This is a genomic window from Parabacteroides faecis (assembly GCF_014647375.1).
GTDB lineage: Bacteria > Bacteroidota > Bacteroidia > Bacteroidales > Tannerellaceae > Parabacteroides > Parabacteroides faecis.
Genome location: NZ_BMPB01000001.1, coordinates 461373 through 519043, shown reverse-complemented (window position 1 = coordinate 519043; position 57671 = coordinate 461373). Strand labels below are relative to the sequence as shown.

Below are 57671 nucleotides of genomic sequence, written 5' to 3'. Positions count from 1 at the left end.
TCTGGCTAAGGAAATCACTGTAATGGTTCACTCTCTGGAAGATTACGAAGCAGCTGTTGAAGCTTCCAATATTCTGTTCGGCAATTCAACTTCCGAAGCATTGAAGAAGCTTGACGAAGATACGTTGCTGGCTGTATTCGATGGCGTTCCGCAGTTTGAGATCAGCCGTGATGAGTTGAGTGCCGGTGTAAAGGCAATCGACTTGCTTACTGAAAAGGCTGCCGTTTTTGCGTCTAAAGGTGAGATGCGTAAATTGGTACAGAGTGGCGGTATCAGTCTGAATAAGGAAAAACTGGCTGATGCAGAAACGGTTATCGACTGTTCTTCCCTGTTGGATGAAAAGTATCTGTTGGTTCAGAGGGGTAAAAAGAACTATTACCTGCTGATTGCAAAGTAAGAAAAATAAGAAAAACGCTTGCAGGGTAAGATTTTATTCTTACCTTTGCATCGCTTTAGATAAAGCGCCGGATTGTCCCATGGTGTAATGGTAGCACTACAGTTTTTGGTTCTGTCTGACGAGGTTCGAGTCCTCGTGGGACAACAGAGTGAAGAGGTCTGAGACTTATGTCTCGGACCTTTTTTCATAAATACCCTTCTTATAAAAGTTATTTACCTTTGTTTTATCTGTTTTATTAAAAAAGATTAAAGCTTTATCTAATCTATCTTTTTCTTTAGTGAAGTTGAGTAAAATTTCTTGTTGTAAGTGTTTCTAGTATAAATACCAAAGTATCATGACAAACATTTCAAGAAGAACTTTCCTAAAGACCGGGGTCTTTGCCGCCGCCGGTCTTACCATCGTTCCCGGACATGTATTGGGGCGTAATTTCGGATTTACCGCTCCGAGTGATAAACTGAATATTGCAGGGATCGGGGTCGGTGGAATGGGACGCCGTAATCTGGCGAACATGAATACGGAGAATATCGTGGCCCTCTGCGACATCGACTGGCAGTATGCCGGGAAGACGTTTAATGATTACCCGAATGCCCGTAAGTTTAAGGACTGGAGGGTGATGTTCGATGAGATGGGCGATTCGATCGACGCCGTGATGGTGGCTACTCCCGACCATACCCATGCAGGGGTGACAGCCCATGCGATGACGTTGGGGAAACATTGTTATACCCAGAAACCGCTTACCCACTCTGTTTACGAATCCCGTCTGTTGACCCGCCTGGCGAAGAAGTATAAGGTGGCGACTCAAATGGGTAACCAGGGTAATTCGTTCGACTGGTGCCGCCAGATAGCCGAATGGATACAATCCGGCATAATAGGAGATGTATATGAGGTGCATTGCTGGACCGACCGTCCTATCTGGCCGCAGGGCCTGCAGGAACCGAAAACGGCCGTGAAATGTCCGAAAACGCTGGACTGGGACCTGTTTATCGGTCCTGCCCGGAAACGTCCGTACAATCCGGTTTACACTCCCTGGAACTGGCGCGGCTGGTGGGATTTCGGAACCGGAGCCCTGGGCGATATGGCCTGTCATATCATGGACCCGCTCTATTGGGCCTTGGACCTGAAATATCCTACGAGTGTGATCGGAAGCTCCACCCTTAGCAACCTGTATTCTCCTCCTCATGCCCAGGTGGTGACTTATACTTTCCCGGCCCGTCCCCCGAAAGGGAACGTGAAAATGCCGGAAGTAAAGGTCTATTGGTATGATGGCGGCCTGGTTCCTCCCCGTCCGGAAGAATTGAAGGACGGCGAAATGATGGGTGATGAGAACGGCGGTATCATCTTTATCGGTACGAAAGGCAAGATCATGACCGGTTGTTACGGCATGAATCCGACTTTGTTACCCTTCTCTGCCATGGAAAATTTCAACCAGCCTAAGCCAACCATACCCCGTATCAAAGGCGGCAATGGCGATATATGGAATACGAATGCACATGAACAGGACTGGATTCGCGCTTGTAAGGAATCGGCTGCGAACAGGACGGAAGCCTCGTCTAATTTCCAGTTCTCCGGTCCGTTCAATGAAATGGTCGTGATGGGTGTATTGGCCGTGCGCCTCTCCGGCTTGTACGGGTTGCATCGTGAATTGCAATGGGATGGCGAGAATATGCGTTTCACCAATATCTCGCCGAACGACAAGATAAAGATCGTAACGACAGACGATTTCAAAGTGATTGACGGAGATCCGCGCTTCGACCGCCGTTATGCCGATTTCAATGCGGCTGAAATGGCTGCCGAATGGATCAAACATACGTATGAGAACGGATTCTCTTTACCTGATATGCCTTAATAACCGATAAAGTGTAATAAGATGAAACGACTGAATAAAATACTGTTGCCGATCGTTTGCTGCCTGTTCTTTACGTGTTTTTTATCTGCCGGGGAACAGGTAAAGACCGGAAAACGGGATTGGAGGATAGCGATCCAATCTTATACCTTCCATCTCTTTCCGTTGACGGAGGCGTTGGATAAGACCCGGGAGCTGGGTGTGAAGTATATAGAAGTATATCCGGGCCATAAGCTGGGAGGAAAATGGGGTGAGAAGGTTTTCGATTTTAACCTGGATACCCGGACGCAGAAAGAACTGAAAGAACTGGCCGCCTCCAAAGGCATACAGATCATTGCTACGGGGGTATATGTGGCGGAAAAGCCGGAAGACTGGGAAAAGATGTTCCGGTTTGCCAAAGGGATGGGCATGGAGTTCATCACGTGCGAACCGGCTCTGGATGACTGGGACCTGGTAGAGAAGCTGGTCAAGCAGTATGGCATAAAAATATCCGTCCACAATCATCCCAAACCATCCGATTACTGGACCCCGGATAATCTGCTGAAAGCAATCGGCGGACGTAGTAAAATGATCGGCTCCTGTGCCGATGTCGGACACTGGCGCCGGGAAGGTTTGAACCAGTTGGATTGCCTGAAAAAACTGGAAGGCCGTATCATCTCCCTGCATTTTAAGGATATTGCCCCCAAACAGGCGGGAGAAGCAGAACAGCATGACGTCATTTGGGGAACCGGTATCCTCGATGTAAAAGGAATGTTGCAGGAACTGAAACGGCAACATTTTAAGGGTGTTTTCTCTATAGAATATGAATACAACTGGGAAAACTCGGTGCCGGATATAAAAGAGTGCATCCGATATTTCAATGAACTGACCGAATAAGTAAGGATATAAAATAATATCCCATTCACATAAAAAATGAGGTGCAAAGCTATTTTTGTTATAGTCTTTGTATCTCATTTTTTATGCCTGTTTCTCCAGGCTATATAAATTAAAGGATTCCGGTTATTTCCCCCGTTTTAGGTATTGGTATGAAGTTCTTGAGGAACTAATATATTTCTCCCACCGCAAATATAATCTATTTATACTATAAATAGTTAATTTAATAGGACAAATCCATTGAGCTGTTATAAACAGAGAAATAATATTTAAAAATGAATATTTGAAGATAATTGTGTAGTTTTGTTTACACTCTTGATTTTAAACGTTTTATCGCAAAATAAGGACGTAGTTCCTCAAGAACTTGGTATTACCACTGATAGATATTATTGTTAATTAAAACTATTACAACTTGGGGCCTATTGATATACATGGAATACAGGAAGGGGATCAGGAAGCTTTTAAAAGATTCTTTGTTCACTTTTATCCGAAACTGCTGTCGTTGGCTTGTCGTTTTGTGGATGAACAGGCAGCGAAAGATCTGGTGCAGGATATCTTTATATTCTATTGGGAACAAAAACAACAAATTGATGTAAATAGCGTACAATCCTATCTCTTTAAATCCCTTCAGAACCGTTGTTTGAATTATCTGAAACACCAAAAGGTTATAGAAGAGTATAATGCTAAAATACGAATAGCCGAAGCACGTATTGCTTTTTTGAATGACCGGACCGATACAAATGATGTATTGAAACAAGTGATTGATTGGGATATTCGTGAACAGATCGAAGCTTCCGTGAAAAAATTGTCACCTAAAGCGGCAGAAGTGTTCCGTTTATGCTACTATGAAGATTTACCCCACAAAGAAATTGCAGATAAACTTGGAATATCACCACGTACAGTCGCAGTTCATGTCCGTAATGCGGTACTTTTCCTGCGGGAAGATTTAAAAGATTTACTGATACTATATATAGCTTTTTGCCAGATTATAAATTAATATGAACTTTTTTCATTTTTGACTACGTAGTTTCCGATGCCCCAGTTGTCTTCTTTATATAAACGATAAGAAAGATCTATGAATGAAGAAATACTAATACGATTTTTAATCCACCGATGTACTTCGGAAGAAATAAAGGTGGTCGATCAATGGATTGCTTCTGATCAGGCAAATGCTGATTGGCTGTTTGAGATGGAGCGTATCTGGAGTTTGAAAGACCAGCTACGTTTTTCAGACCAGCAGGAGATTGAAATGGCTTACGAGCGTTTCATGTCGGGGTTGCAGGAGAAGGATAAGGAAGTAAAAACCATCCGGAAACGTCCTGTTTATTTATCATGGATTAAATATGCAGCTGCTATCCTACTGGTCGGACTATTAAGTACCAACTTATATTTTCTGGTAAAAGAGAAGCCTTCTGCAATGAATATGGTGGAAGTTCCCAATGGCCAAAGAGCTTCTCTGACCCTGTCCGACGGAACGAAAGTCTGGCTGAACTCCCACAGTAAATTGACTTATCCGGCTCAGTTTTCATCAAGGAAGCGAGACGTTAAGCTTGAAGGCGAAGGCTTTTTTGAGGTTGCACATAATGAAAAAGTGCCGTTTGTCGTACATGCTGATTTACTTCAGGTAAAAGTATTGGGCACGAAGTTTAATATGAGGGTGTACAATGAAGAACCGTCTTCCATAACGTTGGCAGAAGGAAAAGTGGAAGTCGCCACAAATGACAATGAACATAAAGTGACTCTAAGACCGAATGAGCAGGTTACCTATTCCAAAGATGGCGGCCTGGTAGTCAATAAAACTGTTAATGCTTCTTTGGTCAAATCATGGACGGTGGGTGAAGCTGCCTATATTAATAAACAACTGATCGATATTGTAGTCGATCTGGAACGTCGTTTCAATGTTCATATCACAGTGAAGGATCACGAACTCAATACTGAATTATTTACTTGCCGTTTCAAGGAAACAGCTAAAATAAATCAGATACTTACCTTATTGAAAGATACCCGTAAACTGGATTATAAAATTCAGGGGGATCAGATACAGATTTATAAACCTATAAAATGAGGATGCTTATGAAGAAGACTTAGATGTTATGAAAATGAAGAACCGAAGATGCCGCAAACATCCCCGGTTCAGATTAAGCGAGTAACGCATTAGAGACAACCTAAATTTATTACTAACTAATCATTTACAAATGTATGAATTTTATTAAGATGTGTATGCCATACGATACATATAAGTCGTCATGGCTTCGAAAAAGTCTATTTATTATGAGGTGTATCTTATTGTTTTTATTATTGGGTACAATGCAAATCACGGCGAGTGTCACTTACTCGCAATCGGCTAAGCTATCATTGAATATGGAGAATACGACAGTACAGGATGTTTTGTCGATGATAGAGCAAGAAAGTTCATTCTATTTTACTTACAACTTAAATCAGGTGAATGTAAACCGTAAAGTATCTGTGAATGTAAAGAATAAGCTGGTAACAGATATTCTGGATGAAATATTCAAAGGTGAGAATATCCGGTATACGATCAGTGACAAGCATATTGTATTATATAAAGCTGATAAGTCTGAATTGCCGGTTGTGAATCAGAAACTTAAAACAATAACAGGAGTCGTGCTTGATAATAATGACGAACCTATTATCGGTGCAAACGTGTCCATCCCGGGGACAAATACAGGAATAACTACGGATATGGACGGAAAGTTTACTTTGGAAGTGCCCGACAATGCAACAATTGAAATCTCTTATATTGGCTATATAACCCAAAGTATATCTGTAAGCAAAAAAAATAATTTTTCGATTATTCTGAAAGAAGACACCCAGGCTTTGGAAGAAGTGATCGTAGTTGGTTATACCTCCCAAAAGAAAGGGTTATTGGCTGGATCTGTAGAGACAACCAAATTCACAGAATCATTGGCACAGATTCCGACAAACAGTGCCGCTCAGTCGCTGGTAGGTAAAATGTCTGGTGTGCATATCTCCGTTCCTGCCGGTAAGCCGGGCGAACAGGCAAGTGTAGGGGTACGTACTGGTACGACGTGGAATACCTCACCGATGTTGTATGTAATTGACGGAGCAGTACGTGATGCGACTACGTTCAACAATTTAAGCCCGAATGAAATTGAGTCGGTAAGCATATTGAAGGATGCCGCTTCGGCTGCTGTTTATGGAGCACGTTCAGATGCGGGGGTTGTTTTGGTTACGACACGTTCCGGAAACTCAGGGAAGATATCGGTTAACTATACAGCCAACTTCTCTGCCGATTTTGCTACGCAGGAGGTAAAGTTGAACAACCTTTACCAACAGGGGTTGACGGTGAACCAAGCCTATAAGAATTTCGGTTTGACTGCTCCACAAGGAGAAGCCTGGAGCGATGAAGAGCTTGAATGGGCCAAAAACCTTCCCGGACAAGGTTTTAACATGCTTGATGACACATGGCATACGCCTTACGTGATGAATCATGCATTAAGCGTCAGCGGCGGTTCGGATAGAATTAAATTTTTCGGGGCTGCTAATTACTATACCCAGAACGGTTTTATGGAATCAACAGAATATAATAAGTTGAACATACGTTTGAATGTGACGGCTGACATAACCAACGACTTACAGTTGTATGCTTCTGTCGCCAATACGAATACTAAATATGGTTCTTCTCCGACGGAAGGTACAGACGCAACTTACACGAAAGCACGTGTATCATTTGAATACATGCCTTCACGTTCGCCTGACGGTAAGTGGATTGGTGACGGATGGGCATACGGTAACCCGGCTGCGGCTGCCGAAGGCGCTTCCGGTTACAGAAGAAATACCACGATGAATCCGGAAGCTAACGTCAGCTTGACTTATAAATTACCATGGGTAAAAGGATTGAGTGCAAAAGCATCTTACATGGGAAGTTGGAAGACGCAACGTGGCAAAGATTACACCGCGTTGCAAAAGTTCTATTATCCTAAGAAATCGGGTGCAAATAATCATATTATCGATGTAACCGATTTGAATAATTATTATGTCAGTAATGAAGGTGCCGGTATCTCCGGCTGGGGTAAATGGTGGGTTAACCAGCAGTTGAATTTCCAGATCAACTACGATAATCGCTGGGGGGATCATCATGTCAACGCAGCTGCCGTATACGAGGCTTCGAACAACGATTATCACTATGTATGGGCAAAACGCGACCAGTTCCCGTTGTATCAGACCGACCAGTTCTGGGCAGCCGGTTCTTCTACAGACAAACAATTTTCCAATGGTGGTCCTGACACGGATGGCGGACGTGCTTCTTGGGTATTTATTGGCGGTTATGATTATGCTAACAAATATATCTTGAATTTCTCTGTACGTTATGACGGCTCTATGAATTTTGCACCTAGCGAACGTTGGGGGGTGTTCCCGGCTGTATCGGCTGCTTGGGTAGCATCTGAAGAAAGCTTCTTGAAAGATGTTAAATGGATCGACTTCTTGAAGCTGCGCGGATCTGTCGCTTTAACTGGTAACGATGCTGTCGGTGGATGGCAATGGCAGACCAGTTATAAGAGTGGCGGTAACTACATGCTTGGCGAAAACGCTGCTTTGAATAATGGTTTGCAGTATGGAAGTTTGGTGAATGAGTTCCTGACTTGGGAAAAATCTACCGGTATCAACGTCGGTGTAGATTACCGCTTCCTGGATCACCTGCACGGTGCTGTTGAATATTGGCACAAGCATACGTTTGATATCCTTGGTAACCGCCAAAATTCATTACCGACCACTTTCTCCAAGACGATGCCGGCTGAGAACTATGGTGTGATTAATGGACAGGGAATTGACTTTAGCGTGGGTTGGGAAGACCATTTTGGCAAAGTGAATTGGCATGCTGACGTAAACCTCTCTTATGGATGGAACAAAGTAGAGGTGCAGGATTATGCTGCCGGTTTGCTTGATTGGGAGATCCCTGTCGGTAAAGACCGTAGTTATATTGCTGCCTACGAAGGACGTATTCTTCGTTCGCAAGCAGAGGTGGATGCGTTTAAAAAAGAGAATCCTAATTATGTTATGCCGACAGGTGGTGGTGTAGACCTTCGTCCCGGTTCGTTTGTCTATATTGACAAGAGCGGTCCTGACGGAAAGAAAGATGGTATTATCGACCGTTATGACAAGGATATCCTTTATAACAATAACAACCCGATTTATATGGGGTTGAACTTGGGCGCGACTTGGAAAGGGCTTTCTGTGGAAGCTACATTCACTGGCAAATTCCACAACTATAAGAATTTTGGATCACTAGCTGATTATCATGGTAATCAGATGTGGAACAGGGAATGGGTTGAAAACTCCTGGACACCGGAGAACCCCAATGCAGAACTGCCTATGTTAGCTCCGCGCGATTATCGCTCATATGCTTGGACCGACGTTAATTACTATTGGCAAAAGGCGAATTATATCCGTCTTTCCAATTTGAATATTGGTTACACCTTTGATTTTGCCCGACCATTGGGTAATGCAATTTCCAGTATCAAGGTGTTTGCAACAGGTACAAACCTGTTCTATATCTCCGGATTCAAACGCTGGGATCCGGAATTAAACCCGGGATGGAGCGGTGTTGGTTATCCTGTGATGAGAACTCTAGGTGGTGGTATAAGTGTTAACTTTTAAACGTAAATTTTATGAACAACTTAAATATAATAAAGAAAAGTGGACGTAAATTCCTGGCTTTGTCGGTATGCGTATTGGCGTTGTCTTCTTGCCAATTAGATTACGAGAACAAATCAGCAATTAATCCGGATAATGTGTGGCAGAATGAAACAATGATCCAAGCATATCTGACCGATATCTATAGCGGTATGGTGCCGGGATGGTCTTCTACGTCTGATACCGACACGGACCTTACAACGGATTCAAACGATAGCATGAGCGAGTGGTTGCGGGGGGTAAACATCTCTGCTTCCAGCCGTGGGGTTAACTTCGATTATGGAATTATTGACAAGATCAACTATCTGCTTGAACAGATGGAGACGGTGCCGGAAAGTGTCATGGCTCTCAAAGACAAAGATGCTGTGGTGGCACAAGCCAAGTTTTGGCGGGCTTATCGGTATTGGTCTTACGTAAAGGACTTGGGTGGTGTTCCCCTGATCCTCAAATCGCAGGATGTGAACGATCTGCCTTCGTTGATGGTGAAACGAAGTTCTACATCGGATTGCATGGCTCAGATTTTGACAGACTTGGACGATGCCATTCAAGCACTTCCGGATCGTTGGTCAAGTGCCGACTATGGACGTATTGACAAATGTGCTGCCATGGCTTTCAAAGGACGCGTACAAATGTGGTATGCTAGCAAGTTATTCAACCGCTCCAACGACAAGGGGCGTTGGGAAACTGCCTATCAAACTAATAAGGCAGCTCTTGAATATGCTGAAAAGAATGGCTATAAGTTGATGGATAAATTTGGTGATATTTGGTTGACGAAGGGAAAGTCCAATACGGAAGCCTTGATCTTTAGACATTACAAATATCCGGATTCGTATTACGATATGAATCAGTATCTACCTGAAGATATTACCCATGGATGGGCATGCCGCCAAGTACCGCAGACTCCCCAGCTTCTCGCTTTCCCGCTGAAGGATGGTTCTTCTATGGCTATCTACGAAAACGAAGAGTATAAGAGCCAGAAACTGGATGTAAACCGCCTTTCCACAGATGCTGCCTATAATGCAGATATTCTCAATAAGTTGGTGAACGAAATGGATTCGCGTTTCTACGACTCTTATTCGGTTCCGGGTTGTGATTTCCCGTCGTTGGAAATTCCTGCCGGACAGTATTTCTGGACTTCGTATGTGAAGGTAACCCCGTTCTATAAAGCGATGTCCAACATACAGCTTGAGCGTAATGCCGGAACTACCCATTATGGATCATTCTTCCCGTTAAAAGCCATTACTCCGGGATTGAATAATGCAGATTCATATAAAGGTGAAAATAATGCTATCAGTTTACGCTTGGGTGAAGTTTACCTGAACCTTGCCGAATGTGCTGCCGAAGCAGGTCATATAAATGAAGCGTTGGGTTATGTAGCTGCAATCCGTAAACGTGCAGGTATCGATAAAGGTGCGGGCGCTATCGGGTATGGGTTGGATGTGTATAACACGATCGAAGGGGTTCGTCGTTTATTATACAACGAACGTGCAGCTGAGTTGTCTCAAGAGAACTTCCGTTATGGCGACCTCCGCCGTTGGATGAATTTCGGCAATATCAATGCCCAGAAACATTACAACAACCTGTATGTGGTATTTAACGGGGATGAGGAAGAAGCTGGAAAATTCGACTGGACACGTACGTTGGAAGATGCTGAAACGCAGAAATTTTTCCATATTGATTTCGTGCCTAATGTGAAGCAAGTTGAAGTTTCCACGTTTAATATCTCCACCAAGCATTGGTTTGGTGCCATTGGGGACAAGACTATGGGAGCAAACTTCGACAATGATATGTCACAACAAAACAACGAATGGGGTGGCTCATTTGATCCATTGAAGTAATACTGAAAACTCATTATTTTTATAGCGGAGTAGAAGATATTTGTTTTAATGATCTTTTACTCTGCTTTTTCGAACCTGTTCAAATCTTATATGAGACAAATGAAAAATATCTTATTAAAATGGGTGTGGGTAGTTATATCTTCACTATTCTTTTCGTGCAATCAGGCAGAGATGAATATTTGCTTTGAAACGGATTATGCAGTATTAAAGATGGATTCTACAGGATTCTTAACGAGTATCTACAGTAAAGTCGATAATATAGAATATTTATCTGATAAGAAAAGTTCTCCTTTATTGGCTCTTTATGCCGGTAACGATCAGGTAATTTTGCCTGTTTCGGCTCGACAAATCGACGAAAAGTTGATGTTGATATATATAAATGGAGCTGAAGCTATTATAGAAGTAGGAGAAAAAGAAGAGTACTTGACGTTTAAACTTATATCACTGACTAATCGTGGTAAAACGGATCATGTAGTGTGGGGACCTTATTATACCACGATACGTGAATATATTGGAGATTTGTTGGGAGTGGTCAGTAATGAACGTTGTACGATCGGTATGGTAGCCTGCAATGACAATACGAATACCGGTCTTCCTACAGATGGAGATATGCACCAAATGTATTACAGAGTACATACATCAGATCCGATCAAATACCCTTTGCCGGATTCATTATATGAAGGGCAGCGATTGCGTATAGGTGGAGATGGCATTAGCGATGTTGCTTTTACGAATCGGAAAGAAGGTCATTTCTTTTTCAATAAAGGAAATGGGGCAGAGTATATACCGGAATATGGTTCTTACATTGTAATGAGTTCGCGTGATCGCCGTGCTACCCGTGATATATTTTTTACACTTATACCAGGTTTTGAAAATGTGAATGTACCTAAGCATCATCAGGTGGAGGCTGTAGATGAGGATGTTTTAGGATCATCGGTTGCATTTTTTGTTTGTCCTAAAGAACATACGTTAAAACTTTATGAAAAGGTCGTTTTGGAGGAAGGGTTACCTTATATTACTCAGCAAGGGAAATGGGTTCGTGATCCGAAAGCTGCTTGTGCCGATTTAGCATGGTGGGGACGGCATGATAGTTTGATCTCTTATGCAACTCAGCTGGGAATACGTGCTGTACAGGATGAAGGTTTGGGAGAGTATTATGTCAACCCGGCAAATCGATGGGCGGATAAGATGATTTCTTATGGTGGAAAACAAATTTCTATCGCTGAGTTTACAAAAATGACGAACGAGGCTGGAATCGCTTATGGGTTACATACGTTGTGTGAATTTTTGCAACCACATTGCAGTGATGTCAGTCCCATTCCTAATGATAGCTTATGTGTGGTACTGAAAACAACGATCACTCACGATTTGAATGCTTCTCAAACGGATATTTGTGTGGCTGATACCAGTTGGTTAAATGAATGGGGAACTTGGCATTGCAATAAACTCAATGTTTTGAAATTAGGAAAAGAATTACTTACTTACGAAGGAGTTACAACAACCCAACCTTATACATTGAAAGGAGTGAAGCGTGGTGCTTACAACACCGTGGCTCAAACACATAAAGTGGGTGAGGTGTTGGCAAAATTACAGATGAACTGTTATAATGGTTTTGTTCCGGATATGAATCTGCAAGACGATTATGCCGATTATTATGCGCGGTTATTGGTTGACGGTGGCATGGATTATGTCGATTATGATGGGCAGGAAAGTTTCATGTATCAAGGACATGGCTATTATTCTATGAAACGATTCTATCGGAATTTGTTTGAGAAGTTTCATACATATGGCGGAAATGAACTTCGTGTGATGGGATCTGGCATCATGTATGGTAATTGGCTATATATGGGGAATGGAAATATTGGTGGAGGAAACAATATGTTTAACCCTGTAACCAATTCTTTCGGAATTCAGGGGAAAGATGAAAGGAACGGTAATGTTAATAATTTCATTTGTCCCACTTTCGGTATCCAAAATTTCCAATCGGAATGGGATGAACAAGTGATAGAGAATCTACAATCAAAGGCTGTTGCATGGAATGCTACTTATATGCTTGGTTTAAGTGAAAACGCTGTTGAAAAATGTTTGGATAAAAAGCGTGTGTTTAAGGCTTTTCGTGTGTGGGAAGACGCTCGGCGTGCCGACATTTTTTCTAAAGAATTGAAAGAAGAAATGAAAGCTCAAGAGAACCGGTACCATTTGGAACGTACCAATGATCATACGTGGACGCTATATACAGTGAATACTTCCGGTGAGCGTGTCGATCCGAGAACTCTTTCATCGGATATTGCGCTTAAATAGATCCTGAAATTTTTTGATGGTAGTTTCTTATAAATTAGACAATATGTTAAAACATAAATTATTACGCGCATGTGTGTTGCTATGTTTGGCTCTGAATATCCAACAAGGAAAAGCACAAGAGACAAACGGATTGGAATATGGAGAGGCAATCCGAGGAATGAATCAAGATCCGAAGCAAAAAAGCATCGGGAGTAAACCTTATGAAATGGAAGGGCGTACAGAAGCCAGAGAGCCACTGTTTACTTTTGATGATTGTACGCAGTGGCAGGTTCGGGCAAATCAATCCGAAGTCACATTATATCGAACTAAAAAGCAACGGGTAATAGGTGATTACAGTGGAAAAGTTGTTTACAAGACTAAGCAGGCAAAAGCCGGATTTCGTGTAGAGCTCATCAAACCGTACAAGTTTGAGAAAGAGTGGGATTGCATCAACTTTTGGAATTATGGAAACCATTGGTTATGGGAGAACAGTGGAGAAGCCATGACCCATTATGCCGTTATCCGGGATGCCAAAGGCCGGGAGATAACAATTCCGTTCATGCAAGAATGGTTATGGCGGAATATGAATTACAAGTATTGGTTTTTGAACCATATCAAATTGAATGATAGTATTGCCCGACCGATTACATTCATCGGATTGGAGTTTAAAGGGAATGGCACAAAACCGGATGTGGAGAACAATATTTTCTTGGGCCCTATCTATGGGTATCAAGAAGTTTTGAAGCCGATGAAGTTTAAGCCGTTCCCGGAGAGATTGCCTTTTCCGCTTCGTGAAGAGACGATCTTACCGATGAATAAGACGACCGGATTTAGTAATCGTGTGGAGCAACAAGACGAGAAATTCCTTTTCTCATACGAAGGGAAAGATGCTAAGCTGATGTATCAAGTAGACCCGGCCTATCCGATAGGCGGCGTGACACTTTTGTGTGACGGGCAAGAGAAAAAGGTGAATGCCAACGCTAAGATCCTTTTTGAAAAACGAACAGAAGCAGAGTGGATAGTTATGGATAAGAGACTAGAAAACGATACTTTGTTCATTCGTTATAAAGCAGTAGGAAAGGGGTTGAGCCAACGCTTTGATTGTTCTTATACGATCAAGCAGAAATCTTTGATTTGGACGATTGAAGAAAAAGCAGCGGATGGGAAAGTGGAAGAGATCAGCTTAGGCACAACAGGTAACGTGTCGGATGGTAAATTGGTGGGGGTCCCTTTCTTGGTGTATAACCCTTTTGCCAATGATTCCTATACGGCTGATGCTCCCAGCATACTGTATGCTGACAATCTGTTCTATTTGACAATGTTTGATTGGTATTATACCAATGCTTCCATGTATTATGGTGGAGAACAGGGTATCAAAGAGGGTGAAGCCACTTACAATGGCGGAGTAAAATATTATCCGTTGAATAACAAAAAGCGTAATCCCTTACGTGAACGTCTTTTCATTAACGTATCACCTGATGTACACGAAGTATTCCCGACGATTGATAACCCGGCTTCTCCAATGCGTTCTAATCAGGTAGATCGTTTGTGGGCGATCAACGGTGGAAGTGATCTTCCTAAATTAGGAAAGTTCGTGACCGATTTACGTTCTAAAGGTGTAGAAAAAGTTAGTATTCGCTATCACGAAGATTTTTGGCGTGCCGATGGAGAAAGTTATACGTTTCGAACGATACCTAATCCTGATCTGGGAATAGAGCGTCTGAAAGAATATGTCCGTTTTGTACAAGGACAAGATTGGAGGATTGGTTTTTACTCAAATTACATGGATTTTGCCCCTGTAAATGCTCTGTGGAATGAAGATTGGGTACGTATTAGCCACAAAGATTATGGTTGGGGACCTGCTTGGTGTAGATGCTATGCTAATAAAGTAACTATAGGTTGGGAACAACAGGCCATTTTGGCTCCACAAATACATAAGACATTTGGGACCAACTTCTCTTATTGCGATGTAGAGACTTGTATTTCTCCTATGGATCGGGTGGATTACGATTATCGTACTCCTGGAGCAGGAAAATTTCGTACTGTATTTGAATATATTGGTATGACTTTGATGAACGAACGCCGTGCCTACCAAGGTCCTGTTTATTCAGAAGGTGGTACACATTGGTTCTATGCAGGATTGTTAGATGGGAATTATTCACATATGAATCATAGTTTACCTATATTCCCTGATTTTCAATTATTGAAGATTAATCCGTTGGAAATGGACGGAATGTCTAATGTATCTAACGAGGCCTATGTTGCTTATGCCTACGCTTTCGGTAATATTGGTATTTTGTCAGAGGGATTCGATGCGGTTCGTAGATATGCTTTCTTGCAACCATTCCAAAATAGCTATTCGATGATTCCGGTGAAAAGTATCCGGTATTTTGATGGCAAATCTTATGTATCATCTTCAGATGCAATCAAAAAAGATTTATTAAAATCTCCTTGTATTCAGGTTGAATATAATAGTGGTTTAAAGATTTATGCCAACTTTTCCGATCAGCCGTGGGGAGTTAAAGAGAATGATTGCGACTATTCATTGCCTAAATATGGAACTTTGGCTGTTTTGCCTGGAAGTCGTTTGTTTTCTGTTTCTTCTACAAACCCTGCCTCATCAACGGGTAAATTACTTGACAAGGTTTATTCCGATCATTTATTTTATATCGATACGTATGGGGAAGTAGAAAAGGGAGAACTTGGTGGTAAGGGCTCTTATATGTTGAAGAAAGAAAAGTTTGGTTGGGAAATTATCCCTCTGAGAGATTTAGAGGAGGTTGATTTCAATTTGTCTCTACTTGGATTTTCAGCATTAGGTGTAGATATAGAAGCGGTGGATAAGGATGGAAATAGTATGACGGTGGTTAACAAAGCGCCTATAACCAACCAAGTTCATTTTGAACACAAACCGCACTATTACAAATATAAGATTTGCCCTGTCTCATCTGAAAACTGACTACAGTAGAAACAATAATAATCCATGGAATAGACAATTATTTGCTATTTTATGGCTTATCAGTAAGCATTATTTTTGTTTGTGAAAAATGAGTATAAATAGGAAAATCAGATAAATAAGCTGTAAACAATGAGATTGGGAAAAATTAGCAGTATTTATGTAGTAGCATTTCTAATGCTATGCGCATGCAATCAATCATATGTCGATGAACTATCGACTCAGTATGCCACATTCAGTGTAGATGGAAAAGGGTTTATCCGTCAAGTGGCAGACAACCGAACCGGTGTGAACTACTTGGCAAAAGAGGGTTCCTCTCCTGTGTTGAGTCTCTATGACGGGAAAGAGTATATCCTGCCTACTGGCTTGAAAACCGAAGCAGATAAATGGATACTGACCTTTGCCAACCAATCGGAAGCGGTCGTTTCCAAAGAGATAAAAGACGGATATATCCGTTTGTCATTGGTTTCGTTAAGTAATCGTGATCAGATTGAAGCTATTGCCTGGGGGCCTTATGCAACCGATATATCTCAATATATAGGAGAGACGGTGGGAGTGGTACACGATACCGTGTTTGCCGTTGGAGTACAGGCACTCGGTATCAACACGACAGAAGGACGACCTCATTTGGGCGATGATGCTACAGGCGGTTGTTACATCGATTCGCTGCCGGGACAAGAGGTGCCCGACGATTTGAAAGATAAGATCGGACAGCAAACGTACGACATCAATGTGAATGAAGAAGGAGATATGCCCGAATATGTACGTATGATCAGGGGGAATGCGGCTGTAGCACGTCCGTATGGTAGTGATATTCAATTTTTCGCACGTGATTGGCGAAAAGAAAAAGTGATAGATTATATAGGAAGAAGACAGACGGTGACGGCTTTGGATCAGGATTTCGTAGGAAGTTCTATTGCCTTGTTTGCCGCACCCTCTTCGGAAGCGGTTGATGTCATAGGGAAGATCGAGGTGCAGGAAGGATTGCCACATCCGATGATGAACGGAGAGTGGATCAAAAAACGGAAACTCCGGAATCCGGCTTATATGTTATATGAGGGTCGTTCGTTGGATAATGCATTGAATTATGCCGATTCTTGTAACTTCAATTTGGTTCATATCGGGGACCTATTCAAAAGCTGGGGACATTTTGATTTACACACCTCTCGTTTTCCGGAGGGAGCAGAGCAAATTAAAGCATTTACCGACAAAGCGAAAGCTCGTGGCATTGAAATCGGCGTACATACACTGACGATGTTTACTTCTACGCACGACCCGTATGTCTCTCCCGTGCCTAGTGATAGCCTGGCCATTTCAGGAAGTTCTGTTTTAACAAAAGAGATCAGTGCTACTGATAAGGATATAGAAATTGAATCACCGGAATTTTTTACCTATTTGGGTGAAACGCATTCGGCAAAGATTGGGACAGAGATTGTGTCGTATCGGGAGGTGACATCGGATAAACCTTATAAATTGTTGGATTGCACTCGCGGACAGTTCGGAACGAAACCAACGGCTCATAAAACGGGTGAAAAGATCGATAAGCTGCTGAATAATTGTTATAGCGGTCTTTTCCCGGATATTCATTTGAGTGATGTTTTTGCAAAACGTTTGGCTGAAGTATGTAATGAAACGGGAGTCGGATTGATGGACTTCGACGGTTATTACGGTGGGTCACCTACGGGACATGGTTTATATGGGGCTTCCAGGTTCCTGAAACAATGGTTTGACGACCTGGATCAGAAAGGTATTATCTCTTGTGGCTCATCACCGTTCCATTATTGGTGGCATATCTATTCTTTCATGAACTGGGGAGAACCTTGGTACGACAATCTGCGTGAAAGCCAGGTCAATTACCGTTTGGAAAACCAGCGTTATTTCGAACGTAACCTGATGCCGGGCATGTTGGGTTGGTTTAAATTGGAACAGACTTATCGGCCGGAAGATATTGAATGGATCCAGGCACGTAGTGCCGCTTTTGATGCCGGCTATTTATTGCGTGTAGACGAAAGCATCGAACAGAGCGGATTTAAGAGCCGCCTTTTTGAGGCCATTCGTGAATGGCAGAAAGTGCGCAACAACCATTTGTTAACAGCTGCACAAAGAGAGAAGATGAAGAATCCTAAAAACGAATTCCATTTGGAAAAGGCGAGCGATAAGGCTTGGAACCTGTATGAAGTAACCTTGAAAGGGGATAATATCCACAAGTATCGTTCCGTACAAACGGGAGAACCTTTGTTAAGTAAATTTACTTTCGACAATCCGTATGAGAAACAACCGGTGCAATTCTATGCGGTGGTTAAAGCCGGTGAAGACGTTTCTGCTCAAATAGCAAACATGCAAATACTGGTGGAAGGATGCGCTCCGATCCAAATACAGGAGCTGCTGAAAGCGGGAGATAAGCTGTATTGCGATGGCACGTCGGTTTATGTTTGCGATGCTTTCTGGCAACCGCGTAAGCGTTTTGATGTTTCTGGAACGACCTCTTGGAATAAAGGGAAAAATAATGTGACGGTACAATGCGACTTCTCTTCCCCCAAAGCCCCCTCTGTCGATGTGGAATTTAAGGCATTGGGAAATAAGGAAAGTATAAGGGAATAGATTTATCTCGAACGCATCCTTTACGGTGTAGCCAAAGCCATCACCGAGCATATCTCGCTGGGTGAAGGCTATCGGGATATAAAGAAAATCTACTCCATCAGCATCCTTTATTTCGACCTCGGCGTGGGCACAGATTATATCTACCACGGGCAGAACCATTTCACGGGTGTACATACCGGTGACCGCTTGCGAATCAATACTCGCGATCGTGATGCCGTTATCACCCGCCTGCCCGCAAATATCTTCCCCGAGTATATCCTGATTCGTGTAAACGAGTTCGATAAAGTAGCTATGACCCCTCTGGACGAATGGATCGAATATCTGAAAGACGGAACGATTCGTCCTGACACGACGGTACCGGGTCTTCGTGAAGCCCGGGAAAAACTGAAATACTACTCGATGTCTACGAGTGAGCGGCATGCATACGATGAACATCTGAATGTAATCATGATCCAGAACGATGTGCTCGACACCGCCAAATGGGAGGGTCGGATCGAAGGACTAGCAGAGGGAGAAGCCAAAGGCAAAGCAGAAGGGCTGGCAGAAAGACTTGCCGAAGGAAAGACCAGGTTACGACAAACAGCAGTTAACATGAAACATATGGGCATAAGTACAGCCGACATTGCCGAATGTACAGGGTTGCCGGTAGCGGAAATAGAGAAGCTATAGAAATTTGAACCCAAATAACAGGTTCTGTAGGGGCGGGGTTTGCCCGCCCTTTGCGACGATAATATAACAACCGGTGAAGATGGGCGGGCAGACCCCGCCCCTACGTTCACATCTGACAAGATATGCGCTATAATAGACAGGCCTTATTTCCCCTTCTCCTTCAACAATTGTTCCAGCAAGGCGGACTTTTCCTTTTCAACAGCCAGCATGCGTTCAAAAAGGTCGGTGGACTGTTTATTCAATTCCATGATTTTATCCAGGGGATTGTTGATCGTGTTTTCGTTGTTTTGATCATTCTGGATTATTCCTAAATTACCAATACTGCCATAACCTGTTTCAAAATTGTTATTCTCAATCACGATCGACAGCGGGTTCTCATCCAGTTCTTCAATGATCTTGGGGGAAACATGGAGGATATTCGCGATTTGGAGCAATGTGTCTTTTTCGATCACCCGTTGGCTTTCGATGCGTGAAACCTTTTGCTGCGTAGTACCGAGCTTTTCCGCCAATGAGCTTTGTTTGACACCCATTATATTACGTAATCTGCGGACGTTCGCACCCTGGTGAACGTTCTTTCCGGTTTTCTCTTCTGTTTCTCTTTCCATATCGAACTTAGTTTATTTGAGACAAATATAAGGACAAAACGATAAAGTCCTTGCTTGTCATATAGGAAATAACAATCTGCCTTGCTTTTTTCTTTTCCTGCATGCCAGGTAAAAAACTTAGTCGTTTATGTTTTTTACCTAGGCATGAATATTGGGGTATGGGAATATTCTGCCTTTCTTTGTAAGAAAGAAATAACAGGTTTTAGATTCATAAATGTAGATACAAATGAAAGAGGAGATAAGACTGGTAAACATTAAAAGAGGGTTAGAGCTTTCCATAAGCTCCCAACTATTCATATTTGGAAGATGTATACGACTCATTCAAATATGTAGATGACTGTTCGGTTCGTGAGGATAGGGCAGTTTTTTAGTCCTGACATTGATTTTCTTGCTTATTCTGTTGTTTTTTTAATCATATCCGTTACCTTTGTCCTTGTAGGGAATGTTTTAGAAGCCATGGCGTTGACTTTCTTCTTTTATATTTTGACTTAAACTAAACTATTTATATTATGATGAATTTGTTAACTAGATTACGCGATTATGTAAAACATCTTTTTACCTACGACCCGAAGCTCAGCCTTGTAAGTAATCCGCTTCCTGACCCTGCCGCAACGTCGTCGAAGGAAGCTTGTGTTGTCCCTTCAACGCCCGATAAACAATCTCCCATGCCTGAACCATCTCCCATGCCTGAACAACCTCCCGTATCTGAACAACAAAGCGCGGAGACACAGCCACAACCTGTATCCCCTAGAAAATATGTGACGGAGAAAGAGTTCCTGTCCGAATCATTTAAGAAGCTCACTCCGGAATATCTGTTTATCATAACGGAAATGCGCAATCTGCTTAACTCCGAGAGAAAGAAATTCGTATTTCATGCGTTGGCAACCCATATAAGTATCAGAAAGGTGGCAAAACATCTCAATATTACACAGCGTAAAGTAAAGATCATATTCCAGGATGCCCTGACGGATATCGGCATTCAGACCGGATTTGTCAGGAAATATCTGGATGAGGGCGTAGAGAAAGAAGAAGAAATCAGAGTACTGAAATCAAAGATAATATCGTTGAATACCAGAATAGAGAAATTGGAGAGTGCGCTAGCCTTGCGGATAAAGTTTTCCGGAGAGAAGATCTCTATAGAGGACCAGCGGCACTTACTGGATAAGCCGTTGACTGTCCCTTTCGAGCTGGATAGAAGGACCGTCAATGCGTTAAGAGGCAATGATATAGAGACGCTCGAGGACTTGATGAAGTATGTTATAGAACACAAAGGTCTGGATAAGTTGAAAACATTGCATAACATGGGAGAGGTGTCGTTTAAGAGGCTGGAAAGCGAATTATTAAAAAAAGGCATACTGGATATCGACGGGAATTGCGAGCTTTTACGGTATGTGACGGTTATCGGAGGATAGGAGCGTTTTTATATAAGATAAATAAAATTGCTATCTTTGGCATATTATTTCATAGTGAAACATAAGATTTTATGTTTAATGATGGGGGATAGCAGCATAAATATGGATAGTAAACTTTTGTATCGCCTTAAAGAGGGAGATAGGGATGCTTTTAATACCGTTTATTGGCGGTATAGTCCGAAAGTATACAATACCGTTTTGTATCTGCTGAATGATTCTGATGCCGCTGAAGATATCGTGCAGGAACTTTTTCTGACAATTTGGGAGAGGCGCGGACAGATACAGCCGGAACTTAATTTTGAGGCCTATATCGCTACCATCGCCCGTAACCTGGCCTATAACTATGTGAGAAAGGCATTCCATAACAACCAATCGGTGGAAGATATCAATGATAGTAATCTGATCACCAATTCGGACGAAGGAGCGATCGAAGCCGAGTCATTGAGGGAATATATCTTCAATGTCATCTCTTCATTTCCGGAAATGCGCCGGAAAGTATTTATCATGAGCCGTTTTGAAAATCTCTCGCACGCTGAAATAGCAGAAAAACTGACTATATCCGAACGTACGGTTGCCGTGCATATCTACCATGCATTGAAGGAGCTTCGTAAGGTGTTGGGAGATAAGGCTGTGGCTTTCCTGCTCATTTATCTTTCCATGTGAAACGCCGCTCTTTTGCCTGACTTCTTTCTTGTTAATAACAGCGTGTTTTGTGAATTAAAGTTAAATATGCAATATATTGCATAGGTCGATTAAGTACCCGATGTACTTAATCGACTATTATATATATACGAATTAAATTATGAGAATAGAATTACTTCACCGTCTGATAGCAGGAACTACTACCGAGGAGGAAAATCGGCAGCTGATGGAATGGTTCCGGGAATGTGCATCCAAAGAGGAATTCTTTGCGTTGTTCGAGACTGCCTGGAAAGACAGTTCGGATGAGATGCCGCGTGATGTGCAGGAACGTATGTATCGCCGGTTGAATCTGAATCTGGATCTGGATGAGAAGAAGAAAGAGGTGAAGGCCGTTCCGTTGCGTCCGCGCGTTTCCTGGAAGATCTGGCCGCAGGTAGCGGCTGCTTGCGTCATTGTCGTTTTGAGCCTGCTCAACTATAATATGAGCCACAAGCAGAAACAGCTGGCAGCGCAGAGTTTTACGGTATCGGCAGAGAAGGGCCAGCGGGCCTTTGTCACCCTGCCTGACAGCACGAAAGTATGGCTTAATTCCGATACGAAGATCAGCTATCCGGCTGACTATGGCATGAAGGAGCGTAATGTGGCGTTGGTAGGGGAAGCTTATTTTGAGGTCGCTAAGAATCCGGAGAAACGCTTTGTTGTAGAGGCGAAAGGCATGCAGGTCGAAGCATTGGGCACGGCCTTCAATATCAATGCTTATAGGAATGATAATAAAATGATTGCCTCGCTGTTCTCAGGTTCTGTACGAGTCAGCTATGATGACTATGTGGCGATCCTCCGGCCGCACGAATCGGTCCGGGTCGATCTGCTGAACCGGAGTTTTACTCAGTATAAGGATGAAAATATGGCCAGTATTGCCCTTTGGAGGGAGAATGAAATCTCTTTCGACGGCGAATCATTGGAAGAGATCGCTCATATCATGAACCGCCTGTACAATACGACCATCCATATAGAAGACGAATCGTTGAAAAAGGAATGTTACATAGGAACGATCCGTAACAACAGTCTTGAAAACTTTATCGACATTATCAACCTGACAACTCCGGTTGTCTATGAGTATAAAGGAGATACTGTTTTCCTGAAAAGGAGAACTCCTTAGCAGGGGGTGTTAACCCTACGGAAATAAATACTAATATGTCTAATCTAACGAATTGCCTATGGGAAAGGAATAAAAGAATCAAAAAAGAGAGGTAACCCTCATAGAGAGCTACCTCACATGTACAATTTTAGCAGATATCCCACAAGTTGATACAGTCGATGTAGGAGACCGACTGTTGTTAACGGGACTCTTCTGCTTACAAAGTTACAAACATTTATTTTATCTACATCTTATTTCTAATTAAAAGAAAAATGAGTAACATGAAGCATTTATTTAAACAGATGGTTTTTCTGACATTGTTGTTAACCTTCCCATTGACAGGGATCCACGCTCAGATAACCATACATATGAACAACAAACCCGCTTCGGAAGTGGTGAAGCAAATTGAAAAGGTGAGTAAATACCGCTTTTTTTATAAGAAAGGACTTTCCGGCATGAATATCCCGATCACTGTCGATGCGGACGATCAGAGTATAGAAACCGTAATGGGACAGGTTACTAAACAAATATCGGTATCGTATGCTATAAAAGGAGAAACGCAGGTGGTACTGACCGAATCTGACCCTTTGAATGCGGATATCAGTCCGAAGAAATTACTAAAAGGAACTGTAACGGATACGAACGGCGAACCTGTTATCGGTGCCAATATTATTCAGAAAGGGACAACGAACGGAGTAATTTCTGATGTGAACGGAAACTTTAGTATAAACATACCGACAGGTGCAGTTATTGAAGTTTCATATATCGGGTATCTTTCGAAAGAAATAAAAATCGGTGATAAGACGATGATTTCTGTAATACTTGATGAAGATAACCAAACATTGGATGAAGTAGTTGTTGTTGGTTATACCACGCAGAAAAAATCGCTTTTGACAGGAGCTATTTCGAATATGAAGGTGACGGATAACCTGAAGACATTACCTACAACGGCTACCGGAAATCTTCTGGCTGGTAAATTGGCTGGCGTAGATATTGGTGCAGTCAATGGTATTCCGGGTTCTACTCCGAAAATAACTATTCGTACTGCTTCGTCATGGAATGAACAGGTAGTTACCTATGTTATTGATGGTGTAATACGGGATGCTGCTGATTTTAATAATCTTAGTGCTGTTGAAATTGAGGATATATCCGTGTTGAAAGATGCTGCCTCCGCTGCAATTTACGGCTCACGTTCGGCAGGAGGTGTTATCATTGTTACTACCAAGAAAGGTAATAGGGGTAAACCAACTTTCAATTATTCATACGGATACAGTATCGATACACGGACGAAAAATATGGACTTAACCAGTGGTGTTGAGACGGCAGAGTTGTATAATCGGATGGTTGGAGATGATCCGTCTGCCTGGACGAAGGAAGAAATAGATCATATGCGTACAATCAATGGAGGTTATGGATATGACAACCTGAAAACTGTGTGGCACAATCCGGCAACACAAACTCATAATCTGAGTGTAAGTGGGGGTGGAGATCGGGTAAAATATTATGCAGCTGCATCTTATATGAAACAGGAGGGATTCCTGAGTCCGATGAGCCATGATAAATATAATATCAGAATGAATGTAACGGCCGATATTACAAAAGATTTTGAAGTATTTACCAGCTTTGGATTGTCAGACAATAAAATAGGGAGTATGATCTATGAAGGGCCGTCAGAATTGTATTCGAAACTAAGAAGATGGAAACCGGAAGAACCCATGTTAACAGAAAATGGTGAATATATTGATTTAGGTTGGACAGGAAATCTGGTCGCATTTACTACTGGTGCCGGTGGATATAATATTGGTTCTCAGTTGAAACCTCAGGTACTTATCAGTGGTACATATAAAGCTCCTTTCCTGAAAGGACTGAGTGCCAAAGTTACATATAGCCAAAGCTGGAAACACAATACAAACAAAGAGTTTTATCACAATTATGACCAGGCAATGGTTAAAAAAGACGGAGCAAACGGGCGTATTGTAAGTACACAAGAAGTTATCGGGACAAGAAAATCGACCTGGGTAGGAAAAGATTACATTCAGAGAGTATCAAAATGGGGAGGAGACAAGCAATTGAATTTCCAGTTGAATTATGAGAATGTATTCAATAAGGTACATCGTGTTCAGGCGGCACTCGTTTCAGAGTGGCAAGAAACTAATAGTACCGGTGTGACAGCCGGAAGGGAAACATTTCCGGTATATATGACCGATCAGTTCTGGGCTGCCAGTGACGCGAGGTCGGATACATGGGGCAACGGAGATACAGATGCAACGACAGGCCGTATGTCGTATATCGGGCAATTTAACTATTCGTATGCCGACAAATATCTGCTGAATTTTTCTTTTCGTCAGGATGGTTCTATGAATTTTGCTCCGGATCAGCGTTGGGGGTTTTTCCCCGCAGGTTCTGCCGGATGGGTTATTTCGGAAGAAGACTTCTTTAACAGATCGGCAGTCCAGTATTTGAAGTTAAGAGCTTCCATAGGTTTGACCGGTAATGATAATGTTGGAGGATGGCAATGGCAGGAGTCTTATAAAGGAGGAAACAAGGTGTATTATGGAACGTCTCCGGTTCCGTCTGTAGGTATTACTTACGGAAGTGTTGTCAACCCCAATTTAACATGGGAAAAAGCATTGAGTTATAATGTTGGAGCAGATATAAGCTTTTTGAATAATTGGAATGCTTCGGTCGATTATTGGTTCCGTAATTCATATGATATTTTAGGAGATCGTCAGAATACGTTGCCTACTTCATTCAGCTTGAGTATGCCTGCTGAAAATTACGGACAGATTCATGCGCAAGGTATAGATGTTACAGTTGGGTATCGCGGACAAAGCAGGGATTTCTCTTATTTCGGGAACTTGACGATGTCTTATGGTTGGAATGAAGTAATAAAAAAGGACTATGCAGAAAATGCTCAATGGGTTGATATTCCTGTAGGTAAATCAATGAATACCCTGATTGGATATGACTTTGATAAAATCATTCGGTCGCAAGCCGAATTGGATGAGTACATGGCTGCTAATCCCGGATATAATATCAATGGGAAGAAGCCGAATGTCGGCGACATGGTGTATAAGGATATCACAGGGCCGGATGGTGTTCCTGACGGGACTATCGACTCCTGGGACCGTGTAGTGCTTCGTGAGAAAAACTACCCTATAGTTTACGGATTGAATCTGGGTGGCAGCTGGAAAGGATTAAGTCTGGATATGATGTTTTCCGGTTTGTTAGGACAGAAGAAAAATTTCAGAAATGTGGCTACTGCTTATGAATGGCAACGTATGTGGGGGGAATGGTATGATAATGCCTGGACTCCTGAAAATCCGGATGCCATGTTGCCTCGTCAGGTAAGTTCCGGACAAAGCAGTACTTACAGAGATTACGACAGTAATTTCTGGTTGCGGGACCTTAGTTTTGTTCGTTTGAAATATCTTACATTGAGTTATGATCTCCCGAAAAATATGTGTTATAACAAGGTTTTCGATAACGTGCGTCTGTTCTTTACCGGAACTAATCTGTTTGTTTGGAGCCATTTCAAATATTACGACCCTGAATTAGGTGGGGGAAATGATTTCCCGGTTATGCGTTCGTTTAACTTTGGTATCGATGTCTCATTTTAATTAAAAAACAATTTAAGCTATGAATATAAAAAGTAGTATAGCGTGCGGTTTACTTACGATGGTGCTGTACGGATGTAGTTTGGATTATACAAATACGGGAACGATCAGTCCTGATAATGTATGGACGGATAAAACAATGATCAGTGCTTTTTTGGCTGATATAGAAGGAGGAATGAAACCCGGATGGCCGTTAGGTGATGCCAATAATTCCGATGAAGGGATGAATGGGAATGCATCAATGACCAATTATCAGCGGGGTGAAATATCTGTAGATAATAATGGACAGGGATTAAGCTACGGTAACATTGACAAGATAAACTTCTTTTTGAAGCAAATAGAGAATGTCGATCCTTCCGTTTTGACAGAGGTAGAAAAACGGGAAATGGTTGGCCAGGCTTTGTTCTGGAGAGCATGGGCTTATTGGGGAATGGTCAATGTGATCGGAGGCGTTCCTCTTATTCTTGAACCCCAGGATGTAACGAATGTGGAATCGTTATTCAGATCCCGCAATTCCACATCTGAATGCGTGGCCCAAATCTTTAAGGATCTGGATGATGCTATCTCTATGTTGCCTGATGCATGGACCGGAACAAATTATGGACGTATCGATAAGGGATGTGCGATGGCTTATAAAGGTAGACTGATGATGTGGTGGGCTAGTCCGCTGTTTAACCCTTCCAATAATCAGGAACGTTGGCAAGCTGCTTATGAAACCAATAAGGAAGCACTGGAATTCCTCCGTTCACAGGGGAAAGGTCTTTATCAGGGTAAATTCGAAGATATCTGGTATGATGAGCGTAATTGTGAAGTAGTGATGGTTAACCAGTTTTATTATCCGGATCATACCTTTAATCAGAATCTTATCCGTCCGTTACGACTGACTAAAGATAATCCGAATAATAATCAGGCTATTCTGCCTTTACTTTTGGCCTATCCTAAAAAAGATGGTACGAAACTGACATTGGATATAGACCGTCTGTCTGCCGATCCTGCCTATAATGCTCAATTTGTAGATGAGTTTTATCTGGATCGTGATCCTCGTTTCTATGCAACCATTTTCAGTCCGGGTACTGTTTACCCTGTACCCGATCTGACGGGTGGGCAACGTTATTGGCCGGCTTGGAAGAAAGTGGAAAACCCGGATGATCCGAAAGGCTTCCAATATGCCAGTATGGTAAAAGACCAGTTGGGAGATAGCGAACAGGCTACTAATACCTGTTTCCATCAATTGAAAGGTCTTGATAAAACATTGACGGTTGCCTTAGTAGGAAATGCTGCTGTCGACTGGATTGAAATTCGTTTTGCAGAGGTTCTGCTGAATTATGGCGAGTGTGCGAATGAAGTTGGTAAAACAGCCGAAGCACTTCAGGTATTGTATGATATCCGTAAACGTGCCGGTATTGAAAATAAAGATGGAAAATATGGCATTACCGCTTCTGCGACAAGTGAAATCCGGCAAGCATATATAGATGAGCGTTTTATTGAATTGGCTTATGAAGGTAAACGTTGGGGAGATTTGCGTCGCTGGAAACGTTTCGACATTCTGAACAACCTGAAGCATCGTAACGCCCTTTGGTTGATAGCCGGTAAAGAAGTGGATCCCGCAACTTTCGATTGGACGAACGATATGTCTGATCCGGAAGTACGTAAAATGTTTAGTTTCGATTTTATAGAATGTCCGGAGGGCGATAAATCGGTTTATAAGTTCAATCTGAGTATGAACCATTGGTTCTATCCCATTAAAAAAAATGACCTGGATCGTAATTCCAAGTTGGAGCAGAATAATGAGTGGGGAGGAACATTCGATCCTCTGAAGTAACAGAATAACTTGTTATCTTAGATAGATCAGACTTGAAAATTATGACATGTGGGTAGTACAATGTGATTATCCACATGTTTTTTATGACAGTATGTTTAAATCTAAAATCATGAAAGTAAACAGAATAATCCTATTTTTTATCCTTCTTCTGTTGCAAATGGCAACTATAGAAGCGCAAGAGTTTATTCCTTATAAAAAGGTTATTGATCCTGGTATTGATGATCCGTCAAAACAGTGGTGCTATATGGCTAAATCGACTACTGTGATCGGAATGCCGTTTCAGTCAGAGGAAGCTGGAATAACTCAGGTTACTTACGACGGCTCACTTTATACGACTTTTGCTGAATTGGGCTTTTTTTATGGAAAGAATAATACAGCCCTTATGGCACGGCAGAAAACATTTTATGAAGGTTGGATGCCTATTGTTCAGTACGATTGGAAAGATAACGGTGTACAATATGAACTGGAAACCTTTGCATCTGCCCTTGATGACGGGGAGGTTCTTAATTTCGTGAAAATAAAAATGAAGAATTTTTCTTCCGGCAATCAGGATGTTGACTTTACTTCCGTTGTTAGGGCTTGTTATCCGGATAACAGGGAAGGAATTGTCAAAGGTTTTTCTTCTGATAATGTTTTTGAGATAAGGGATGGAAAAGTATTGCGTGATGGCAAGTTACTTTATACTTTCCCCGCAGGAGCAAAGAATGAAGCCGTTAATGGTGTCCCTTATCGAAAATCTTTCTCAGGAAGTGATTATAACATTAATGAAGAAACGGCAGTTGCTTTAGCACGTTACCATTTCTCGATGAAAAGCGGAGAAGAGAAAGAGTTAGTATTTAAAATGCCACAAGTTCCGGTAGATACCAATCAGATTTCGGTGATCCGGGCAATCGACCAGGCTGATTATTCATTTTACAGGGATCGTACGATTTCCTATTGGAAAGAGAAAGTAGAGAACAAAATCAGGTACGAAATCCCTGAAAAACAATTTCAGGATGGCTTGAAAGCCTCTATTGTTCATTTGTTACTGGCAACACGCACAATAAAAGGTAAGAAAACTGTTACCGACGGTCTTCCTTATCCGAATTTTTTCCTGACCTCTTCTCCAGAACATTTGATGGCTTGCCTGATGATGGGCCTGAATGATTATGCTAAAATGATCATTCTGAATGCTGTATCTTATCAACAACCCAATGGGCGTTATGCCGATATTGCCCTGGAACATGATAATGGTACTCCTCCCGTGGCACAAGGGCATATTATGTATAATCTGGCCAACTATTTCTTTTTTACCCGGGATGTGTCAACGATGAAAGAGGTCTACCCCAGTTTACAAAAAGCAGTGGACTTTATAGCAACGGAAATAGCGAAGAACAAATATGGATTGCTTCCTCCCGCTGTCCCTTATGACAATGAGATGATCGATGGACATTATACCACAAACAATGTATGGGCATTGTTGGGAATAAGGAGTGCCGTCCGCATAGCAAACGAACTGGGAAATAAAAAGGATGCGGATGACTGGTCGGCATTGGAACAGACCTACAGGAAGAATATCATGAAAGGTATAGAAGTTTCCGTCCATGCAGATGGGTATGTTCCTACAGGACTTTATCCTTTTCTTACAGGGAAAGCTGCCCGGCGGGGATTCGATGAATATATGACTAATGCCGATTGGGAAAATATGTTACTGGCTTATCCTTCGGAATTATTATCACCGGATGATCCAATGGTAAAGGGTACGCTTCAGCATATACGAAAAGAATATGCTGAAGGCATCATGACTTATCGGCATGGATTATATCTTCATCAGTATATTACGGCTAATATGATAGAACAATATATGGTCGGCGGTAATACGAAGCAGGCATTGATCGACTTCTATCACATTTTGCTTCATTGCGGTTCTACTTATGAAGGTTTTGAAAATCTGGTGCGTCCCTGGACAGATCGTCAGGTACCTTCTTGTCCCCCTCCCCATGCCTGGGCTTCTTCTAAGATCGCATTTACAATTCGTAATTTTCTTGTCTATGAATATGGCGGCAAGTTTGGCCTGGAACCGGAAGAACGGAATCTCTATCTCTTTTCTGTTCTTTCTCCGGCATGGGTACAGCCGGGTAAACGGTTGGTTATTCAAGAAGCTCCGACAGAGATGGGGACTGTTTCTGCCCGAATGGACTTTAAAGAGGGAGGCGCGACTGTTACTATCCGGAAGAACTTTCAGCAACAGCCGGGGGCTATCCGTATCCGTATTCCTTATTTTAAGAAGTTGGTACGGTTTACGACCGATGCCGGGAAATCGTGCGTGGAAGACGGCTGCCTGGTGCTGAGTCCGGATGTCCGGACTGTTCAGATCGACTGGCAGGATATTCCGATGCGTGGCGTCTCGGAAGAATTGCTTGCCGCTTACCGTGCCTGCACTACTTTCGAAGGAGTCGATGAAAAGGGTTGTGCTATCCTGAAAGAAGGAAAAGCTTTTCTTTTACCCGCAGAAAAGCAGAATAAAGAAGAGATACTTAGTTTTAACCTGGTACTGAAGAACTTCCTGCATGAATTCGACAGACGGCGTGTAGAGAAACTAAAGCAAGGTTATGAACAATATATGATCGACATTCCGTCAATCCGGTAAGATCAGTTTAACTATTTATATCAAATATATTATATGCAAAAGAAACGATTATATCTGTCAATAATTTTCCTGTTGTCCTGTTTGGCTACACTGAAAGCCGGGGAACTGTTCCGGTTTACAACAAAATATATGATTTTGTCCGTAAATGACAAAGGATATATAGAAAGTCTGAAAAGCAAATCCGGTAAAGAGTATATTCCTGAAAAACATATGCCGGCATTCGTGAACCTATATCAGAATGACCGGTTGATTCATCCGGAAGCTGCTTCATATGATGAGAGTGAGGCAGAAATGATACTTTCATATCCGAACGGCTCTGTGGCTAAGGTCAGGATCGACCGGAAAGAAGAATATCTAAGGATGGAACTGCTCTCGGTATCCCCTGCAAACGGTGTGGATAATGTAGTCTGGGGACCTTATAACACGACTATTTCTAAGACACTTGGAGAGATAATCTCCGTAGTGCGCGACGATGAGTTTGCGATCGGCATTATGGCTTTGGATGATAATACGACCAGTGGCCTTCCGTGCAACGGAGATATGTACCAAAGTAGTTATATTATCCATTCTCCGGATCCGAAGAAATATCCATTACCGGACAGCCTGCAGGAAGGACAGCGTTTCCGGATCGGCGGCGACGGTAATAACGATATTGCTTTCTATTCTCATCCGGAAGACTACTACCGGTTCATATTGGGGAATGGGGCAACTTTGGAGCCAGAGTTCGGAACTTCCATTGCTTTGCATGCACGCGACCGTTCGCTTCCCCAGACTATCTTGTATCCTCATTTCAATGATTTTCCGGCAATCAAAGCTCCCCGGCATCTGATAGTAGACACAATCCCGGTCGATTATGTCGGCTCTTCGATAGCCTTTTACGGATGTCCGGACGATAAAGGTTTGAAAGTCATCGAACAAATCGTATTGAACGAAGGTCTTCCTTATGTAACACGGGATGGCATTTGGGTGAAAGACCCGGCTTCATTCCGTACCGATATAGCCTGGTGGGGAGCGCATGACAGTCTGCTGTCTTATGCCAGTCAGTTGGGGATAAAGGCGATCCAGGATGAAGGACTGGGCGAGTACTACGTGAACCCGGCCGACCGCTGGGCAGGAAAGAAGGTGACTTTGAACGGACAAAAGGTAGATATCAGCGAATATACCCGGCAACTGAATATGGAGGGTATTGCTTACGGGTTACATACCTTGACTGAATTTGTACAACCTCATAGCAGTGATGTGCAGCCTATTCCGAATCCGGGTTTATGTACGGTTCTTCGTACACGGATCGAACGGTCTGTCAATGCCCGTGATACATTGATTTGTGTTGCAGATACCAGCTATCTGAACGAGCATGGTGGTTGGGATGACAATGGTACGAATGTATTGCGTCTGGGCAAAGAACTGATTACATATAAAGGGGTGACCACCCGAAAACCTTACATATTGACCGGCGTAAAGAGAGGCGCTTACAAAACCGAGGCGACATCTCATATGGCCGGGGAAGAATTGGTCAAACTACAAATAAACTGCTACCACGGTTTTATTCCCGGAATCCGTTTGCAGGACGAGTACGCCGACTTTTATGCTAAATGGCTGATCGACGGTGGAATGAATTATATCGACTTCGACGGTTATGAAAGTTTTACTTACCAGGGACACGGGCAGTACTCTTTCAAACGTTTTATGCGTAGGATGTTCGATTCGTTCGAGTTGTTGGGCGGCGGTTACCTGAGGGTAATGGGGTCCTGTGTCTTCGAAGGTAACTGGCATTATATGAGTGTTTGCAATATCGGCGGAGGAAATCATATGTTCAACCCTGTGACCAATAAATGGGGCATTGAAGGAAAAGATTTTCGTTATGCTCTCAGGAGTAACTATTTTCCGTGTACCTTCGGTATCCAGAACTTCAATCCGGAATGGACCGTACAGGTTATCGAGAATCTGCAGTCGAAAGCTATTGCCTGGGATGCCACTTATATGCTCGGCTTGAGTGAAGCCGCAGTGGAGAAATGCCCGCGCAAATATGAGTTGTTCAAGGCATTCCGTACCTGGGAAGATGCCCGTATAGCCAATGTGTTTCCCGCCTCTTTAAAAGAAGAGATGCAGAAAGAAGAAAATAAATACCATCTGGAGCGTTTGAACGATAAAACATGGAAAATGTACCGGGTGAATGCAGCCGGTAAATTTATAAAACCGGTAATTTTAAAAGCTAAATAAAACGATATATACCATGAACAAGATCATAGTATTATTCATATTCTCCTTGTTAACCGCATGCAATACTGCACATGTGACCGATCAGAATCCTGCGATTGACGGAGCTGCTGCTTATACCATGCTGTCCGATAATGTAAATGATCCCCAGCGGGAATGGAGTTATAATCCTAAATCGACAACAGTGATAGGTGTACCTTTCACGCCGGCTCCGGTGCAGGTTACCTACGATGGTTCTATTTATACGGGAAATGCCGAACTCTGCTTCTTTTACGGCAGTTCGAACAAGCCGACTGCCGCTTATCAGAAAACATTTTATGAAGGTTGGATCCCTATTGTGGAATACGACTGGCAGGAAGACGGTATCCGGTATGATATGGAAATGTTCGGTTCCTCTTTACCCGGAGAAGATAGTAAAAACTCTGTACAGTTCGTCCGTGTTTCAATAAGGAATGTATCCGATCAAAAGCAACAAGCTATATTTACAGCAGGAACACGTTCCTCCGGACTCGATCATCGGATGGGCGAAGCCGAGTTCTCCGATCAGTTCAATTATCGTTTCGATAAGAATGAATTTGTTCGTGATAACCAACTCCTTTATACTTTTGAAGGAGAGCCGGAAAAGTATGCAACTAAGGATAAACCTTACACAGGTTCTTTCTTGGCAGCTGATTTGGGTATCCAGGTTAATACGGTTACCGGTTTGACACGTTATTCGCAGGAATTGAATCCGGGAGAAAGCTATCAACTGACGTTTAAATTTCCTCGTGTACCTGTCGGTAATCGTGAAACGGCATTTTTGTCGAAGTTGCGTCAGGCCCCTTATTCAGAATCCCGCCAGGCTTGTATCGACTATTGGAAAAAGCGTATTGAAGGTAGAGGATATTTTGTGATACCCGAAGACCGGGTGGAGGATTCTTTCAAAGCCAGTTTGGTTCATCTGATGCTGGCTACCCGGATGGAAGAAGACGGAACCAGGAGGCAGGGAAGCGGACTTCCTTACGATGGCATATTCTTCAATGATTTTATCGACATGCGTCTGATCTATGATGTGGCCGGTCATACCGATTTTGTAGAACTGAATTTCCCTTGGATGTTCAAGAATATAAATGAAGAGGGCTTGTTTGTAGACCCTAGTGTCAGCCATTCGCAGGAAATTATGACTTCACACGGACAAGTTTTGTTCAGTCTCTGCAACCATTTCCTTTACACGCAGAATAGGGCTTTAGCTGAAGAAGTTTTCGGCCCTGTCTGCCAGGCGATCGGGATGATCGAACACGACCATAACAAAGAACCTAACGGACTGGTACGGCCTTCGACCCCTTTTGATGCCGAGATGATCAAAGGGTATTACACAAGCCATAACCTATGGTGTCTATTGGGTTTACGCAGTGCTATTACGTTAGCTGACTATTTGGGAAAAGGCGAAGAATGTAAGAAATGGAAAGAACTGGAAAAGTCCTATTACAATGCGATCATGAAAGGGATAGAAACCAGTGTTCATGCAGATGGTTACGTACCGACCGGCCTGTATGAATACCAGATTGGTGAAGTGGCCCGTAGCGGATTCAAGGAATTTCAAACCGATCAGGACTGGGAAAATATGCTGCTGGTCTATCCGACTGAAATGTTGGAACCGGATGATAGGCGGGTTAAAGGAACCTTAAATCATATCCGTACTCATAAATATAGAGAAGGTATTATGACTTACCGTAACGGTATGCATCTACACCAGTATGCGACGACCAATCTGGCTAATCAATATTTGGCGATCAACGATCAGGAGAAAGCGCTTCTGGATATGTATCATATATTGCTGCATAACGGTTCCACACATGAAGGGTTTGAAAATATGGTAGAACCCTGGTCTGATCGCGATCCGGACCCGGTTCCGGCTCCTCATGCCTGGGCGGCGGCAAAGACTGCTTTGTTGATCCGGAATATGCTGGTACGGGAATATGGGGGAAAGGCCGGTATAAATAAAGAGGAACGTTCACTCTATCTGTTCTCCGGTTTGTCGCCTTCATGGGTACAACCCGGAAAGCAAATAGAGATACGGGATATCCGTTCCGAGTTTGGTAAGATCAATGCTGTAATGACATGCAAACAAGAGGGTGCGGATATCCGTTTAAATTGTGATTATACCAACTTCAAACCTGCTCATCTCTATATGGCTGTCCCTTACTATAAACAAATAGATCAGGTTACATCCGATGCTGGCGAGGTGACAGTGAAGGACGGTTATATGGTCTTTTCGCCGGAAACCAAAGAGATACGGATACGCTGGAAAGATAATAAGCAAAGTGGAAAGAACTATGTCCAGGAAATATTGAAGAGCTATCGGACTGAACCGGGCGTTGCCTGGAAAGATTGTCCGGAAGACAAAGGAGATCGTTCTCCTGCCGATGCCGGTTGCTATCTTATCGTTATTCCCGGTGCTGAAGAAGGATTTCTTACTAAAGAAGAACTGAAGATCGAAGCGGAGCCGCTTAGCTTCGAAGTTGTCAGGAAAACTTTTCTGATGGAGTATGACAGAAGAAGAGGACAGTATCTGCAAAGCGGAAAGAAGTTGTTGGAGATTTATCCTCCGGTAATGGAATAATTGTATTTTTTAAATCAGTATCATGCATAAATATCATTGGTTAATATCAGTTTTGGGATTATTGATATCCGGTTGCACCGCTGAAAACAAGACGAAGCCTTTCTTGAGCTCTTTGGATGGAGGAGCCTTACCTTATGTTTACCGGTATGACGGGAATCGGTTGGAGGAATCTTATCCTTTTCAAAAAGATATCGTACGGATAGATGATGTTACCGTATGGGCTTCGGATATCGATCAGCAAGCGAGCGGTAATGAGGGTGTATCTGAGTTGACATATCGTTTTCAATTGAAGAAAGGGCATATGTCCAATGCCGGAGTAGGTATCGAATTTAAATTTGAAAACTGGGATACATCCAACCAGGTATTTGCTCCGGCAGCCGTCTATAACGGCAACCGGTTCCGGTCGTTGAACATTCCTTATCCGCCTTATATCTATGATAAGAAAGAGAAGGAACCGGATATGCCCGTGACTATTACGCAAGTTCCGCGTTTGTCTGTCCAACCGGAACCTTCCCGGATAGAGATGCTGACCAGTAATTGTACGACTCCTATGTTAAGCTTTTACAGTCCTTCCCGGCAAAAAGGATTTATATTGCTGACGACCCAGGATACCTGGTTAGGCAATTCCGGGTTTACTATCCGGGAAGATCCGGAAGAACATACAGCTTCCTTTATCGTCGCGGCACCCGGTGTGAGGGAAAAGAAGTATGTTATGACGAACCTGGTCGATAGTGAAGACCATGCAATCGATTGGAATGAAGGAGATAGCGTATCAGTGCGATTGAAGGTGTATAATTTTGATGCGTCTTCGTTAGATATATTTTTCGATAGGTTGTTTGAAGTGCGTAAAGCATTATCCGGCAAGAACGAGTATATCGACCGGATGCCGTTCAGCGAAACAGCCTCTGTTATTCTGGATCATCACGACCGGACAAAATGGTTGGATGATGGGCGGTACAAATATATCTGTAACCAACCGGATTCGGACTCTCCTTATGGTCATATCCAAACCGGTTGGAGCGGAATACCGGTCTATGCTTTTCCGCAGGCGATTCGGCCGACACTGCAGCGGGTGGCACGGATCGTTAGCAGTCTGAATATGCTCCGACTGGCACAAGGGAAATCAGGACTTTTCTATGGAATGTTCAAGAAAGGTGAGTTGTTTGGTGATAATTTCAATGAAATGAACGAACGGCGTTCCATAGCCATGATCAGGCGCACAGGATTGGTCTTATACCAAAGTCTGCAAATAGAAGATTTGCTGGAGAAACAAGGCTTTGGTTCGCAGATCGATCCTGAATGGGATAACATGCTTCGGAAAGCGGCAGACGGGTTGGTTACACTTTGGAACCGTTACGGACAGTTCGGGCAGTTTGTAGATGTGGAAACCGGGGAGATGGATATAAACAACTCGACGGCAGGAGCAATAAACATTGCTGCGTTGGCTTTGGCATCCCGGAAATATGGAGACCCCCGTTATCAGGAAGTGGCTGAGGCTGCGGGAAATCTTTATTATGAAAGAGACCTGATGCAAGGATATACCGGAGGTGGTCCGGCCGAGATCCTGCAATGTCCGGATAGTGAATCGGCTGCCGAGTTGGCGGAGTCTCTGACTGTCTTGTACGAGATAACCGGTAAGAAAGAATGGCTGGACAAAGCCCGTTTTGCGGCTGCCATGTTTTCCAGCTGGGTTGTTTCTTACGATTATAAATTTCCGGCTGGGTCGGACCTGGGGCGCATCGGTGCGAAAGCGACCGGTTCGGTTTGGGCCAGTGTCCAGAATGAACACAGTGCTCCGGGTATCTATATCCTTTCGGGTGATTTTTTGTTGAAGCTCTACCGGGCTACCGGCGATGAACGTTATGCGGAACTGCTTAAAGATATTGCCCACAATGTTGTTCAATATGTCACTACTCCCTCCAATCCTTTAGGGCATGGATCGGCCCCCGGATCAGTATCGGAACGTGTTAATTTAAGTGACTGGGAAGGTGTCGGAGGTATTGGAAACGTATCGGCAGGAGATTCTAATATGGCTTGGGAAACGGTGGCATTGCTGTCTATATTGCAGAATCCCGGGATCTATTTACAAACGGATACCGATAAATTACTGGTGCTGGATCATGTGAATGCCCGGGTACTGGAGCGGACAGATAAAGGTACTCTGCTTGAAATAGAGAATCCAACGGATTTTCCGGCGCAGATTGCTGTCTTTGCAGAGACAAAGGTGGAGTCCGGAAAGCCATTGGGATGCAATGCCTGCCTGGAATGGCCGAAGGTAGATGTTGGTAGCAAGGAAAAAATAAAGGTGTTGATTGATAAGAATGGTAATATTTTGGTTCGTTGAAGGCCAGGAAGTAAACGTCGTCAAGCAACTGTATCCATATTCTTTTATCATAATCCTCGATGGAATGGCCCTTTTTGGCGACTCTATAGTGACAAATGCGGGAGGTTGCCTGTCATGACCGCATTGTCACCATATTGTCAACAAAATTAGGGTTATTGTCTTATTTCTTCCTATACTTTTATCGGCTGGTTTTTTGAAGGCATGAGGAGAAAGCGGCTTTCTAAAAATTAGTCGATCATGGAAGAACAGATTACTCATCTTTGCGGTGGTTATTACCGCTCGTTTGCCCGGTTCAAACGCCAAGTAGAAAAAATGGAGGACAGCCGCAGGTTCATCGAAGAATGTGCCCATTTCCTCACCAACAATCCGGATACTGCCGGCGATGAACTCAAGGAACGGTTCACGCGTCTCTTTTTTAAAGCCTACGGCAAGATGCTGGCGGGCGACTGCGGATGCTCGAACCTGGTGTACGATTTTCAACGTATCCGCGTTGTCGAACAAGACTTTTTTCTGGATATGATGCGGGCTGCCGTCGAGATCGGCATGCTCGATTGCTCGCACGACGAACTGGCTGCCGTGCTTTATGCAGGATACAGGACACGGTTTGCGTTAAAAACAATTAAAAACAGGCTGATCACAGAGACCTCCGGGGGCAAAATATTGCAGGAGGCATTGGAGAGAACCTTTGGAAGATATTATTCTGCTAGTAAATCACATAAATAGTAAATAAAAAGTCAAACAAACAGGCCGCTTCTCTCCGAATGTCATATGTACCTACGAAAAAATACCCCAAATCCGTATCTTTCACTTTCCTATCTTTGCCTCTGTGATCTTTTGAAAATCGGACGGAGTCCTTTATAAGATATTTATAATATAATATTTATTATATATAGAGAGATACCGGCGATCGTCCCACCTTTGTCCCGCAAGTATTTTTGAAAGACCGGTAAGTGGCAGAACAGCAAGTATTTATATAGGGTGAATTTTGTCCCGCTCTTGTCCCACGGATTGTCCCGGACGGAATGGGGTTTGTTTAACTAAATTGAAAGATATGAAAAACACGGAAAATCAAGGTATTATACCTGAAAAAAAGAGAAAAGGCTTCCTGCGTGTCCCCAACGAGTTACTGGACGACCTGTATTCGGACGACCCGGTGTTGAGAAAGAAGGCGCGTGTTTACCTGTGCCTCTTGCGGCATGCTTTTTTTGTGGACGGCGTCATTACGCTCTCGCGTAAGAAAATCCCCTGTCGCCGCGGTGAATGGATCACGACCCTACGGCAGTTGGAAGAGAAGACCGAAGTGCCGAAAACGCTGGTGAGCCGCCTGCTGGCGAAACTGGCGGACGAAGGTTGTATCCGTGTCAGGCGCCTCGGACGGTTTACGCAGGTGCAACTGTTGCATTTCGATGAACCGGTAGTGGCGAAGGCTGCGAAAAGTACGGATGGCCCGAAATCGCCTCCTGCTGCCTCACCCGCTACGTTAGCTCTTACCCAACGTCCTAATTATAAACGCTTTGAATAATAATCATATGAAAAACGAAACAAAACAAACAGCTGGACAGCCTTCAGCGATCAGCGTTGCATCCGGTAACAGTCAGGCACCGGTTTCCGAAGAGATGGAACTTGCCGTTATCTTGTCGGTCGTGGCACAGAGTACCTCTATCTGCGAAGTGGGCGAACGGCTTCGTCCGGAGATGTTCAGCCATCCCGATTACTGCCTGGTGTACCGGGCGATGCTGGCGCTTTACCAGCATGAAGCGGATATCGACATGCTGAGCATCGAACGGGAGATGAGGCGTCTCGACCCCGAGCATGCCGCGCGGCTGAACGGGTTGGGCTTCATCGCCGACCGGATGCTGAAGGTACGCAACGCCAGTTTTATCCGTACCTATGCCGCCTGGGTGATCCGTTGCTGGGTGTTGCGGCAGGCCATCCTGAAAATGACGGTACGTATCGGCGAGGCACAGCGTGCGGATGCCGATGTTGTGGGGTTGCTGGGGGCGACGCACAAGGATCTGGAGAAGCTGGAGGAGGAGTTTGTTACGCACGGTACGACCCGTACGGCGGCTGAAGTGAGCCAGCGGGTGCTGGGCGAGATTTACGAGGAACAGGAACGCCGCCGGGCAGGCGAGGAGTTGCAGGTCAGTACCGGTGTCGATGAGTTCGACCGCCATCTGGGAGGGCTTTTCAAAGGCGAGATGCTCGTGCTGGCCGGACGCCCTTCGATGGGGAAGACGGCACTGGCGCTCCATATGACCCTGGCAGCGGCACGGCAGGGGAAGAAGGTGGCCTTTTTCAGCCTCGAGATGACCGAACGCCAGCTGGTCGGCCGTATCCTTTGTACCCTGAGCGGGGTGGAGCCGGACAAGCTGCGGTTCAAACTGCTCGACGACGACGACCGGCGGCGTCTCGACCGGGCGGCGGAGGAGCTGCGGAAGTTGCCGATCTTCCTCATTTACTGTAGCGGCAGCAGCCTCGAAGAGATCCGGGCGCGGTGCATACTGCTGCAACGCAAGTACGGACTCGACATGATGGTGCTCGATTACCTGAACCTGCTGAATGTCACTTCCGGCCGTGCCGACGTGAAAGACACGATGGACCTGGCCCTGGGGGAGGCGGCAGGCAAGGTAAAGTCGCTCTCCCTTGAATTTAATATTGTCACGGCGGTGCTGGCGCAGTTGAACCGTAACTGCGAGACGCGTCCCAGCCATATCCCGGTCATGAGCGACCTGCGTAACTCGGGCGAGATCGAACAGATAGCCGACAGCATCGCGATGGTCTACCGCCCCGAGCAGTACAACGAGCTTTACGATGACGTGACGCACGAATCCTACTACCGTGTAGGCCGCCTCTTCGTCATCAAAAACCGCAACGGCGCTACCGGCGAAGTACGCTTCCGCTACAACGACAGCCTTACGCAGATTTATCCGTACAAGAAAAAGTGAAACCAAATATGTGTCGATTCCTATGAATGATATAAAACAACTGAAGGCTGCCAATCCGATCGAGGTCGTGGCGGCGCGTTATGGGACGCTGCATCGTTCCGGAGCCAATTATAAGATGCTTTGTCCTTTTCATGACGATCATCATCCTTCGCTCGGCATCCATGTGGGCGGACAGTATTTCAAATGCCATGCCTGCGGGGCGGGAGGCGATGTGATCGGGCTGGTGATGGGACTGGAGCATTGCTCCTTTGCCGAGGCAGTGGCGAAACTCGGCGGAAAGGAAGAGAAACTGGCCGTATCACGGTCGGCTCCTGTTTCCGACGTTTCCACCGGGTCCGTTTCCGGAACGCCGCCTGCTCCTTCCCCGGAGGCCGTTGCCGCCTCTGCTCGTGAAAGGGCACGGCGTATCGGTGCGAACAACGGTTTCCTGGCTTCGCTGCTACCCTGTGCATCGGGGCATACGGAACTGTCGGGCACCTGGCTCGACTTCGGGGTGGGACAGGCGACGGCTTTCGTTCCGGATGACTATCGTTACCTGCGCGGGCGTATTGTTTTCCCCGTCTATAATGCGGAAGGCGAACTGACGGGTTTCGGCGGACGTCGGCAGGTGGGGACTGACGCAAACCTTCCGGCTGCCGCCGACGATCCGAAATATGTGAACAGCCCCAACAGCCTCCTGTTCGACAAGAGCCGGATGCTGTACGGCATCCACCGGGCTTCGGAGGCGATCCGCCGGAAAGGATTTGCCTACCTTACCGAAGGCTATAAGGATGCGCTGGCCATGCATGCGGCAGGTTTTACCAATACGGTGGCGTTGGGAGGGACGGCTTTCACGTCCGGGCAGGCAAAAGAATTGCAGCGTTTTTGCAATCGTGCGGTGCTCTTGCTCGACAATGATCCTGCCGGACAGGCTGCTACTGTCCGTCTGCTGGAAGAATCGCCCGGAGGGCTTTCCCTGGGCAGCCTGCGCCTGGTGTCGGCCAAAGATCCGGATGAGCTTTTCCGCCGCCTGGGACGTGAGGATTTTATCTGTTATATGGAATTGCTGACGGAAATGGCCGGGGCCGGAGAATGCCGCCTGCTGGCTTTCTGCCTGAAGCATCCGGCAGTGGCTCCGCATGTGGAACGGATGCTTGAAGAGGACGATCTGGTATTTACGGGGGAGACGTATCGTAATCTGTTGCGTTTCGTGTCGCTCCGCCAGCCGTTAGCGGTATTGCCGTCCCGCGAACGGATGTTGGCGGAGATACTTTCGGGACAGCTTCCGGACTTGCCGTTGCCGCCCGGTGTGCCCGCTTCGATGTTGAGTGAGCCGGAAGAAACGATCTGTCCGGACCTGGCCGACTATTTCCGCCTGGAATATTACGAAGAACGCCTGTTGTCCGACACTTCCCGCCTGACGGAGCAGTTGAAAACAGCCCCCGCCGAAACAGTCGGCAAAACCGAATCCGCCTCCCGCACCGCCCTGTTGGCAACACTCTCCTCCCATATCTCCCAACTGGTCCGCCTCACCGAAAGCCTCGCACGGACACCGGTGATCGAGGAGAGGTGGCTGTAAAAACAACCGAATACCGACAAAATACCGACAAAATACCGACAAATGCGGACAACCGGGGACTGTGGCGGACATCGGCGGACCCGGCGGTTGCGGGCGGAGGTATCTTTACGATGTAATATTACAGGAGAGAATAAACAGATTCAGTAACTTTTAATTCGTAAAATTATGTCAGTAAAGTATCGATTGGTATTGAGGAAGGATATGACTAAAGGAGCGGCAGCCGATGCAAAGCTCTTCTATGCGGCCAGCAGTTCGAACGGGATGTGCGACACGGCTACCCTTTGTGATATCATTGCCGACCGTTCGGCAGCTACCCCGGGCGACGTGAAGCTGGTGCTCGACGGGGTGTTGTTTGTGGTGAAACAGAAACTGCTCGACGGGCAGACCATACAGTTGGGGGAACTGGGTTATTTCATGGCCGTGCTGGGAAGCAAAGGCTCGTCCATGAAAAAGGATTTTAAACCGGAGATGGTCAGGCGGCCCCGTGTTGTCTTCCGGCCCGGAAAGGCCTTGCTCGAGCTGGCGAAGACGAAGCTCAAGGTTGAGCGCATGATGCTCGATAAGAACGAGGACGAGAAGGAAGAGGGCGGTGGCGACCGTCCTGAGATCGAGTAGCAAAGCCGGTAGTTTTCAGCTACCGGGAGGCCCCAGATGACGGAAGATACAGGTTGCCTGCTTCGGTGTCAGCAGTTTACGGCCCGGTTTCCAGCCGTAGGCGGTCAGTTGGGTTACCAGTTCCTTGCTGAACATGATCCAGCGGCGGAGCTGCCGGGCAGCACTCTCGGGTTTGATGTTCGGGAAATAGAGGATCGCCAGTTCCTGGTAACCCCACGCATGTTCATTCTCCGGAATGTATTGGTCTGCCTGTTCTTCTGTTATCATGACTTATCGTATCAGGGATGATTATCTACTCCAAATGTAGTAAATAATTCTTTGATATTCAAGTGTTTTGTATGTTTTATTCACCGTCGTAAGATAATTTTCCATGACAAAATATGAATTTGTAAAACGTTTCCTGCCGGAGGCGCAGGCGGCTGAGAAGTTGTTCCGTATCAATGCGGTGGTTATGCTGGCTCAGGCAGCTATCGAGTCGGGTTGGGGCGAGAGCAACCTGGCGCGGCTGCATCATAACTTGTTCGGAATTACCGGCTACGGCCCGTCCAACGAATTTTGGCATGGCTGCCGGGTGGCATTGAAACCCGAGGGGTTACCTTTTCGCAAATATGCCGGTACGCAGAACAGCTTCTTCGACTATGCCCGGCTGATCACGAGCGCTTACCCGGCTGCGGCCGCAGTCAGTTACGATCCCGCTGCTTTTGCGCATGAAATAGCGTACAGCAAATATATCAGTGAAAAGAATGGCGATAACCGTACCGTCTACTGCCGGTTGCTGGCGCGTCTGGCTGTGGCGATCGGTAAACTTATTCCGGTGTGATTCTGAATGTATAATCTTATAAACAACGATTTTATGAAAACGATTCGTGTCATTTGCAATTTTCTCCTCTCCCTGGTCCACGCTCTTTTCCCGCGCGGGCTGAAAGAGAGGCACAGCTGCCCAGGCAATCCCGTGGCTGGCGCTGATAGCACTGCTGTCGCTCCTGCTGAAACAAACGGAAGCCGCTCTGGCCGCCATCGGGGCGATCCTGTCGCTCCTTCGTCCCCCGAACCCTCCGGACCCTCCGTTCGGTCCCCGACTGCCGGTAACCTGCTCGGCTGGCTGCTGATCGGTGCGGCGGCGGTGAAACTGTTCTGCTGAAAGGGCCGGATTGAAACAGGTACATTGCAGTCCCCGAAGGTATTTAATTATCTTTGGGGACTTATAGATGTATTTTTTCAGCCCCTTTTCAACCATCTTCCCATTTGCTTTGTTATTGAATGACAATGTAATTACAGGTAAAAAACGCTAATAAAAACCTCTAACCTGGCCTTTGATAGATAAGCTAAATTTAAACTAAAAAAATTACAAGTAATGAGAAGATGTACTCTTGTTTTCCTCGCCGCCTTGTTGACGATGTCGATAAGTGCCGCCCCTGTCGATGTAGAACAGGCACGGAGCGTTGCGCTCAGTTTTTTGAAAAGCAATCATCTGCAGACCCGGTCTTCTGCTCCGGAACTGGCATTGGTCTGGTCGGATGCCGGGGCCGCCACCCGTTCGGGCAACCCTTCGCAGGATGCTACCTTTTATGTATTCAGCCAGACCGATGGTAACGGCTTTGTGGTCGTTGCCGGCGACGATCTGGCTTATCCTATTTTAGGATACGGCATGCAACAGACTTTCTGGAAAGACTCTATGCCGGTGAATGTGCGCTCCTGGTTCGACGGCTACCGGCGTCAGATCGACTGGATGCGTGAGAATAAGTCGATGGCAGCCAAAGAGGTGACGGCTGCCTGGAGCCGGTTGAGGCAAGGTAATATGCAGTTGAAGTCCGGAGGCGTGCAGCTGACCACCGTGCTGTGGGACCAGATGACGCCTTACAACGATCTCTGCCCGATCGTGGATAACCAGCGTACGCCGACCGGCTGTGTGGCTACCTCGACAGCCATTGCCATGCAATATCATAAATGGCCGGACGTAGGGACAGGAAGCCATTCCTATACCTCCCAGACATATAATTTGTCGTTATCCGCCACGTTCGATACGCCTTACCAGTGGGATAATATGCCGTCCACTTATACGGTGGGCCAGTATACCAGCGCACAGGCTCAAAACGTTGCCACCCTGATGTACGACTGCGGTGTTTTCTCTGAAATGAATTATGCGCCGGGTAACAGCGGTGCCCTGACATTGACTGCCGCCCGGGGGCTTGTCAATTATATGAAATACGACAAATCCCTCCATGTCCTGCAACGCGATAATTATCAGAAAGACGAATGGGAAGCCATTATCAAAGGCGAACTTGACGACAACCGCCCTGTTGTCTATGGCGGCGAGAACGACCAGAAAGAAGGCCATCAGTTTATCATCGACGGCTATAATGATGCCGACTATTATCACGTGAACTGGGGTTGGAGCGGACTGGCGAACGGCTATTACCTCTTATCCGTCCTCGAACCCGAAGTGCAGGGGACCGGCGGGAACAGCGGAGGCGGTTTCTCGCTCGGACAGGATGCCATCATCAGCATGAGAAAACCGGTGGAAGGTTCCGCCTATCAGGACATGCTGGTATTTTTCTATGGTGAAAACGAAGGTACTGTCTTTGCCGGCCTGACTGCGACGACGGATGATTTTGAGCAGAACCAGCTTTTCGCTATCCAGTACGGTTATGTTGGTAATATGAGTATCCGTACGTTCTCGGGTAACCTGGTCGTTGCTCTTGTGGACAAGGACGGGAATACGAAAGAATTTATCTCCGGCGAAGAACCTGTCACCATCGAGATCGAACGCGGAGTAGCGCAGGAAGTGCCTTGTACGATCACTCAGACGATCGCTCCCGGCGACCGTATCCGCCTGCTTTACAAAAGCAGCGACGGCAGCGAATGGCAGTGGGTGAGAGGCAACAGCAATACGACCGGCGAGATCGTCGTGGCTGCCGACCCTTCTACTTCGACGGAGGATATAACCGCCGGAACCGGCGTTACTGTTTCTTATGATGCGGCGGGAACGGTTCAGGTAACTGCTCCTGTGGCTATTAAAGAGGTCGTTCTATACGATATGAACGGCCGCCTGATGAAAAGGCAACCGGCGGCAGGCAATACGCAGTTATCGCTTTCCTACGACAGCTATCCGGCCGGTATTTATGTGCTGGAGGTTGTGACTGCCGAAGGGAGAAGTAATCATAAGCTGATAAGGAAATAACCGGATTTTTTTGTAGATAACCATTTCGTCTGCTCCGACGAAATGGTTATTATTTGTTTGGTTCATTGACTGATTAGGATAGTTTCTTCGTATCTTTTTAATACTTTCTGCGACAGGAAAATCTTCAGATTTAAAGCTTCTTTACCTATCTCGATCATATCGTTGAAGCCAACGATATGATCCTTTATTTCTTCAGCAGCGGCCAGTTCGGGTCTTCGATATGTTCACGGACCATGATCTCTTTCAGTTCGGCCACTTTATCCGGATATTTGTCCAGGATATTATGTTTTTCCGAAGGATCGGCTGCCAGGTTATACAGTTCATAATACGGTTTGTCGCCGCGGATATTCATATGGACCAGTTTCCACGGGCCTTGGCGGACAGCCTGGCGGCCATTCATTTCCTGAAATTCGAAATACAGGAATTCATGCTCCTTCTGTCCTTTGCGGTTTTGCAACAGCGGCAACATACTTACGCCGTCCATCTCTTTCTGTTTCGCCTTCGGATGGATGATCTCTTCGAACGTAGGCAATACATCCCAGAATGAACACATGAAGTTCGTTTCCGTTCCCGGCTGTATATGTCCCGGCCATGAAATGATCATCGGTACACGGATACCGCCTTCGTATAAGTCGCGTTTGTAACCCCGGTATATGCCGTTGCTGTTGAAGAAATCAGGATCGGCACCCCCTTCCATATGCGGGCCGTTGTCGCTGGCAAAAATGATGATCGTATTGTTGTATAGACCTTTATCTTTCAGTTTCTGGATAATCTGTCCGACATATACATCCAGGCGGTAGATCATGGCAGCAAACGTGGCATGCGGATAAAGCTGCGTGCAGTAACCGCCTTTACGGAAAGCCGGATTTCCCGGTTCCGTTCCCTTGTATGCTTTTTCCGGATACATACCCCGGAATTTCTTGATGATGCTGTCTTCCGGAACGATCAGTTCGGCGTGCGGTAAGATGGTCGGATACCACATGAAGAAAGGTTCGTCTTCCTTGATATTATCCAGGTAATCGAGTGCTTTGGAGTGGATCAGGTCTTGTGAGTAAGTACCTGTCCCGTATTGAACGTCCACTACGTTGTCTTTCAGTTCCACCCGTTGGTCATTATCCCATAGATGGTCGGGGTAATAACTGTGGGCCAGCAGCTGGCAGTTATATCCGAAGAATGTCTCACATCCCTGATTCCTGGGGTCGCCGGAAGTACCGATGTAACCTAATCCCCATTTACCGAATGCCGAAGTCTTATATCCTGCGTCCTGCATGACATGGAAAATGGTCCGTGCATCTTCCGGTAATGGAAATTGCCCTTCCGGATCTAATTCCTTGTTTCCACGGATGGGAGTATGGCCGCTGTGTGTACCTGTCAGCAGGCAGGAGCGGGAAGGGGCACTGACGGTGGTTCCCGAATAGCACTGGGTGAAACGCATGCCGTTTTGGGCCAGTTGGTCGATGTTGGGAGTTTCGAATTTTTCCTGTCCGTAGCAACTCAGGTCGCCGTATCCCAGGTCATCCGCCAGGATGAATACCACATTCGGTTTTTTGTCTTTGTTTTTCTGTGCATGCACAAAAGGAACGGCTGCAATCAGGCCGGAAGCGAGTAAAATAGTTTTTTTCATGATTCTAAGATGTTTCTTGTCAGACATGTCGGCAAAGTTATATTTTTTTTTATTGTACCTTTGTACGGTCTAACTAAAATGATAAAAAATTATATCCCGTGGCTAAGATAGTTGAAACCCCATTGATGAAGCAGTATTTCGATATTAAGGCGAAACATCCGGATGCTGTCCTTTTATTCCGTGTAGGAGACTTTTACGAAATGTATGGCGAAGATGCCGTGGTCGGAGCCGAAATACTGGGAATCGTACAGACTAAAAAAGCCAACGGACCGGGACAATTTATCGAAATGGCGGGTTTCCCGCATCATGCGCTCGATACCTATCTGCCGAAACTGGTCCGTGCCGGTAAACGTGTTGCAATCTGCGATCAGCTGGAAGACCCGAAGATGACCAAGAAACTGGTGAAACGAGGGGTTACGGAGTTGGTTACCCCGGGAGTTTCTATCAATGACAATATTCTGAACCATAAGGAAAACAACTTCCTTGCTGCCGTTCATTTCGCTAAAGATGTTTGCGGCGTCGCTTTCCTGGATATTTCGACCGGTGAGTTCCTGACAGCCGAGGGAACGATCGATTATATCGACAAACTGCTTAATAATTTCTCTCCGAAAGAGGTACTTGTCGAGCGTAACAACCGTAAGAAATTCGAGGAAGTGTTCGGTCCCCGTTTCTTCACTTTCGAGATGGAGGACTGGGTATTTTCCGCCGATGCTGCCAACGACCGCCTGCTGAAACATTTCGAGACGAAGAACCTGAAAGGCTTCGGGGTGGAACATCTGAAACTGGGGGTTGTCGCTTCGGGAGCGATCCTTTATTATCTGGATCAGACACAACATACGCATATTTCGCATATTACAGCGCTTTCACGTATCGAGGAAGACCGTTATGTGCGTCTCGATAAATTTACGGTACGCAGCCTGGAACTGGTCGGTACGATGAACGATGAGGGAACCAGCCTGCTGGATGTGATAGACAAGACGGTTTCCCCGATGGGATCGCGTATGTTGCGCCGCTGGGTGCTGTTCCCCCTGAAAGATGTCAAACCGATCCGGGACCGTCAGAATGTGGTGGATTATTTCTTCCGTCATCCGGAGGTAAAGGATATACTGGATGAACAGATCGAGCAGATCGGCGACCTGGAACGTATTATTTCGAAAGTGGCTGTAGGCCGCGTTTCCCCTCGTGAAGTGGTGCAGCTGAAAGTCGCTCTCCGGGCGATCGAACCGATCAAAGAGGCTTGTATGGCAAGTGATGAGCCGAGCCTTTCCCGTATCGGCGAACAGTTGAATGCTTGTACCGAGATACGCGACCGGATAGAAAAGGAGATCAATAACGATCCGCCGTCTTTGCTGAATAAAGGCGGTGTCATAGCCAAAGGGGTCAATGCGGAGCTGGATGAGTTGCGTGCCATTGCTTATTCCGGCAAGGATTACCTGATTCAGGTACAACAGCGGGAAAGTGAAAAGACCGGCATCCCGAGCCTGAAGATTGCCTTTAACAACGTATTCGGTTATTATATCGAAGTGCGTAATGCGCATAAGGACAAAGTACCTGCCGAATGGATACGCAAGCAGACATTGGTGAATGCCGAACGTTATATTACAGAAGAACTGAAAGAGTACGAAGAAAAGATATTGGGCGCTGAGGAAAAGATATTATCCCTCGAAGGCCGCCTGTTTACCGAGCTGGTGACTTGTCTGGCGGAGTTTATACCCCCTATTCAGGTGGATGCGAATCTGATCGGTCGTCTGGATTGCCTGTTGTCGTTTGCCAAAGTGGCGGAAAGTAATCGGTATATCCGTCCGAACGTGGATGATTCGGATGTGATCGATATAAAGTCGGGCCGTCATCCGGTGATCGAGAAACAGCTGCCGCTCGGCGAGGCCTATATTGCCAACGATGTCTATCTGGATAGCGAACAGCAACAGATCATCATTATCACTGGTCCGAATATGGCGGGTAAGTCGGCGTTGCTGCGTCAGACGGCATTGATCACGCTGATGGCACAGATCGGTTGTTTCGTCCCTGCCGAGTCTGCCCGTATCGGTATGGTAGATAAGATATTTACTCGTGTGGGGGCTTCCGATAATATCTCTGTCGGTGAGTCTACCTTTATGGTGGAGATGAACGAGGCGTCGAATATCCTGAACAATATGTCTTCACGCAGCCTGGTTCTTTTCGATGAGCTGGGACGGGGAACAAGTACCTACGACGGTATCTCGATAGCCTGGGCGATCGTTGAGTATATCCATGAGCATCCGGATGCCCGTGCCAAGACGCTTTTTGCCACTCATTACCATGAACTGAACGAGATGGAACGTTCTTTCAAACGGATAAAGAATTATAATGTCTCGGTGAAAGAGGTCTCCAATAAGGTGATCTTCCTGCGTAAGTTGATTCCCGGTGGTAGCGAGCATAGTTTCGGTATCCATGTGGCGAAAATGGCGGGTATGCCTAAAAGTATCGTGAAACGTTCCAGTGAAATCCTGAAACAACTGGAAACGGATAATCGGCAGGAGAGTATCGATTGCAAAGAGAAAGCAAAAGGCAAAGGTAAGGTAAAAGCGAAGCCGGTCAGGGAAATTGCTTCTGCTGCCGAAGGTTATCAACTCAGCTTCTTCCAACTGGACGATCCTGTTTTAAGCCAGGTTCGCGATGAGATCAAGAATCTCGATGTCAACAACCTTACTCCGATCGAAGCCCTTAACAAATTAAGTGAGATACGGAAGATCATTACAGGGAAATAAGGGAGATTCAGGTATAACGAAGTAGTACCATAGTGGTTACATACTGATTTTATTACAAAATATTGCTTGAGTCAAATTGTCAAAATGCTACTTTAAGTAGTTCCTGAAGAGGCTGTATGAACCAGGGGACAGTTGTGACTATTTTTACGCAAACGTAGCAAAGTCCCATATTGTCATATTAGATGCAACAGCATGGTCGATCATTCCAAATTGCACCCAAAAAACAGATAATACGGAGTTTTTTTCTTTGATAAAAGATATTATTGAGAATTATGTCGCTGCTATCGTGGCTCTGGTTTGAGAGCTTCCAGAGCAAGAAATAGCTATAAAACATAGAATTTGAGGATAAAAAAAGAACCAAACAGAGACATATTAACGTATATTTACACTGTTTTTGGTTTAAAATAAACCTTCATTCCGTTTAAAACAAAAAAATATTCGTTTTAAACGAAGTGGAAATTTGTTTAAGACAAACTGGAAGTAGGAAGTAAGATGTTTAAATTGTTAATTATTGTGATAATAAGATTCCTGGAAGTTACCTTTCGGCAGATTGTTGAGTTGTCAGATTAAGATATTGTCTTACATATTGAAACCTAAAATTTGTTTTTTAAATCATTATGTCTTCAGATAATAATCACATTGTTAATTCATCTTATTCTTCTTTCAGTTAGCTTTGAAAGATAAGTTATAAAGACAACCTGGAGACTGAAATGTGATGTTTGAAAAGAATTAAAAAGGCTTGTCTGGAAAAAAATAGCTAAAACTGCATTCGAATACTTTCGCTATTTCATTCAAATGATTTATATTATATTTTGCCCTTTTGTGGGGGCTTTCACAATCACGGATAAAACCTTGGCTAAGGTTAATGTTATCAGCAAATTCTCTTTGTGACATTCCTTTCTCAATTCGTAGTTGTTTTACTCTCTGTATTACAAAGTCTTCTATTTCCGTCATCTTCTTTTTTTGTTAAAGAAAGATTTCTTTTAGAGAATAGCTGAGCGTATATGTATTCTTATTATCTTTGTGCGTATAAAAACGAAGGTTCTTCTTTGGGAATTTTATTGAATAAATAATATATGTTAATATAATAAATAGAATTCAAATATAAATGTTTATTTTGTGAATGGGAAACGACTATTGTGTAATTCTAATTCCGATAAGTATGCATAAAGTAAGAAAAGAAATAGTATTGCCTTTACATGTTAAATATTTAATCTAGTATATATTGAATGCCTCTATAACAGATGAAAAACTGATTGCTGCAATCGGAAAAGATGATTACAGTAGTTACAATAAGCTGTTTGTCCGTTACTACAGCCGCCTGTGCTGTTATGCGTACCGTCTGTTGGAGGATAAAGAGGATGCCGAAGATGTTGTGCAGGAGCTGTTTCTTACGCTTTGGAATAACCGAAAGAAGATTGTGGTCGGGGAGAATGTTTCCGGCTACTTGTATAAGATGGCGAGAAATCTGGCACTGAACCATATCCGTACGCAAACAAATTACAGAACACTTTTGGAAAATCGGGAAGAACAGCTTCCCTATTATGAGGAAAATCCGCTCGAGTCTGAAGAATTCCGCATGGCTCTTTACGATTGTATCAACCTGCTGCCCGGCAGGTGTAAAGAGGTATTACTCCTCCACCGTGTAAAAGGACTGAAACAGAAAGAGATTGCCGACCAGTTATCCATCTCTGTCAAGACAATTAAAAATCAGATATGGGTATCCCTTCAGAGACTGAAAAAGTGTCTGGAAGTAAAGGGTGCATAATTTTTTTTAGGTCCGTATAGGACCTTTGTTGTTTTGTGGTGTCTTACTTATAAAAGGAATATTTATGGAGAGAAAAGGACTCATAAGCGATCATATAGTAGACTACCTGCTCAGTGGTGGGAAAGAGATCACCGACCCGGTGCTGCAGGAATGGCTGGACCGGAATGAGTCGAATCGGCAGGAACTGGACCGGTATCGTAGGATCTGGGAGGAATCCGGACATTATATGGATATCGGCCTGTTCGATACGGATCGCGCCTGGGAGAAGATCGATACGGTCAACCGGCAGAAGAATATCTTCCGGAAACGTATGAATAATATGTATTATACTTTATCGGGTATCGCAGCATCTGTCTTATTAATGGTCGTCCTTTCCTTGAGTGGAGTGTTTGAAGAGGAACAGGATATCTCGGTCAGTCTGACGGCTGATTACGGGAACCGTTCGGAAATAGCCTTACCCGACGGCTCGATCGTTAAGTTGAATTCGGGGTCAGATATTACCTATGTATATAATTCGAAAAAGAAAGTCCGGGAGGTCCGTTTCCAGGGAGAAGGATTCTTTGACGTATCGAAAAGTAAAACCCCGTTCGTCGTGAAAATGGCAAACGGAGTGGAGGTAAGGGTGTTGGGTACGACCTTTAATCTGAAAGCTTATGCTGACGATCCGACCGTACAGGCATCTTTGGTGGAAGGGCATATCGAACTGGGAGATCACACTAACAAACTGAATATGAAGGCCGGCGAAATGGTGGAATTCGACAAACGGACCAACAAGCTGAAACAGCTGGATGGTGATTTGTCTCATGCCTACGGATGGTTGAATAATAAGCTCTATATGGATAATATGTCGTTAGGGGATGTCTGTAAATATCTCGAAAGATGGTATAATGTCAATATCACTATTCAGAAGAATCTGGGAGAAAAAATACATTACAATGGCGTTATCCAGGAAGAAACTATAACGGAAGTACTGGAGGCTTTGTCCCATTTAAGTAATATTGCCTATCACGTGAAGGGAAAAAATATAAGTATAACCTCTAAATAATTTGCCTATGAAGAAACTATCATAAAACACAAAAACGGGAAATGCAGCAACACTTCCCGTCCTATTTTTTGATCATTAATACACAGTGTGTCCAGCACTATTGTTAACTAACAATCAAATTACAAATATATGAATTTTTTTAATTTGTCAAGACCGGAATCGTCTCCGGCCCTTAAAAAGGTATACGCTATTATGAGATTGACAACATTAGCTTTAATTGCTTTCTCGCTCAATATCTCGGCTACCGTTTATTCCCAAAAGACGAAGTTGTCGTTGGACGTAAGCAATCAGTCCATCAAGGAAATCCTTTTCCTGATAGAGAACCAGTCCGAGTTCCGGTTTATTTATGAGAGTGGAAAAATCAACCTGGATAAGAAAGTTTCTGTCCGCGAGAAAGACCAGAGTGTCGAAACGATCCTGAACCGTCTGTTTGCAAAGGAAGGGATCAAGTATGAGATCACAGAGAATAACCTGATCCTGATCAACCCGGCGGAAAAGAGTGATGGTCCGGGAATACCGGTTGTGGCACAGGGAAAGAAAGTTACTATCACAGGTGTGGTTATGGATGCTAATGGAGAACCGGTTATCGGTGCCAACGTGGTGGAAAAAGGTACTACGAACGGAACGATCACAGATGTTGATGGTAAATATACTTTGGATAATGTTTCCGGTAAAAGTCTTTTGGTTTCTTATATCGGTTATATCAGTCAGGAAGTGACTGTACGCGATGGTTCTCCTGTTAATGTGAAGCTGTTGGAAGACACCCAGAAACTTGAAGAAGTGGTGGTTGTTGGATATGGTATCCAGAAAAAAGTGAACCTTACCGGATCAGTTTCTTCTGTCAGCGCAGAAGAGATACAGGATACACCGGCTTCTAGTTTGTCGAATGCACTTGTCGGTAAAATAGCCGGTGTATTGCTGACACAATCCGGAGGTAAACCTGGAGCCAGTTCCGATATGACGGTTCGTGCAAAAGGTACCTGGAATGATACGGAACCGTTGTATGTAATAGACGGTATCATACGTGATAAATTTGCTTTTGATGGTTTGGATGCCAGTGAAGTAGAGAATTTGTCTGTTTTGAAGGACGGTGCTTCGGCTGCTATTTACGGGGCACGTGCAGCTAACGGGGTTGTTTTAGTTACGACTAAGAAAGGGAAAATGGGAAAACCGGTCATTTCCTATACAGGTTCTATCGGTTTGTCGGATGCTACTAAAATACCGGAGACACAGAATGCTTATAACCAGGCTCTTTTTATAAACCACAACCGCGATGTGGAAAATGTGGATCCAACAGATTTGAGTTATTATACGGATGATGAATTAGAATATTTCAGGAAAAATAACTATAACTGGTTGGATGAAGCATGGAAACAGCCGTTGGTTACCAGACATTCGCTGAATGTAAGCGGAGGTAACGAACGTGTTCGTTATTTTATAGGTGGTAACTATTATTATGAAACCGGATCTTTTGATAATCTTAGTTTCAAAAAATATAATCTGAGAAGTAACATCGAAGCAAATATTACTAAGGATTTGGTTGCTACATTAAACCTGAATATGGATATAAGGAATGATCATAAACCTTATTGGAGATATGATAATGACAATGATACGATGAATGACTTGTATAAAGCCCTGTTGTTCCGTACCGGACAGGTTCCTCCTTATGTCAATGGCTTGCCGACAGGCAGTTTTGTAGAATGGCATCCGTTGGAGATATTAGGCGATAATACAGGTTATAACAGAAAGAAATATTCTAACTATGAAGCGAATATTTCGTTGCAATATAATGTGCCGTTTGTAAAAGGACTGAGTTTGAAACTATTGTTCAACAAGTATAACAGACATACTTTTATCAAACAGTTTAACCGTCCTTATTCGTTGTATGAGTTTAAAATGACCGGCGGCCATAACCATATTGTAACAGATGTAGTTGATTTTGTTAAGGTGAGAAATGACGGTGATTATCTGGAAGAAAAATATGATACGAAGGATAGTTACCAGTTGAATGGTTATATCACTTATGCCAATAAATTCGGAAAACATGATGTAGGAGCACTATTTGTTTATGAGCAGACGGAAGGAACTGTAGATTGGTTTAACGGAAGAAGAAATTATTTCATCTCATCTGCTGTAGATCAGCTGTTTGCAGGTAGTTCGGATTCAAAGAATTCGACAGTTGACGGAAAGGGAGAAGAAACGGGACGTATCTCTTACATCGGTCGTTTGAATTATGGTTACGATGATAAATATTTGGTGGAGGCTTCCTTCCGTTACGACGGATCGGTGAACTTCGCACCTAAGAATCGCTGGGGGTTCTTCCCTTCTGCTTCATTGGCATGGAGAGTTTCGGAAGAGAAATTCTTTAAAGAAAATGTACGGTTTATGAATTACCTGAAACTGAGAACCTCCATCGGCCTTCTGGGGAATGACCGTATCGTGTTGAAAGACAAGAATGCTGTTAGCGGATGGCAATGGATGCAGCGTTATAATCTGGTGGACGGTGCTTATTTCGGTTCATTGAGCAGTGGTGTTGCTGCCGATGTAATTCCGAATGTGGATATTACCTGGGAAAAGTCTTTGACGTATAACTTTGGTCTTGATGCTACTTTCCTGAATAATAAGCTTTCACTAAACGTAGATGCATTTTACAGACATACATATGACATTCTCGGCGATCGTGCCGCCAGTGTCCCGGCTACTTTCGGGGCAAAAATGCCGTCTGAAAACTATGCGGTCATCGATGCAAGAGGTTTTGAAGTGGAATTGGGATATAATGACAAGATCGGTGATGATTTCAAATATTATGTAAAGGGAAATCTGGGATATGCTGTTAATGAGGTGATTACGAAAGATGAGGCAGAAAATCTTCGTTCCTATAAGTCGGAAATTGGTTATAGTACGGACCGAAAAATGGGATATATCGCAACAGGAATTCTTCGTACACAGGCGGATCTGGATGCACTGCCGGAGGGCTATACCATTTTCGGACAAAAACCGGAACTGGGTATGCTGAATTATCGGGATTTACGTGGCGCCAATAGTGACGAACCCGACGGCGTGATCGATGATAACGATAAAGACTGGATTATTAATCACACGACTCCTCCTTTGAATTATGGTATTTCTTTGGGGGGCTCATGGAAAGGGATCTCTCTGGATATTTTCCTGCAGGGTGTTGCCGGTAATGATATTATGATCGATATGAGAGGTGCGCAGGCACGGCCGCAGGAAACGAATTTCGACTTCTGGACTGACCACTGGACTCCGGAGAATGTGAATGCTGCTTTTCCGCGTGCATCCCGTAATGCGGCAGGTGAAGAATCGACGTTTTGGGTACGTGACGGCTCTTTCATGCGTTTGAAAAATGTGAATCTGGCGTATGCTTTACCTAAATCTGTTTTGACCAAATTAGGTGTTGCCCAGCTGAAGTTCTTCCTGACAGGCAACAACTTATGTCTGCTGCAAAATAAAATGAAATATTATGATCCTGAAAATTCAAGCATCAGGGCATATCCTCTAATGAGAAGTTATTCTTTCGGTGTGAACCTTAGTTTCTAATTTAATAATGCACAATAGTATGAATGTAAAATATTTCTTATTCGGCTCATTATTAACAGTGAGTATGGGATGTTCAGATATCCTTGATAAAAAAGATTTGTCTGCCGTTACGGACGACCAGGTGTGGGGTGATGCTAAGTATGCGACTGCTTATCTGAACCGGTTATATGAAAGGAATCTGCCCAAATGGGATGGAGAAGCAGATGGAGATGCTGATGCCGCTATCCCCTATTTTTCAGCTTATTCGGATGAGTCAGAAGGAGGGGATGCTTATCTGTATGGTCAGTTGACGACTGCATCTGTGGATTATTGGTACTATGGCTGTATCCGTAATATCAACTTGTTATTTGAGAAACTGGAAGATAATCCGGCTATAGATGCTGAGACTTGTACCAGCCTGAAAGCACAGGCCTCTATTTTGCGTGCCTGGCGCTATTTCGGTATGGTACGCGTTTACGGTGGT

The 57671-nt window shown here is 44.4% G+C and carries 35 protein-coding genes and 1 pseudogene (2 of these 36 cut by a window edge); 32 read left to right on the top strand and 4 right to left on the bottom strand.

The window, feature by feature from the left end:
- From tyrS to IEY67_RS01595, 11 genes and pseudogenes are all read left to right on the top strand, one after another.
- Nucleotides 1-397, top strand: the end of a protein-coding gene (tyrS, locus tag IEY67_RS01645) for a tyrosine--tRNA ligase (protein ID WP_183670235.1). 896 nt of this gene lie to the left of the window's left edge; only the last 397 of its 1293 coding nucleotides appear in the window; the start codon falls outside the window, past its left edge; it ends in the stop codon at nucleotides 395-397.
- 334 nt (nucleotides 398-731) lie between these two features.
- Entirely contained in the window at nucleotides 732-2243 is a 1512-nt protein-coding gene (locus IEY67_RS01640) for a glycoside 3-dehydrogenase (RefSeq protein ID WP_122374729.1), read from the top strand.
- Nucleotides 2244-2264: 21 nt separating this feature from the next.
- Complete coding sequence (locus IEY67_RS01635) at nucleotides 2265-3116, top strand: sugar phosphate isomerase/epimerase family protein (protein ID WP_183670237.1); 852 nt, start codon at nucleotides 2265-2267, stop codon at nucleotides 3114-3116.
- Nucleotides 3117-3525: 409 nt separating this feature from the next.
- On the top strand, nucleotides 3526-4110 hold the full coding sequence (locus IEY67_RS01630) for an RNA polymerase sigma-70 factor (protein WP_122353650.1): 585 nt from the start codon (nucleotides 3526-3528) through the stop codon (nucleotides 4108-4110).
- Nucleotides 4111-4188: 78 nt separating this feature from the next.
- Nucleotides 4189-5178: a FecR family protein gene (locus IEY67_RS01625; protein ID WP_183670239.1), complete on the top strand. Its 990-nt coding sequence runs from the start codon at nucleotides 4189-4191 to the stop codon at nucleotides 5176-5178.
- 206 nt (nucleotides 5179-5384) lie between these two features.
- The gene (locus tag IEY67_RS01620; RefSeq protein ID WP_183670241.1) at nucleotides 5385-8753 is read left to right on the top strand and encodes a TonB-dependent receptor; all 3369 of its coding nucleotides are present in this window, start codon (nucleotides 5385-5387) and stop codon (nucleotides 8751-8753) included.
- Nucleotides 8754-8764: 11 nt separating this feature from the next.
- On the top strand, nucleotides 8765-10627 hold the full coding sequence (locus tag IEY67_RS01615) for a RagB/SusD family nutrient uptake outer membrane protein (protein WP_183670243.1): 1863 nt from the start codon (nucleotides 8765-8767) through the stop codon (nucleotides 10625-10627).
- A 171-nt stretch (nucleotides 10628-10798) separates the two neighbouring features.
- Entirely contained in the window at nucleotides 10799-12928 is a 2130-nt protein-coding gene (locus IEY67_RS01610; protein WP_183670246.1) for a hypothetical protein, read from the top strand.
- A 43-nt stretch (nucleotides 12929-12971) separates the two neighbouring features.
- The gene (locus IEY67_RS01605; RefSeq protein ID WP_183670248.1) at nucleotides 12972-15866 is read left to right on the top strand and encodes a hypothetical protein; all 2895 of its coding nucleotides are present in this window, start codon (nucleotides 12972-12974) and stop codon (nucleotides 15864-15866) included.
- Between the two features lie 129 nt (nucleotides 15867-15995).
- Nucleotides 15996-18464 (top strand): hypothetical protein, encoded by a 2469-nt coding sequence (locus tag IEY67_RS01600; RefSeq protein WP_183670614.1) that lies wholly within the window; start codon nucleotides 15996-15998, stop codon nucleotides 18462-18464.
- Nucleotides 18465-18467: 3 nt separating this feature from the next.
- Nucleotides 18468-19133 (top strand): annotated as a pseudogene (locus IEY67_RS01595) (nuclease/transposase family protein); the annotation flags it as partial.
- A 143-nt stretch (nucleotides 19134-19276) separates the two neighbouring features.
- Here IEY67_RS01595 and IEY67_RS01590 read toward each other — a convergent pair.
- Nucleotides 19277-19738, bottom strand: a complete 462-nt coding sequence (locus IEY67_RS01590; RefSeq protein ID WP_183670250.1) for a helix-turn-helix domain-containing protein — start codon at nucleotides 19736-19738, stop codon at nucleotides 19277-19279.
- A 509-nt stretch (nucleotides 19739-20247) separates the two neighbouring features.
- Here IEY67_RS01590 and IEY67_RS01585 point away from each other — a divergent pair.
- The 14 genes from IEY67_RS01585 to IEY67_RS01520 all read left to right on the top strand — a co-directional run bounded on the left by IEY67_RS01585 (nucleotide 20248) and on the right by IEY67_RS01520 (nucleotide 43279).
- The gene (locus IEY67_RS01585; RefSeq protein WP_183670252.1) at nucleotides 20248-21150 is read left to right on the top strand and encodes a hypothetical protein; all 903 of its coding nucleotides are present in this window, start codon (nucleotides 20248-20250) and stop codon (nucleotides 21148-21150) included.
- A gap of 102 nt (nucleotides 21151-21252) precedes the next feature.
- Entirely contained in the window at nucleotides 21253-21813 is a 561-nt protein-coding gene (locus IEY67_RS01580; RefSeq protein ID WP_183670254.1) for an RNA polymerase sigma factor, read from the top strand.
- 139 nt (nucleotides 21814-21952) lie between these two features.
- The gene (locus IEY67_RS01575) at nucleotides 21953-22951 is read left to right on the top strand and encodes a FecR family protein (RefSeq protein ID WP_183670256.1); all 999 of its coding nucleotides are present in this window, start codon (nucleotides 21953-21955) and stop codon (nucleotides 22949-22951) included.
- Nucleotides 22952-23211: 260 nt separating this feature from the next.
- Nucleotides 23212-26550: a SusC/RagA family TonB-linked outer membrane protein gene (locus IEY67_RS01570; protein WP_229800932.1), complete on the top strand. Its 3339-nt coding sequence runs from the start codon at nucleotides 23212-23214 to the stop codon at nucleotides 26548-26550.
- Between the two features lie 19 nt (nucleotides 26551-26569).
- Complete coding sequence (locus tag IEY67_RS01565; RefSeq protein ID WP_122353639.1) at nucleotides 26570-28369, top strand: RagB/SusD family nutrient uptake outer membrane protein; 1800 nt, start codon at nucleotides 26570-26572, stop codon at nucleotides 28367-28369.
- 109 nt (nucleotides 28370-28478) lie between these two features.
- Nucleotides 28479-30998 (top strand): glycoside hydrolase family 15 protein, encoded by a 2520-nt coding sequence (locus IEY67_RS01560; RefSeq protein ID WP_183670257.1) that lies wholly within the window; start codon nucleotides 28479-28481, stop codon nucleotides 30996-30998.
- A gap of 33 nt (nucleotides 30999-31031) precedes the next feature.
- A complete protein-coding gene (locus IEY67_RS01555; RefSeq protein ID WP_183670259.1) occupies nucleotides 31032-33218 on the top strand; it encodes a hypothetical protein in 2187 nt (728 codons plus the stop codon).
- A gap of 13 nt (nucleotides 33219-33231) precedes the next feature.
- Nucleotides 33232-35817: a hypothetical protein gene (locus IEY67_RS01550; protein WP_183670261.1), complete on the top strand. Its 2586-nt coding sequence runs from the start codon at nucleotides 33232-33234 to the stop codon at nucleotides 35815-35817.
- 22 nt (nucleotides 35818-35839) lie between these two features.
- Nucleotides 35840-38161, top strand: coding sequence for a glycoside hydrolase family protein (locus IEY67_RS01545; RefSeq protein ID WP_183670264.1), 2322 nt, complete (start codon nucleotides 35840-35842; stop codon nucleotides 38159-38161).
- A 237-nt stretch (nucleotides 38162-38398) separates the two neighbouring features.
- Nucleotides 38399-38884, top strand: a complete 486-nt coding sequence (locus IEY67_RS01540) for a hypothetical protein (protein ID WP_183670266.1) — start codon at nucleotides 38399-38401, stop codon at nucleotides 38882-38884.
- Between the two features lie 328 nt (nucleotides 38885-39212).
- Nucleotides 39213-39683, top strand: coding sequence for a hypothetical protein (locus IEY67_RS01535; protein ID WP_183670268.1), 471 nt, complete (start codon nucleotides 39213-39215; stop codon nucleotides 39681-39683).
- Nucleotides 39684-39690: 7 nt separating this feature from the next.
- Nucleotides 39691-41106 carry a replicative DNA helicase gene (locus IEY67_RS01530; RefSeq protein ID WP_183670269.1) on the top strand — a complete coding sequence of 472 codons (1416 nt, stop codon included), beginning with the start codon at nucleotides 39691-39693 and terminating at the stop codon, nucleotides 41104-41106.
- A 10-nt stretch (nucleotides 41107-41116) separates the two neighbouring features.
- Nucleotides 41117-42664: a CHC2 zinc finger domain-containing protein gene (locus IEY67_RS01525; protein ID WP_229800931.1), complete on the top strand. Its 1548-nt coding sequence runs from the start codon at nucleotides 41117-41119 to the stop codon at nucleotides 42662-42664.
- A gap of 165 nt (nucleotides 42665-42829) precedes the next feature.
- The gene (locus tag IEY67_RS01520; protein ID WP_122353631.1) at nucleotides 42830-43279 is read left to right on the top strand and encodes an HU family DNA-binding protein; all 450 of its coding nucleotides are present in this window, start codon (nucleotides 42830-42832) and stop codon (nucleotides 43277-43279) included.
- 15 nt (nucleotides 43280-43294) lie between these two features.
- Here the strand turns inward: IEY67_RS01520 and IEY67_RS01515 are convergent, their stop codons facing one another.
- On the bottom strand, nucleotides 43295-43546 hold the full coding sequence (locus IEY67_RS01515) for a DUF4248 domain-containing protein (protein ID WP_122353630.1): 252 nt from the start codon (nucleotides 43544-43546) through the stop codon (nucleotides 43295-43297).
- Nucleotides 43547-43649: 103 nt separating this feature from the next.
- Between IEY67_RS01515 and IEY67_RS01510 the strand changes: the two genes are divergently transcribed.
- A complete protein-coding gene (locus tag IEY67_RS01510; RefSeq protein ID WP_122353629.1) occupies nucleotides 43650-44099 on the top strand; it encodes a glucosaminidase domain-containing protein in 450 nt (149 codons plus the stop codon).
- Nucleotides 44100-44633: 534 nt separating this feature from the next.
- A complete protein-coding gene (locus IEY67_RS01505; protein ID WP_183670271.1) occupies nucleotides 44634-46460 on the top strand; it encodes a C10 family peptidase in 1827 nt (608 codons plus the stop codon).
- A gap of 184 nt (nucleotides 46461-46644) precedes the next feature.
- Here IEY67_RS01505 and IEY67_RS01500 read toward each other — a convergent pair whose 3' ends face one another.
- Complete coding sequence (locus tag IEY67_RS01500; RefSeq protein WP_183670273.1) at nucleotides 46645-48084, bottom strand: arylsulfatase; 1440 nt, start codon at nucleotides 48082-48084, stop codon at nucleotides 46645-46647.
- 125 nt (nucleotides 48085-48209) lie between these two features.
- Here IEY67_RS01500 and mutS point away from each other — a divergent pair, with 125 nt between their 5' ends.
- A complete protein-coding gene (mutS, locus tag IEY67_RS01495) occupies nucleotides 48210-50831 on the top strand; it encodes a DNA mismatch repair protein MutS (RefSeq protein WP_221267779.1) in 2622 nt (873 codons plus the stop codon).
- A 729-nt stretch (nucleotides 50832-51560) separates the two neighbouring features.
- Here the strand turns inward: mutS and IEY67_RS01490 are convergent.
- The gene (locus tag IEY67_RS01490) at nucleotides 51561-51785 is read right to left on the bottom strand and encodes a helix-turn-helix domain-containing protein (protein ID WP_122374741.1); all 225 of its coding nucleotides are present in this window, start codon (nucleotides 51783-51785) and stop codon (nucleotides 51561-51563) included.
- Between the two features lie 271 nt (nucleotides 51786-52056).
- Between IEY67_RS01490 and IEY67_RS01485 the strand changes: the two genes are divergently transcribed.
- From IEY67_RS01485 to IEY67_RS01470, 4 genes are all read left to right on the top strand, one after another.
- Nucleotides 52057-52599: an RNA polymerase sigma factor gene (locus IEY67_RS01485; protein WP_221267776.1), complete on the top strand. Its 543-nt coding sequence runs from the start codon at nucleotides 52057-52059 to the stop codon at nucleotides 52597-52599.
- Nucleotides 52600-52663: 64 nt separating this feature from the next.
- A complete protein-coding gene (locus tag IEY67_RS01480; protein ID WP_183670275.1) occupies nucleotides 52664-53644 on the top strand; it encodes a FecR family protein in 981 nt (326 codons plus the stop codon).
- Nucleotides 53645-53836: 192 nt separating this feature from the next.
- Complete coding sequence (locus tag IEY67_RS01475; protein ID WP_183670277.1) at nucleotides 53837-57208, top strand: TonB-dependent receptor; 3372 nt, start codon at nucleotides 53837-53839, stop codon at nucleotides 57206-57208.
- Nucleotides 57209-57227: 19 nt separating this feature from the next.
- On the top strand, nucleotides 57228-57671 hold the 5' end (the start) of the coding sequence (locus tag IEY67_RS01470; protein WP_183670279.1) for a RagB/SusD family nutrient uptake outer membrane protein. It continues 1266 nt past the right edge of the window; only the first 444 of its 1710 coding nucleotides appear in the window; its start codon is at nucleotides 57228-57230; the stop codon falls past the right edge of the window.

Coding starts and splice junctions, on each gene's coding strand:
- IEY67_RS01620 (WP_183670241.1), top strand. CDS start 5,385: ATGAGGTGTATCTTATTGTTTTTATTATTGGGTACAATGCAAATCACG.
- IEY67_RS01585 (WP_183670252.1), top strand. CDS start 20,248: ATGATGAATTTGTTAACTAGATTACGCGATTATGTAAAACATCTTTTT.
- IEY67_RS01490 (WP_122374741.1), bottom strand. CDS start 51,785: ATGACGGAAATAGAAGACTTTGTAATACAGAGAGTAAAACAACTACGA.
- IEY67_RS01540 (WP_183670266.1), top strand. CDS start 38,399: ATGGAAGAACAGATTACTCATCTTTGCGGTGGTTATTACCGCTCGTTT.
- IEY67_RS01565 (WP_122353639.1), top strand. CDS start 26,570: ATGAATATAAAAAGTAGTATAGCGTGCGGTTTACTTACGATGGTGCTG.
- IEY67_RS01515 (WP_122353630.1), bottom strand. CDS start 43,546: ATGATAACAGAAGAACAGGCAGACCAATACATTCCGGAGAATGAACAT.
- IEY67_RS01520 (WP_122353631.1), top strand. CDS start 42,830: ATGTCAGTAAAGTATCGATTGGTATTGAGGAAGGATATGACTAAAGGA.
- IEY67_RS01505 (WP_183670271.1), top strand. CDS start 44,634: ATGAGAAGATGTACTCTTGTTTTCCTCGCCGCCTTGTTGACGATGTCG.
- IEY67_RS01580 (WP_183670254.1), top strand. CDS start 21,253: ATGGATAGTAAACTTTTGTATCGCCTTAAAGAGGGAGATAGGGATGCT.
- IEY67_RS01535 (WP_183670268.1), top strand. CDS start 39,213: ATGAAAAACACGGAAAATCAAGGTATTATACCTGAAAAAAAGAGAAAA.
- IEY67_RS01545 (WP_183670264.1), top strand. CDS start 35,840: ATGCATAAATATCATTGGTTAATATCAGTTTTGGGATTATTGATATCC.
- IEY67_RS01575 (WP_183670256.1), top strand. CDS start 21,953: ATGAGAATAGAATTACTTCACCGTCTGATAGCAGGAACTACTACCGAG.
- IEY67_RS01600 (WP_183670614.1), top strand. CDS start 15,996: ATGAGATTGGGAAAAATTAGCAGTATTTATGTAGTAGCATTTCTAATG.
- IEY67_RS01605 (WP_183670248.1), top strand. CDS start 12,972: ATGTTAAAACATAAATTATTACGCGCATGTGTGTTGCTATGTTTGGCT.
- IEY67_RS01530 (WP_183670269.1), top strand. CDS start 39,691: ATGAAAAACGAAACAAAACAAACAGCTGGACAGCCTTCAGCGATCAGC.
- IEY67_RS01555 (WP_183670259.1), top strand. CDS start 31,032: ATGCAAAAGAAACGATTATATCTGTCAATAATTTTCCTGTTGTCCTGT.
- IEY67_RS01625 (WP_183670239.1), top strand. CDS start 4,189: ATGAATGAAGAAATACTAATACGATTTTTAATCCACCGATGTACTTCG.
- IEY67_RS01640 (WP_122374729.1), top strand. CDS start 732: ATGACAAACATTTCAAGAAGAACTTTCCTAAAGACCGGGGTCTTTGCC.
- IEY67_RS01615 (WP_183670243.1), top strand. CDS start 8,765: ATGAACAACTTAAATATAATAAAGAAAAGTGGACGTAAATTCCTGGCT.
- IEY67_RS01590 (WP_183670250.1), bottom strand. CDS start 19,738: ATGGAAAGAGAAACAGAAGAGAAAACCGGAAAGAACGTTCACCAGGGT.
- IEY67_RS01500 (WP_183670273.1), bottom strand. CDS start 48,084: ATGAAAAAAACTATTTTACTCGCTTCCGGCCTGATTGCAGCCGTTCCT.
- IEY67_RS01550 (WP_183670261.1), top strand. CDS start 33,232: ATGAACAAGATCATAGTATTATTCATATTCTCCTTGTTAACCGCATGC.
- IEY67_RS01560 (WP_183670257.1), top strand. CDS start 28,479: ATGAAAGTAAACAGAATAATCCTATTTTTTATCCTTCTTCTGTTGCAA.
- IEY67_RS01570 (WP_229800932.1), top strand. CDS start 23,212: ATGAAGCATTTATTTAAACAGATGGTTTTTCTGACATTGTTGTTAACC.
- mutS (WP_221267779.1), top strand. CDS start 48,210: ATGAAGCAGTATTTCGATATTAAGGCGAAACATCCGGATGCTGTCCTT.
- IEY67_RS01475 (WP_183670277.1), top strand. CDS start 53,837: ATGAGATTGACAACATTAGCTTTAATTGCTTTCTCGCTCAATATCTCG.
- IEY67_RS01610 (WP_183670246.1), top strand. CDS start 10,799: ATGAATATTTGCTTTGAAACGGATTATGCAGTATTAAAGATGGATTCT.
- IEY67_RS01635 (WP_183670237.1), top strand. CDS start 2,265: ATGAAACGACTGAATAAAATACTGTTGCCGATCGTTTGCTGCCTGTTC.
- IEY67_RS01510 (WP_122353629.1), top strand. CDS start 43,650: ATGACAAAATATGAATTTGTAAAACGTTTCCTGCCGGAGGCGCAGGCG.
- IEY67_RS01480 (WP_183670275.1), top strand. CDS start 52,664: ATGGAGAGAAAAGGACTCATAAGCGATCATATAGTAGACTACCTGCTC.